We start from the raw sequence: 53,461 nt of genomic DNA, 5'->3' as shown, positions 1-53,461 counted from the left end.
TATCTTAGAAAGAAAGATGAAAAGGAATGTCTTTTTGAAGCTAAGAAAATATATAGTGCAGAGAATTTAAGAGAGGCAAAGAGAAACTTTCAGTTATGGGAGAGCAAGTGGGGTAGACTTTATCCTAAAGCAGTAGAGTGCATAAGAAAGAACTGGGAGCAATTGACAGCTTTTTACAAGACTCCGAAGAGTTTATGGAAGAAGTTAAGAACAACAAACATAATAGAGAGGGCATTTAGGGAAGTAAGGCGAAGAACGAGAACTATGAGTTGTTTTAATAATGTTGAAAGTATTGAAAGAATAATTTTTGCAGTGATAAGCCATTTAAACGAAAAATGGAGGAATACACCTATTTATGAATTTACACAAAATTATTGACATTACCAAATAAAACTGATGATGCAAAAGTAAAAGTAAAAACATACAAGAGAAAAGTTTTGAATTTTTCTTCATAGACAAACATTATACGAAGAAATAGACTTATAAAAGCAAAAATTGTTGCAAGAATATTAAAAATCAAAAGTTGTGTAATTACATAAACAGAGAGAGAAATATAGTAAAAACCAAAGAGAATAAATGGCAGTATCATCCCCTTTCTTATTATTGAAGGAATAACATCAGAAAAATTTAAGGCTAACCTTTTTTGTTTGTACCATAAATGAAGATGAGCAAAACCTATAAATATAATGCCAGAGAATGCCAAAAAGTCGTATCTTTGAAATATAAAGATAACAAAAAGAATTATTGGTAATAAAAGATAGTAGAACTTAAAATTCAGTACTTTATTAAATCCATAGAAAGTTATTATTCCGATTAAAATGGTATTCAAACCAAATAAATATGAGTAAAAAATTCCCAGATATTCCCTGAAAAACACAAAAAGATTTAGGGTGAAATTTAAAAAAAGTACAGTGAAAAAATATTTAATAACTCTTTTATCCGTATAAGGTTCTATTTTGATTCGCCAGAAAAGAATGTAATAAAAAACTATTAAATGGAATAGGAGAAAAGAAACCCTGAAAAAATTGGATAAATCATCAAAAAATTGAGCATTCATTTTATCACTTCGTCAAATACTGATATTTGTTTATCAGAAAGTTTTAAATTTATATCCTTTGCTCTTTTCAAATTAATAATTCTCACATACCTGTCTGCGTCTTCCACATTCAACTCAGAAATGTTACCTGTTTTTAAAATATAGGAAGCAATCTCACCTGCTCTGTATCCCATATGATAAAAATCAACTGAAAATCCACCAAAAAAGCCAAGATCTACGAATTGTTTATTAACTGACAGATCAATCTTTTTTATTTTGACTGTGATTATTGATGCGACATCCTGTAATGTAAGAGCTTTCTCATCTTTTATGGACATTACGAAAGGAAAATAGGCAGTAATATCCTTTCTTTTATTCATTTCTTCTAAAGCTTTATTTAATTCTGAAATAGTTCCCAAAGGATAAAAAATTAGCCTGTTTTTAAAATCCGAGTTTTTAAGTTCATAGATAACCTGCTCTTTAAGTGCATTTCCCATAAAATCAGTTGAATAGAGAACAGCAATTTTGTCAACCTTACCAGATAGAACTTCAACAAGCTCAATCTGTTTTGGAATAAAGAGTCTTTCGTAAACACCTGTAAAGTTTTTAACAGGCTTTCTTCCTTCAAGAAAATGATACTTTTCATTGTAATGTTCTGGTGTAACATTTATTCCTGAAAATACAACAGGAATTTTACTACCCATTAAATGCTCTGCTACACACTGAAAGGCTGCGTCATCAGTTGTAAGAATTAAAGTAGTATTTTGAGATTCAACCCTTTTTATGAATTCATTACATCTACTTTCAAGTTCTTCTCTCTGAATTTTTCTCGAATTAAGATAAGTTATGTCTATTTTTAAATCTTTATTCTCTTTTTTTAATGCATCAACTGCTCCTTCAACCTGTGGCTGTCCGCATACATCTTTATCATCATAGCTTGAAAGAATAAAAACAGTTTTCTGCTCTGAGCATCCATAAAAAATGAAGAAAATAAAAAGTATAGTTAAAAATCTTGACATATAAATATTTTACTATTTTTTTAAATTTGTGAATAGAAACATATTCAAAAAATATTTTTTGTGAAATAAACATAAATTTGATATAATCGGCATATGAAATTAAAAATTAGCGATTTGATTATAATTTTCATATCATCACTCTTAATTCTTTTTGCTTCTTATATCTATCTTGACTTATTTCAGCAGGCAGTTTTGGCATATGGTTTACTATTTTTAAGTTGTTTACTTACCAGCAAAAAAGATAATGAATTATTAAGAGTTTTATATTATCAACAGGGGTTTTTCTAACTTTAAGATACTGGATTTTTAGAACTTTTCACACAATTGGTTACACAGGTGTATTTGATAGCTTTGCCATGCTATCTCTTTATATTGCCGAAACATATGCCATTATAATTTATATGCTTGGTATTTTTGTTAATATACATCCAATAAAGAGAACTCCGCCTTCTTTACCCGAGGATAAAAAATTACTTCCAACAGTAGATGTCTTCATTCCTACCTATAATGAACCTATTGATATCATAAGAACAACATTAATAGCCTGTAAACAGATTAAATATCCTCAGGACAAACTTAACATATTTCTTCTTGATGATGGTGGAACACTTCAAAAAAGAAATGATCCAGACCCAGAAAAAAGAGCTAAAGCATGGCAAAGATACGAAACCTTAAAAAATCTTGCCAAGGAACTTAAGATAAACTACATAACTAGAGAGAAAAATGAACATGCAAAAGCTGGCAATCTCAACAACGCACTCTGGCTTACTTCAGAGGGCTATTCTGATTCAGATACAAAAGGTTCAGAGTGGTATTTTTGTGGGCTTCCACCTCAAAAGGGTGGAGATTTAATTGTTATTTTAGATTGTGACCATGTACCAACCTCTGATTTTCTTGAAAAGACAGTGGGATTTTTCCTTAAGGATGAAAAACTATTTCTGGTGCAAACACCTCACTTTTTTATAAATCCTACACCTATTGAGAGAAACCTTGGCACTTATGCAGAAGCACCGGGAGAAAATGAGATGTTTTACAGTGAAATTCATAGAGGTCTTGATTTCTGGAATTCTTCCTTTTTCTGTGGTTCCGGTGCTGTTTTAAGAAGGAAGTATTTAGAAGAAGCAGGTGGATTTTCAGGAAAAACAATAACTGAGGATGCAGAGACTTCTCTGACTCTTCATAGTAAAGGATATACAAGTGCCTATCTTAGAAAACCTCTTATATGTGGACTCTCTCCTGAAACATTTGATGACTTTATAACTCAAAGAAGCAGATGGACACAGGGTATGATTCAGATATTAATGCTTAAGAATCCTTTTAAACAGAAGGGGCTTAAGTGGTATCAAAAGCTATGCTATACAAATAACTGTATTTTCTGGTTTTTTGGTTTGGCAAGGGTTATATTTATATTTGCTCCCTTGTTTTATCTTTTCTTTAGCCTAAGGGTTTATAATGTATCAATTGAGCAGATTTTATCCTATGCTATTCCACATCTTATCTGTTCATTAAATATTTCAAACTATCTATATGGAAAAGCGAGACATCCATTCTTTTCAGAGGTTTTTGAAACAGCTCAGAGTTTTTTCCTGCTAATGCCGACAATTGGTGCTATTCTTAATCCTAAAGCTCCAACATTCAAAGTTACTCCAAAGGGTGTAAGCCTGAAAGAGAGTGTTGTAAACAGAAGAGTATTAATTTTCTATGTTTTACTTGCTTTATGCATATTGGGAATTTATGCAGGTGTTAACAAATGGATATATTCACCCCTTGAAAGAGGTGCAGTTGCAGTATGTATATCCTGGACAGTCTTTAATTTATCTATGATCATAGCCTGCATAGGTGCTCTATATGAATTAAGACAGATAAGGCGATTTCACAGAATATCAACAAAAGAGCAAGCTTTGTTAATTATCCCAGACAAATTAAAAAGTTTTAAAGCTAACATAATTGATATTTCTCTTGGTGGATTAGCTTTAACAGTTGAAGATAAAGATTTTGTCCCTGAAATAAATACAAAAATTGAAATAGTAACATGGAATAGTTACGGTGAAGAGTTCAGATTTTTAACAGTTGTAAAAAGATTTAACATTGAAGAAAAATTGATCACTTTGGGAGTCAGTTTTCATGAGAGCACGGAAGAGAGCAAGATAGTTAAATATATCTATGGTGACAGTGGCAGATGGGAAAATTTCTGGGAAAGTAGAGAAAGAGCAAGAGGCATAGTATCTGGCTTTCTTTATCTACTTAAAACAGGATTTATAGCTATGGGTAGAAATATGAAAGGATTGATAAAATTTTTGTTTTCAGAGATAAAAAACTATAAAAAATTGGGGGTTTTATGGAAAGGATACGGATTTTTAAAGTAATTTTAATCCTATCTATATTATGTATTATTTTATCTTCAACAACTGTCTATTCCCAGGAAAACTTTAAACTAAATGTTCCCTTTTCCAAACTCGTTCCTGTTAATACAACTACACTGATGGGCTCTTCCAATCACATAAAGGTAAAAATTCCTATTCCAGAAAGATGGCAGGTAAAAAGTGCTGTTCTTAATCTTTCCTATGTTAATTCTTCTGCTTTGTTGCAGAACCGCTCAAGACTTGTAGTATGGCTAAACGAGCATCCTATTGCTCAGATTACTTTAAATCCTCAACTTCCTCAGGGTAAGGCATCAATTAATCTTCCAATTAATCTTTTAAAAAAGGGTTACAATGAATTAAACTTTACTGTTGCCCATCATTATACCCTTGAATGTGAAGACCCTTCATCTCCAGAACTGTGGACAACCCTTGAATTTGACAAATCTTCCTTTGATTTTGATATATCACTGAAAAAAGTGCCTGAAAATCTATCTGCTATAAGTGATTTTCTTTTTGATTCAAAAATCTTTGGTAAAAATGAAGTAAATATAGTCATTGGAGATAAAAAAGAAGAAACTCTTGAAATGGCATCAATCGTTGCTTCTTCCATTGCACTGAGATTTGAATACAGAGCTGTGAACTTCACAATCTCAGATAGCATAAAAAAGGGTGTTGACAATGTAATTCTTGGCAATGGTGAATTTGTTAAATCTCTAACAGGAGATGTATTAGAAAAAGGAAGTATTCTGAAAATCATAAGGTAATGTCAATAATTTTGTGTAAATTCATAAATAGGTGTATTCCTCCATTTTTCGTTTAAATGGCTTATCACTGCAAAAATTATTCTTTCAATACTTTCAACATTATTAAAACAACTCATAGTTCTCGTTCTTCGCCTTACTTCCCTAAATGCCCTCTCTATTATGTTTGTTGTTCTTAACTTCTTCCATAAACTCTTCGGAGTCTTGTAAAAAGCTGTCAATTGCTCCCAGTTCTTCCTTATACACTCTACTGCTTTAGGATAAAGTCTACCCCACTTGCTCTCCCATAACTGAAAGTTTCTCTTTGCCTCTCTTAAATTCTCTGCACTATATATTTTCTTAGCTTCAAAAAGACATTCCTTTTCATCTTTCAGGATTATGTATCTCTTCCAGTATCCATTCCTACGGTAAACTCTCTCTGGGGTTCTTTCATATTTTTGAGCCCCTGTAAGTGCTGTTATCTCCTCTTGTAATGCTAATTCAATAAACTTTTTCTTCATTAACTTCATTTTTTGTTCAAATTCTTCCCAGAAAGATTCATTAAAATTACTGTTGAATTCTTTCCATAAATCTGGTAATCTTAAATTAGTTAAAGGTTTTTCTTTCATGGATGTATTCCTCCTTTCTTTGTTTGATTTTTGGTTAATTTAATGGAGGATACACCCTCTTTTATTGCTCTGTCAATTTTACACATAAAAAATTTTACACTACCAAATCATAAACTACAGTGATGATCCCTATCACGCCTATATAATTATTAAGGGAGACAACTCTGATGAATTACAAAAGGCCGTCTATGCATTTGCCTCATTAAATTTTCCTTTTCCTAAGACAAAATCAATGAAAATAGATGATGTAAAAATATCACCTCAAATTCCACCTTCAGGCAAGGGAGTATTATTACCTGGATATGAATATTCATTTAAAGATGTAGGATTTTTTACAACCAACTTTAAGGGAGTGGGTGCAAAATCAACATCTCTTGACTTTAAGTTACCTTCCTATGTATTTCTCAAACCTAATTCTTTTTTATCTCTAAAAATTAACTTCAGCTATGGAAGTGGAATGAGAAAGGATAGTACCCTAAATATTCAGATAAATGGTAAATATGTAGCATCAATCCATCTTGATAATATCAAAGGAGGACTTATAAGAAACTATCTCATAGATGTACCTTTAAGTTTATTTAAGCCAGGATACAATGTAATTACTTTTACATCAGTTTTATCTCCTCTTATAACAGGCTACTGCGAGTTTGTTCAGACAGAGAATCTTCAACTTACTATTTTTGAAGACTCAAAAATATCAATTCCCTCTACACCATCATGGACAGCAATGCCTGATATATCACTCTTTTTCATCGATGGTTTTCCATTTTCAAAACCATCAGATTTCAGCAACACCGGAGTTTTGATTACAGAAAATGACAGTGATACATTATCTTCTGCCATAAATCTAATAGCTCTCTCAGCTCAAAAAGCAGGATATATTCCTTTTAAGATTAAGATTTCCTATGATAAAAACAAGTTAACTAATAAGAACATTATAATTGTAGGTTCTTTCTCAAAAATTCCAAAGGAATATCTTAAAGGTGCAGGAATTCAAATCCAGGAGGGTGGAAGTTTTGTATATTATCTTGTGAAGCATTTTGAAAAGGGTGAGTCAAGTCTGAATGTAAAACTCCGTTCATTTATTGGAAATATCTTTCCAATTCTTAAATCAAAATCAGAATTTATGTATAGTAAGTCACAGATTAGTTTTTCTGGAAAAGAAGAAGGCAAATGGGCTGTTATTTCAGAGCTTGAATCGCCTCATAAAAGCAGAAATACTGTTTTGATTGTAACAGCCTCTGACACAGAGTCACTTGCAAGGGTAGTTAACTCTCTATGGGAGCCTTCAGTGAGTGGTAAGGCTGCTGGAGCATTAACAGTTTTTGATCCTCAAAGTCCTGGAGAGACTATTTCTTCCTACTATTCTGATAAAGTCTATTATGTGGGTAAAATTGGATTTTTCTCATCATTGAGTGTATGGATTTATGCTCATCCAGTGATTTTTACAATTTTAATAGTCATCATAATATTAATTTTAGCCTACTTTATTTATAGAGCACTTAAAAATTTCAAGAGGAAAAGAGTTGGTGAAAGCGAAAGATAGGTTACTTTTGATTTTTATGATTCTTTTATTCTGTGAACTGACATTTGCAGACATGCTTTCTGAAAGGTGGAATTATTATAAAAAAACTTTCATCTCAGATGATGGAAGAATCCTTGACTTACAGAACAACTCTATAAGCCATTCAGAAGGACAGGGATATGGATTACTGCTTAGTGTTTTATTTGATGACAGAGAAACCTTTGAAAAAGTCTGGAAATGGACAAAGTTTAATCTTCAAACGAGAAAAGGTGACAATCTTCTTGCATGGAGTTGGGGGAAACATATATCAGGCAAATGGACTGTATTAGACTATAACAATGCTACTGATGGCGATAGCCTCATTGCCTATGCTTTATGTCTTGCTGGTAAAAGATGGGGCAAGTCCGAATACTTAGAGGAAGCCAAAAAGATTATCAGAGACATAAGGGAGTTTCTCATAGTAAAAAAAGATGACAACTTATATCTTTTACCCGGATACTATGGCTTTTACAGAGAAGACTCATTAATTTTAAATCCCTCTTATTATGTTCTTCCTGCCTATAAGGTTTTTGCTAAAGTTGAGGAGAGAAATTTCTGGGAAAATTTTTATTCTGAAAGTGTAAGTTTTCTTGAAAAAATCAGTTTTGGACAATACGGGCTTCCTCCTGACTGGATAATTTTAAAAAACAACGATATCTCCATTTTCTCTGAAAAAACAAATACCTTTGGCTTTGAGGCAATCAGAGTATTACTTTATTCAGTAATGGCAGATGAATGGCGAATTGTGGGGAAATTCAAGAAATTCCTCAGTTTAATTGAGAATGTTAACTATGTTCCTCAAGACATTGACCTTAAAGAAGAAAAGATTTCATCGCAGGATGGAATGGCAATGCATTATCTAATAGTATCAGCTCTGGCAAAAAAACTTGGTAAAAATGAGCTGGCTGAGGCATTAAAAAGCAGAGGATTAAAAAAATTAGAAGAGGAGAAAAACTATTATTCCTATACCCTTTCCCTGATAGTGCTTAAAGAGGAGGAGAGATGAAAGCACTATTTTGTTTTTTATTGATTTTTTTAATGGTTAGTGATCTTTACTCTCAAGAGGGAAAACAGGAAAATATTCTTAAGATTGAAAAGTTTGGAGATGAATCAAAGGTTTATCAGAGTCCTATGGAGACTGAAAAATTACCATCAAAAGAAGAAAGTATAAAAACAGAGAGAAAAGTAATCATAGAAAAACCTAAAGCTGAGCCGATAATGAAAAAAATTGAAACAAGAATATCAGAGAGTTTAGCTTTGAAAAAGGCATGGAAACTGTACGAAGATGGTAAATTTAACGAAGCTTCGGAGAGATTTAAAACTCTTTTAAACTCATCGCATAGGGATATTGCACTATCTGCAAGGCTTGGTTTTGCCTATAGTCTTAAAAATCTCAATTTGCACGATGAAGCCTTTGAAAACTTTGAATACCTTTACAGCAAAGATTACAAACAAGAGGAAGTTGTTAAAAACATGGTTGAGATATTACTTATAAAGCAAAAGTTTTCTGAGGCAGAGAAATATGCAGTTAAGCTAAATGAAGAGGATAAGAGTAGATTTCTAAAAATTATAGGAAATGAAAAGCTAAAGAAGAGTTTCAGAGAGATAGAGGGCAGCAGGGATAAAAGAGTGCTTTTAGAATTTTTGGAGAAAATTGAAAATTATCTAAATGAATGCTTAAGCCCTGAGGTTTTCTTTGAGATTGCAAAGGCATTAAAACCATTTGAAGAGAAGGAAAAAGCAAGGGATGTGCTGGAAAAATTACTATCCTGCAAGGCCGCGCTTGAACTAAGAGCAGGTATACTATATGAACTATCTTCTTTAATAGGCGTAGATGAAATGTTGATAACTGTTGAAAAAGAGGAGAAAGCTCATGAAGAGCAAGACTATTTAAAAAAGTTAACCTCTTTGAAGCTTGACCTTTACAGGAAAAAGCTTGCTTCCTTGGAGATTACCTCTTTAGAGATTGAAAAAATAGCAGAGCAAATTCTTAAGATTGATCCTGAGGATAGTTCAACAAAAGCCTTATTAGCATGGCATTACTACAATACAAGGCAGTATGAAAAGGCATTGAGTATTTTTTCTCAATTAAATAAAAAAGAACCTGAAAATGAAGATTATCTTGTCGGGATAGCCTACTGTTATAATGCTCTTGGGAAAGATGATGACTTAATTCATTTAGTTGAAAGTAGCAGTATTTATTCAGAAAAGCTTGCTCTTGTTAAGGCAGATGCATACATTAGAAGGGCTGATAAAAATCTCAGTGAAAGAGATTACTCAAAGGCTTTTTCAACAGTAAATAAACTGGCAAAAGCTGATGATCCAATATCAAAACAAAAGGCTGGCGAATGGTACTGTAAGCAGGGTTTTCCTGTATTAGCTTCTCATGTGGATTCCTTAAATGATAAAGCCTGTTATTTTAAAGAACAGTTTCCTCATTTAGAATTTGAGGGTTCTTACAGATTTAAATCAGGAGATAAAGGCTTTTCCAGATTAAAGGAATTTAGCGTGCCTTTATCTTTTTACTATCCTCTGAGAGAAGGGCAAAAGCTAAGCTTTAGAATTATTCAAAGATATGTAAGTTCAGGCTCTGCAGGTGAAAATCCCTATATGGGAACTTTTTATAATTATCTTAATGGACAGGCACAAAAAAATAGTCCTGTTTATTCAAAATGGCTTATTCAACCTGAAATAGGCTATGAGAAAGAGGGCTATCCCCATATCGACCTGTCTATTTCTACAACACCTTTAAATGGAACGGTATCTGCCATGCCATTGTTTAATCTCAATCTGGATTATAGAGATTTCTGGATAAATTTACATCAATCCTCTGTACAGGAGTCCATTCTTTCTATTCAGGGGCAGAAGGATCCTTATAGTAATGACAAATGGGGTAGAGTGATTAAAACAGGTGTTCAGTCAGGCTTAAATCTAAATATTCCAGCACCATACTGGTTTTCAATTTACGGTGAGTTTAATTATCTTTGGGGCAAAAATGTCTGGGAAAACTACTCTCTGGAAGGTAATCTGAGCTTTGGCAGAACTTTTTCAATAGATGAAACAAGAGAGTTTGACATGGGAATTTTTTATGTTATTCAGCATTTTAGAAGAAACACCAACTTCTTTACCTTTGGTCATGGAGGATATTTCAGCCCTCAAATTTTTCACATGGTAGGTCCTACTTTTAGATACAAAATAAAAGAGTGTTGTGGATTGAGCCTTGATATAAAGGTATCAGCAGGATACATTTACTACAGAACTGACAGCTCTCCCCATTATCCAAAAATTTCAGGCAGTGACTCCTATTTCAATGCATCAGCTCTTAATGACATTAGAGGTAACTATGAAGGTGAGAGTAAATCAAAAATTGGTGGTAGTATAGATGTGAGATTTAGGAAGAATATTAACAAAAACTTATCCTTTTTTACATATGGAAAGGGCAATGTATCAGGCGGATATAATGAATGGAATGCAGGCTTGGGATTAATATATTATTTCATGCCCTGAGAAGTAATTTGTCTGAATTTGAAAATGGTATGATGTATTTAAAAATTAACCTGAGGAGTATGCTATGAGACTAACTATTTTTTCACTATTTTTGCTTTTATTTTGTATTAACTCTGTAGAGGCAAGTTTTCTGGAGGACTTTTTTAAAGGAGTGCAGTTGCCTCAGCAGAGTCGTGAAGACAGTGATACAACAATTGCAGGGCTTAAAGAAGCTTTATCTATCGGCACAAACAATGCAGTTTTATCAGTTTCAAAAGTTGATGGATATTTCAAAAACGAAGCAATCAAAATTCTGCTACCAAAAAATATTCAGAATATAGCAAACATATTAAGTAAAATAGGTTATCAGAAAGAGGTTGATGAGTTTATTTTAAGTATGAATAGAGCAGCTGAAAAAGCAGCACCAAAAGCAAAAGATATTTTTATTACCGCAATAAAAGATATGACAATAGAGGATGCTATTAAAATTTTACATGGAGGAGATACGGCAGCAACAGATTATTTCAAGTCAAAGACCTTTGATAAACTCTATGAAGCCTTTAAACCAATAATTTCCAAAAGCATGAATGATGTTGGAACTACAAGAGCTTATAAAAACATGACAGAAAAATACATATCCGCTGTTCCTTTTTCTGGTTTAGAAAGCTTTGACCTTGACCATTATGTCACAACCAAAGCTCTGGACGGTCTTTTTTATATGATAGCTTTAGAGGAAAAAAAGATCAGAACAGATCCTGCTGCAAGAGTAACAGAGCTTTTGAGGAAAGTATTCGGTAGAGAGTAATTTATAAAAAATAAGGGGATATCCTTAGACAATATCCCCTCAAATTTACATTAATGTATTTATTAATCAAAGGCTTCTTTTGTTTTCCACACTTCCCAAACTTTTCCAACAAGGTCTGGACCGGGTTTTAAAGTAGCTTTCCCTGGTTTCCATCCTGAAGGAGTTGCTTCTGTACCTTTTGACTTTCTTACATGTTGAAAAGCCTGTATTTGTCTTATAGTTTCAAGCACATTTCTTCCAACAGGAGGGGTAAGAATTTCATATCCCTGAATAACTCCGTCTGGATCTATAATAAATCTTCCCCTTGTCTCAACTCCTGCGTTTTCATCATAAACTCCGTATATTGTACCTACTTTCCCTCCAGCATCTGATAACATGGGGAAGGGAACTCCGCCTTTAACCATTTTACTTAATTCATGGTCATTCCACATTTTATGAACAAATATGCTATCAATACTCATTGATAATACTTCAACACCAAGCTTTTTGAATTCATTGTATTTTTCAGCAACTGCTGAAATTTCTGTAGCTCAAACAAAGGTAAAATCTCCTGGATAAAAACATAATAAAACCCATTTACCAAGATAATCAGAGAGTTTAACATTAACGAATTTGCCCTTGTAATAGGCAGGAGCTATAAAATCTGGTGCTTTTCTACCCACCATAATCATACTTTTCACCTCCTTCTCTTTTGTTGAAACTTCATCAGATTCTTTCTTTAATGGTTCTTCCCCTACAGGACCACCTGTAGGTCTTGCACAACCAACTTTTAATTCTTCGGGCATATAGTATCTCACCTCCTTCTCTAATTTTTTTGGATTATATCAATTATAGGCAAAATTTGCAACATGAAAAATATTAATAGTTTTTATCTATATAAACTAATTACAACAATGGCTGTGAGAGAATAAAAAATGAAAGTAATTGGATAAAATGGGGTAAGTCTATAAAGATACTTACCCCATTAAATATTAATATTGAAAAACTTTTTTACCAATATCTGTTGAGTCTTTAGTTTTAGATGAATCAGATGCTCTTTCAGTTGATATATAATCTTTTTCTTTAAGTTCAGTTTCATACTTTGTCAGCCATTTTTCAAATTCTTTCTGATCCTTAGGTCCCCAAATCCCCATCTTAACGCCTTCTATTATCATGTCATATACTGCTTTTTCAATGGCTTCCTGAACAGCCATTTCAACAGGTTCATTTGCTGCTATACCTGCTTCAGCTTCTAATAATCGGTTAAGTCTTACAAATCTAAAAATTCCTAAAGACAACATTTGAGACAAAACAGTTTTTGAAGTTTGTACGGTTTTCAAAACAGCTCCATTTTTTACAGAAACTGCTCTCAAATATACGGTTACCCTGTCAACTCTGTACTCTGCAGAACCTCCAGCACCAAAGTATTTTGCCCCTATTCCTCCTGTCGTTACATTAGAATCATAACCTATTATTCCTCCTTCAAAGAGAATACCTGCATAAAGAAGTGGTGGAAGAGGTTCAAAGTTTTTCTTCTGTTCTTCTGTAAGATAAAGGTCTCTCATCTGAAGCACGATTTTTCTTTCCTGAAGAAGATTAGCTAATCCTTCTCTCTCTACAGGGATAAACCAGCCACTATCTTCAAGTGCTTTTATCAGTATTGAAGTAGCACCTTGAGTAACTGCAGTAGAGAAATTTGTAGCATTTCCCGGTGCTTTATATTGACCTGTCTGATCACGAAATTTATATACTGCAACAGGGATAGGTTTTTCAGGCTTTGGTAAAGATATAAGGTCTTTATGAATTGATGTTATATATTCAGGTCCACTTGTTGCTCTCAGTGATGCATTGTTCGGAGTTATGGCCATGCATCCGAAGAAAAGTAGAGGAATAAATATTATCAATAAAAGCTTGAAATTTTTTAATCTAAACATTGCATTTTCCTCCTCTAAGGCGTATAAGGTATTTGAAAAGTGGTCTGTCTGCCTGTTGAAGGATCAGAAACTAATAATGTAATTACACGGTTTACTGAATCCTTTGTAACATTTACAGTTAGTCCACCTATTACATAAGTTCCGTCTACTAAATTTGCGCCATTATTTTTATATGCCTCGTCAAGTATAGCACTTAAATATTGAGCCTGATACATTGGTTCAAATTGTTCAAGAAGAGGTTTCTCTTCCGTTTTTTCTTTAAATTTGTTTTGAAGTTGTGCCTGCTGTAGTAGAAAAGAACCATTCAGTGGATTCCCTCCAAAAGACGGGCTTACAAACTGAAAGATTAATTCACTGCAATTTGCTTCGCAAGTAATAAAAACAAACAAAATTAATGCAGCTATAACACTTAATAGTTTCATTTTATTCTCCTCCTTTTTCTATCTAATTTTGTTTTCTTCCTCTAAATATTTCTCGTATTCTTTCCAGTTTTGAAAAAAATAATTAACTATCTGAGTTGCTTCTTTAACTTTTTCTTCTATATCATCATATCTTGAACTTACAAAGTTTTGATATACAACATTGTCATTAATTGAAACTGTCACTCTGCTACCAAATTGAGGGTCTACTATTTCATCCACAGTAATATCAAACTTGCCGTCAATACCCATTAAAGGTTCTAATGTAAGATAAAAGAGTTCGTAAAAATCTCTTCCAATTTTGGTCTTTGTTTTATCAATAATTAATCCTTGTATCTGGGCTGAAGATACAGAAAAGCTAAGTATAAGCAATAATGTTACACATAAAAATATTTGTAATTGCCTAATCACTTTTGTTACCTTTCACAATAAAATCTCTTGCAATCAAGTTATTGTCTTTATAGGCTTCAAGAATTATATTGTAATTATCATACTCTAAGAGGTTAAAAACAATTTGAGAGTCGCATTTTTTTTCTTTAGCCTTTAATAAAACTACATTTGACTGAATACTTCTGCTTGTGCCAGCTTTACCTTTTTTTTCAGCTGTTATTTTCAATATGAGTTTTGTCTCTTCTGCTGTATTATTCTTGCAGCATGCCTTGATTATTAAGTTAGAATTAACGATTTCCTTCACAAGCCATGCTTCATATTCTTTCTTTTCTTCCCCAAAAGAGTTAGAAAAAAGTGAGACGGAAATCAACACTGTTCCAATTAAACAAAACAAATCTTTCATCACTATATTCTCACTGAATAATTATATTCAAAACACCATACCCGATCTGGGTTAAATTACTCTTATTCCCTGTTGTTCCTGTTAACCCCTGAAATTGATATGCCCTGTTGTAAAAACCAATCTGAACAACAGAAGCTGAATTAAATGATGTATATTGATTCTGTACTGCCGTATTCCCCACACCAAATTGTTTGGCTGTTGCAATATTACCATTTCCACTTTGATTTTGAACTATACTGTTAAATGAACCTACTTGCTCTGCATATACATAATTATTTATACCAGTCTGGTTTTGGTAAGCTGAATTTCTATATCCGAACTGTAAAATACTTGCATAATTTCCAAATAGAGCAAAAATCTGTTTAATTACTGCATTATTTTCAAAACCTTCTTGCACTATAGATTCTTTATTAATACCTGATGTTTCAATATTAGCTTCATTATTAAATCCTATCTGTTCAATCTGAGCTGTTGCACAGCCTTTATATCCATCATAACCGCAATCAAATGCATGTGTTATAACGGGTAGAACTAAGATTAGACAAGATGCTAAAATCTCTTTCGCTTTCATTTCAACTACCTCCTTTTAATAAATGGGGCGGATTTTGTCCGCCCCGAAAACACTCAGCACAGATTGACTAAAATTATGTAAAAATTACTTCTGGAGAATTGATGCTGCATTGGCAAATCCTGTCTGTGATATTGTACCAGTATAATTAGAACCTCCCATAGTTCCCTGGGAAATTGATGCTGTATTGCACATTCCATTCTGACCTATAGAAGCTAAATTATGAGAACTATACTGATCAACAGAGGCTTTGTTGCCAAACCCTTCCTGTGTAACAAAGGCTGCATTATAGTCAGCAAAAAATCCTTGCTGATTAATACTTGCCTGATTATTCCATCCTTCTTGGTTAATCATGGCCTTATTATGGTCAGCAAAATTTCCCTGAACTATAGAGCCCTTATTACCTATTCCATTCTGATCGATAACTGCCAAATTGGAAGCCCATGAACCTCCACTCTGTTCAATAGAAGCCTGGTTAAAACCTCCAACCTGAGTTATTTCTGCTTCAGTACAACCATAATATCCACTTGAACCACATGTATTACAGTTTGAACATGTTGCCATACTCATTGCTGGAATACCAAGAATTAGTACTAATGCTAAAATAATTTTTGTAAGCTTTGTCATGTCTTTCACCTCCTTTCTTTTCTAAGTTTTTATGCTCTGTGCTGAGCCTGTTCTTGGTTTAAGATTACACTAATATCCAGATATAAAGCTATTAATCACATGGTCATTTTTAAGTAACTAACGATTGAACTAAGGATAAAATATAGATATCTAACGAGAGTTGTAAATGTAAAGTTTGATTAATTGGGATCTATTTTTTATGTCTAATTTTGCAAAGATTTTGTGTAAATGTGATTTTACTGTTTGTTCGCTAATAAACAAATTTTTAGCTATTTCCTTATTTGATAAACCTTCACAAACATATTGAATAATTTCACTTTCTTTATCTGTAAATTTAATTTTTCCAATTTTATTTTCATCTCCAAATTCTCTATTTATAAGAGCCTGCACCAAATTATTACTTATCCAAGTTTGACCCTGGGCGATAACTTTTAACGCCTTTATAAATTGTTCAATACCAAAGTTATAAGAAAATATTCCTCTTAGTTTATATTTAATGAGGCAAAATACAAGATCTTCATTTTTGATCCCTGTATCAAGAAGTAAAAATTTAGATTTTGAATATTTATTCACTAAGTCTTCTGTTAAGTTATGAATATCTGTTACTACTATATCTGGTGTAGATTTAATACTTTCAGACTCAGAGAGGATTTCAATATCACTAACACTCTCAACATATTGACATAGAGCATCATTTAAAAGTTTAGATTTTATTTTTATCAGGATTACCATATTTAAATTATAATTAATTTACTGATGTATAACAACCAACTTAAGATTTAAACCTTTAGTTTTGAAATTTTAAACAATATTTCAAATTTGTATTGATGCTTAACAATTTTATGGTAAATACCTTTTAAATTGTTTTATAATTTTAAGATTTTTTCTAAAAGGGAGCTTAAAATGAAGATACCTGTTTCTATTCCTGCTGAAACATTCAAAATACGGGCAATTGATATGGTTGTCTTTTTCTTTATTTTGGTAATTCTATCTTTTGTTATATATATTGCCTCTCAATGGAGCACACCCTATGACAGAACAGTAGAGATAAATCTCAACCCGTCAAATATTCCAGCCTATGCAATTCAGTCTCTCGCAAGAATTTTTTCAGCCTATATACTTTCACTATTATTTTCTATATGGTATGGATATACAGCTTCAAGAAGTAAGCTGCATGAAAAGATAATGATTCCCCTTCTTGATATTCTTCAATCCATTCCTGTGCTTTCTTTTTTGCCGGGTGTTGTCTTAGCAATGATAGCTCTCTTCCCGGGAAAAAGAATTGGGCTTGAACTTGCCTGTGTTCTTCTTATTTTTACTGGACAGGTATGGAATATGACTTTTAGCTTTTATCACTCAATAAATACAATTCCAAAGGAATTAAGAGAAGTAGTGAAAGTTTTTAAAATGAACAAGTTTTCAAAATTTTTAAGACTTGATCTTCCCTTCAGCGCAATAGGACTCATCTGGAACAGCATGATGAGTGTGGCAGGAGGGTGGTTTTTTCTTATGGCATGTGAGATGTTCATCCTTGAAGATAAAGATTTTCGTCTTCCAGGAATTGGATCTTATATTCAAACAGCAGCAAACCAGGGAAACATTGAGTGTGTGATCTACGGACTTGGCACAATGATAGTTTTGATAATTATTCTTGACCTTTTTGTATGGAGACCTCTTATTGTCTGGTCTCAGAGATTTAGACTGGAATCTGTCCCTCCAGAAGATGAAAGAGAATCTTTTGTACTTAATCTCTTTTCGGGTTCTGTTTTTATTAAAAAATTTGGAGAATTTATCAGTAGTACGATTAATAAAATAGAAAAATTAAGTTATAGAAAATTTGCTTTTTCGGAAAATACATTTATTAATAATTTAAGCAAACTCTTAGGAATTGCCTCTTTAATAGTTATCTTTATAGCAATTATATGGGCTCTTTTTAAGTCTTCTTATCTATTTTTATCAGTCAATCTAAATGATATCATAACCATAATAAAAGCCTCCTTTTATTCATTGTTGAGAGTTTCAGTGGCTCTATTAATTGCTCTTGCATGGACTCTTCCAGTTGGTGTTTACATTGGATTGAATCCTAAAGCTGCCAAAATCCTGCAAGGAATTGTTCAGATAGCAGCAAGTGTGCCTGCCACAGCAGTTTTTCCTGTTATACTCTTGTTTCTAATTAAACTTGGTGGAGGACTCGATATAGGTGCTATATTTCTTATGCTTCTTGGAACCCAGTGGTATCTTCTTTTTAACATAATTGCTGGAGCAAGCGCTATTCCAAAAGACTTAATTGATATCTCTCGAGCTTATGGAATTAAAGGATTCAGAAGATGGAAAACCCTTATACTTCCAGGAATTTTTCCCTATCTTATTACAGGACTGATTACTGCAAGCGGAGGAGCATGGAATGCCACAATTGTAAGTGAATATGTTTCTTTTGGTGGTGAAATTATCCATACCACAGGACTTGGTGCATTGATAAGTCAATCTTCTGCTTCTGGAAATTTTGGACTTTTACTATTCTCCACATGCTTTATGTCCATGATTGTTGTTTGTATAAATAGATTTCTTTGGAAAAGACTTTTTATTTTAGCTAAAAATAAATATACTCTGGATTAGAAATATGGAAAAAGAAATCATACTTGAGACAAGAGGAATTAAAAAATCTTTTATGGTTGGTAAAGGCAGAGAAATAACTGTCTTGGAAGATATTAATCTCAGAATCTACTCAGGTGATTTTGTCTCAATCCTTGGACAATCGGGGGCTGGAAAATCAACTCTTTTAAGAATAATTGCAGGACTTGTTGAGCCAACTGAAGGGGAGGTTCTATACAGAGGAAAACCTCTAAAGAAAAGCAATGCAAAAATAGCAGTGGTTTTTCAGAGTTTTGCTCTTTTTCCATGGTTTACCGTATTGGAAAATGTCAAAGTAGGACTTGTAGGACAGGGATTAGATGAAGAACAGATAAAAGAAAAGGCTTTAAAAGCAATTGATCTTGTTGGACTTGACGGATTTGAAGATGCCTATCCAAGAGAATTAAGTGGTGGAATGCGTCAGAGAGTTGGAATTGCAAGAGCTCTTGCTGTTGAACCAGAAGTTTTGCTTATGGATGAACCATTTTCAGCTCTCGATGTGCTTACAGCTGATAACTTAAGAGGTGATATTATTGATTTGTGGAGAGATGGTAAAATGCCAACAAAGTCAATTATTCTTGTCACTCACAATATTGAGGAAGCTGTGAGTATGTCAAGCCGAGCTGTTGTATTAAGTCATAATCCAGGGAAAATTAAGGCTGAAATACCTATTGAAATGCCTTATCCAAGAGATAAAAATTCAAGAGATTTTAAGTTTTTGTTAGATAAAATTTATACTGTGCTTATAAAATCACCTGAAGAAATTCCTTTCCTGCTTGCTGCAGGTAGATATCAATTTCTTCCTCATGCAAAAGTTGGAGCAATCGCAGGACTTATTGAACTTGTTCATGACAAGGGTGGAAGGGTTGATATCTATGCTTTAAGTTCAGAATTGAGCATGGAAGTTGATGATATTTTCCCATTGATAGAAGCTTCTGCAATTCTTGACTTTGGAGAGATTAAAGAGGGTGACTTTATTCTTACTGAAAAGGGTAAAAAATGGGCAGAGGCAGATACTCTTGAGAAAAAAGAAATTTTTAAAGATTCTGTCCTTCAAAATGTGCAACTAATTAAACAAATAATGCAGGTTTTATCAACAATTTCAAAACACAGAGTTTCTGAGGAGTTTTTTATCGATATTCTTAAGAATCACTTCACTCCAGAGGAATCATGGAATCAGCTTGAGACAGCCATAGATTGGGGAAGATACGCAGAACTCTTTGTATATGATTATGATGCTGGAGAGCTCTACCTTGAAGCACCAGAAACAATTGATATGTGAGTTTTCAGATTTAGTTGGAATAATTCCTTTTTATTATGACTGTAAAGGTAATTACATAGAAATATCTTTAGAAACAAAAGCTCAGATACTTTACTCAATGGGATTCAATCCTGAACAAGCCAGTGATTGGATTGATTACTTTAAAAACTACTCTCGTTTTTTAGAGCCTGTATATGTTATTGAACCAGAAGAACCTGTAGAATTAAAAGGCTCAGAGGAAGTTTTCGTTGAAATTTACCCTTTAGAGGAATTAGCTCAGAGTTCATCAGAATACCTCCACCCTTCGGTCGATTCAACCGCCCGCCACCCTTTGGGTGATTCAACCGCCCTAACGGGCGATTCAAAGTTCAAAGTTCAAGGTTCAAACGCCTCACGGCGATTCAAGGTTCAAGGTTCGAGGTTTAAAATTCCTTCACTGCCAATAGGCTATTACAGAATGATAGCTTCTACCAAAGATTCAACCTATGAAACAGTTTTAATAGTTGTTCCAAAGCATTGTTTTATTCCTGATAAAAACAAAACCTGGGGTATCCATTGCAATCTCTGGAGTTTTAAAGAAAACTCAGAGGGAAATTTTTCCCAATTGAAAAAACTTGCAGAATATTTAAGCAATGAAGGAGGTTTTTTAAGCATAAATCCATTGCATTTCAATGATCCTGAAGACATTTATGGAATTAGTCCTTATTCAGCTCTATCAAGGGAATTTAAAACACCTCTTTATTTATCAAAATGCTCTGTGAAAGTAAAAAATGAGGAATTTTTTGAGTATTCTTCTGTCTGGAAAGAGAAAATGCAATGTTTAAAAAAGGATTTTGAAGCATTTTATAAAAAATACATTAATGGAGATGCAGAGGAATTTATTGCCTATAAAAATAAACTCTGTCCTGCAATCAGAGAAGACTTGAAATACTTTGCTGTGTTCTGTTTTCTTAGAGAAAAATTTGGGAAAGACTGGCAAAACTGGAATCCTCAACTTCGCTGTGCTGACACACAAATCCTGAATAAAATTTACAGAGATAATGAAAAAGAAGTTCTTTTTTATGAGTATCTTCAATGGCTTGTTGATAGTGAACTCGAAGAAATTAGAAAATACCCAATTTTAGTTGATATGGGTTTTTGTTCAATTAAATCCAGCTTTGATGTATGGCTCAATCAGGAGCTTTTTGCCCTTCGGGCAGAGTATGGAGCTCCTCCCGATGATTTTAATCCAAAGGGACAGAAATGGGGCGCACCTCCTCTCATTCCCTTTAAATTGAAAGAAAAAGCTTATCTTCCTTTTATAAAAATTTTAAGAGCAAACATGAAAACAAAACTTCTAAGAATTGATCACGCCCTTGGTTTATTCAGAGCTTACTGGATTCCTGAAGGCTCTACTCCACAGAACGGTGCCTATGTAAGGTATCCATGGAAGGACCTTCTCGGCATCATTGCACTTGAAAGTCAACTGAACAGAACAGGCATTATTGGAGAAGATCTTGGAACAGCAGAAGATTGGATGAAAGAAGAACTAATTAAAAGAAAAATATGCTCATGGAGAGTCTTTTATTTTGAAAAAACACAGGAAAAATACAAACCATCAACTGCTTATCCAGAATACTCTTTATGCAGTATAACAACCCATGATCTACCCACATTTAAAGGATTCTGGCATGGTAAAGATATAGAGTTGAGAGAAAAGTTTAAAATTTATGATGAACAACAGGCTCAGAATGCCCTAATAGAGAGGCAAAAGGATAAAGAAAAAATTATCGCTCTTTTGAAAGAAGAAGGATTATTTCAGGGAGAATCAATTGAGGAATTACTTTTTTCAATAATAAAATTTCTCTCAAAAACTCCTTCAAGATATCTACTTTTGTATCTTGAAGACATACTACTTATGGAAGACCAGACAAACTTTCCAGGAACAACCACTGAGTATCCTAACTGGCAGAGAAAGCTTCCAAAGGCATTTAAAGAAATCATAGAATTACCCAATTTCAGAAAAATTCAAGCTACTTTAAAGGAGTCTGATCGGACTGTTCTTTCTGATTAGAAGGATTTTGTTGATCCTCAACCAATACAGGCAATGATTCTTCTTCATGAGGCTCTGTATACTCTTCCTTGATTATCCCTCTTTTCTGCATTATAAAATAAATAAGATTTGCTCTTTTTTCAACAAATCTTGAATTACCTGCAGGACTGTATTTAATTGGATTAGGTAAAGATGCAGCCAACCTAGCAGCTTCCATCGGAGAAAGCTCTGATGCTGATTTGCCAAAATAATGCCTTGCTGCTGCCTCGGCACCAAAAATTCCCTCACCCCATTCAGCAACATTAAGATATAGTTCAAGAATCCTCTTTTTTGATAGAGTCTTTTCAAGTCTCCATGTAATTATTGCTTCCTGAATCTTTCTTACAGGATTCTTAGATGGACTGAGGTAAAGATTTTTGGCAAGCTGTTGCGTAATTGTGCTTCCTCCATATTTAAGCTTTTTTTCTTTTATGTCCTTTTCAATTGCTTTTTTTATACCTTCAATATCAAAGCCTGAATGCTTATAAAACTTGTCATCCTCACCAATGAGCACAGCTTTAACAAGATATTGTGAAATTTTGTGAAGAGGCACCCATACTTTTTTTATTTTTACTTTTTTACCTTCCCTTTCCCATTGCTCAATCCTATACTTCATCATTGCAGTCAAATCTGGATTTTTCCTCTTTAGAGATGAAACATCTACCATAAAAGGATAAACAACTATGTAGATGAGATAGGCTATGGTAACAAGTATTATAATTCTAAAAAGCCATTTAAACATCTTCATATTTTATCACTCAGGCAGATGATTTTCTCAAATTAATGAAAAAAGCATGTTTTTTTATAGGTAATTTTAGGCAATGTAAATATTTTGTGTTATAATTAGTAATAGTTTTGAAAAGGAGTTTTTATGCCATTTGAAGAAGGATGGTGCTGCAGAAAAAGATTTAGAGAATGTGGATTAAAATGGACACAAACAAGGCAAGCCATAATAGATCTTTTGCATTCAAAAAAAGGTCATCTAAGTGCTGAAGAAATTTTTATTGAAGTTAAAAAGCTTTATCCAGGAATAGGACTTGCTACTGTTTACAGAACATTAGAACTTCTAACAGAGCTTGGAATTTTAAGAAAATTTGACTTTAAAGATGGAAGAGCTCGCTATGAATTTATTGCCGGGAAAGAGACAGTTGAACATTATCATCTTGTATGCAGAATCTGTGGAAAAATTATTGACTATGAAGTAGATCTTGAAAAACAACAGGATCCCCTTAAAGATTTAAAAAACATTCTTACTGAGAGGTTTAATTTCTCAATTGAGCGTTCTGATATTCAGTTTTTTGGACTCTGTGATAGATGCAAGTCTCTTTCACAAAAGGATTAAGTAGGTCATTATATCAAATAATTCGCAGAAAATTCAGGATTTCAATTCATTAATTAGCTTCTGTCTTAATCCAGAAATTTCATTGAAAAATGAAAATAGAAATAACTCCAGCCGTGATTACTACATAAAACATGCTGATTCTTCTTAAGAGGCAGAAAAAACTTATGAGAACCATTAAAATCTTTATCCAGTCCCAGCTTACAGCAGTAGCAAACTTAATTGTTGCAAAGAGTAGAAGTCCTGAAAAGGATGCTAAAAGCCCTCTTTTTGCTCTGATAAATATCTTCGAATTCTTTATTTTTTCTGAAACCTCAGAGGCAAAAGCCATAATTAAAAAGGAAGGAGTAAAAACTGCCACTGTTGCAATCGCAGCTCCGATAAATCCTTTCAAAAGATAACCAACAAATGTTGCAGTAATTACAATGGGTCCTGGAGTTACCTGTCCAAGAGCTATTCCATCCATGAATGTTTTCCAATCAATCCATCGGAGTCTCTCAACAAACTCATGCAACATCAATGGCAGAGAAGCATACCCACCTCCAAAGGCAAAGAGGTCTATCTTCATCATTAGCAAAGCAAGGTTAAAACAGGTTTTATCAAAGAAAAAAAGAAAAATTAAACCTGAAAATACGATTAAAAAAAGAACTCCTAAGCCTTTGAGATTTAAGACTTCTGAATTTTTATGGTCTATTATTGCTCTGTCTTTAAAAATTAATTGAGAAAGAAGAAAACAGGCTATGATTATCAAAAATGGATTGATTTTAAGGGAAAAAAGCAAAAAAGAAAGAATAGCTACTGCTATTTCACCTTTAGACTTAATGACCGGTTTTGCGAAACTGAGAAAAGCATTTGCAACTATTGCAACGACTACTACCTGTAGTCCTGTAAAGACTGATATAACCTCTGGAATTTTATGAGTTTTTACATAAAGAGATGATAAGATTAGCATAAGCAAAAAAGCAGGCAAACCAAATCCTGTAAAACTTGCAACTCCACCAAGAATTCCTCTTGTTTTCAATCCCACATAGGCAGCTACCTGCATGGCTGTAGCACCTGGAATTGCCTGAGCAAGAGCAACCCCTTGCTGAAAATTTTCTTTATCAAGCCATTTCTTCTTATCAACAGCAAGCTCTTTAATGTAGGCAACCATTGCAGGACCACCAAAGGCAGTTAGTCCAAGCTTTATAAAGGAGATAAAGATTTCAGTTAGTTTAACAATCAAACTTCGTCACCACCCGCTATTGGAGGGAAGAGGCTTATTTCATCACCATCTTTTATTTTGATGGAAAGATCGTTAAGAATAACTCCATTAAGAACAACTATAAATGGTTTTTTATTTAAGCTTAAAAATTCAATTAATTGGCTTACTGTAACAGGCTCTGAAGACTCAAAAATAATGTCTCCTCCCTCATTTTTTGGAAATTCTCTGTCTGATTTTATTCCACCAAATAGTTTTACAGTAACTTTCATAGGAAAATTGAGGAGCCTGCATAAAGCAGGCTCCAGATTTAGTTACCAGTTAAAAAGCTGATCAAGCTCTTCGTCTTTAACCTGAAATACTACATTATGAGGAGGAATCGGCTCTTTGTAGAAAAATCTCGGAAGTCTGTCGTGCTGCTTTGTAAAGCCTGCACGGAGGTTAAAGTCTCTTTCAAATTTGAGAACCCTTTTACCATATTCAACAACATCCTTATCTGTCATGTTCCAGCCATAGAAAGCATTGAGCATGTCAAGTAATGCCTGATTTGTCTCTGGCTGGTCAAGTAAGGCAAAAGCAATAAACAGGCACATTCCTGTTGAATCTATAAAAGCTGTTGCAATCTGAAGATTACGGGAAAGATCAACCTGTCCTTCAGGCTTAAGAGGATCAACAAATCCACCGGTCTTTAAAACATTCAGAGCAATTGAGTATCCTGCTGTGTGATCTGCACCCATTGGGCTTGTTGCATAGGTAACGCCAATTCCCTGAACTGCTCTTGGATCATAGGCTGGAAGTGCCTGTCCTTTAACAACCGGAACTCTTTCAACTCCGAAAGCTTTGCCAGTAAAGGCTGCACCATTTCCAATAATTCTTCCTAATGGAGTTCCTTTTCCTACTTCATGAATTAGATTAATTGCTTCATCAGCATCGCCCCAGTTAAGAAGTCCTGCTTCCATGGCAACTGCTATTGTTGCACCCATCTCAATTGTATCCAATCCGTAGTTGTCACAGAGGAAGTCCATCATTGCAATCTTATCTATATCATCAATACCACAGTTTCCACCCAGTGCCCATACTGTCTCATACTCAGGCTGTTTTGTAAGATAGTGTCCATCTTTGTCATGATAAATTCCTGAGCAACGAATCACGCATCCGCGGTGACAGCCATGAGTTGGATTGCCTCCTCTTTGTTTTTCAAGTTCTGCCTCAACCTCACCGCTTATCTTTCTTGCTCCTGCAAAACGTCCTTCTTTAAAGTTGTATGTTGGATATGCTCCGACTTCATTAATTATGTTTGTTAATATATTTGTTCCATAGGCAGGAAGTCCCTGACCTGTAACTGGATGTTTCTGAAGTCCTGCTACAAAACGTTTATTGGCATCTTTAAATGCTTCAGCATCCTTTGGCTGTCTTGGTGTTGTTCCTGCATCATCAAGAACAATAACCTTTACTCCCTTTGACCCCATTACAGCACCAACACCACCTCTTCCAGCATGTCTTGTCGGTCTTAATTCCATATCTGTTACAGCAACAGAAGCACCTGAAAGTTTCATCTCGCCTGCTGGACCAATGCTTACACAGGCTATCTTTTCTCCATACTCTTTCTTCATCTTCTCAATGAGGTCATAGTTGGGAAGCATCTTAAGTGAGTTGTCTTTTTCAATCTTTACTCCATCTTTGTTAATGTAAATTTTATAGGTATCATTCCCTTCAGGTTTTCCTTCAAGAACAATTGCTGCAATACCAAGTCTTCCAAGAACCTGTCCTGCCTGCCCTCCTGCATTTGCCTCTTTGATTCCTCCTGTAAGAGGGCTTTTACATCCTACAGATACTCTTCCTGACATAGCAGCTGCTGTTCCACCAAGAAGTCCAGGAGCAATTACAAGTTTATTATCAGCACTCAGGGGATGACAGAGTGGGTCAACTTCCTTTGAGACAATTGCAGATGTAATTGCTCTGCCTCCAAGACCTTCATATTCACCAAGCTCTTCAAACTTTGCACTTGGTGTTCCAGACATGTTAATTCTTAAAATCCTCATACTGCACCTCCTTTGGTTTTATTTAAAAGCTTTTTAAATTTTTCTACTGTTAATTCTGCATCTTTAAGTATGTTAGATAAAACTTTGGGATGGAGTATTTTACCAGAATGGTACGGGACTGTAACTCTTTGTCCGTTTTTATTTTTATATATTTTATGACTTCCACTTTGTCGGGATAAAGTAAATCCCATTGTTTCTAAAACCCGTATTACTTCATTTGCGGTTACTCGTGGTATCCTTTTGCTCATACTGGCACTTCCATCAATGTAAAGCTTATTGATTCTACTTGGGGTATTTCTTCACCTGTTGCCATTCTATCCTCGATGTGCAGCCGAATTGCATCTTTGATATTTTCTATCACTTCTTCATAAGTATCACCCTGAGTATAACAGCCCTGTAACTCAGGACAGTAAGCAAAGTATCCATTTCTATCTTTTTCAATTACTATTGAAAATTTATAAACCATGTTTCACCTCCTTTCTTTACTCAATTATATCATACAGTAAAACAAACCACCACACCACAGACAGGCTCCACAGGGAACTGTGTTGGTGTAGCAGTCATAAAGAAAATCTTCAAACTCCATAAGGTCACAGAGAGCAAAGTTACAGTCATAACAGTAGGGAAAGTCATATCTTAAAACAGATTCAATAAATTGACGATATTCATGAGAGTTGAAAATCTCTAATGGATCTTTTTCTCTTACATTTCCAAATGTCCATCTTTTAACTGCCTTTTTTAAACCTCCAATATAGCAGGTGAAACTATGCCAGAGAAAATAACAGGGCGAGACTTCTCCATCAACTCCTACATACATGCATTTTTCTTCAAGAAAATCGCATTTTCTAAGTGGTGTTGGATTTGTTCCTGGAATCTGAAAGGAAATCTCATTTTTTCTGCATATATTTTCTACTTCCTGAAGTAATGCTCTGACAGTGTTGATTAATTGATCATCTCTATTTATAAGATTCTGCATGTGAAGAGTAAGTCCTTTGCTTGCAGCTTCGTCATACATGGATTTAAAAAGTTTCATTGGCTCGTTTTCTTCCGGGAAAAACTCCGGTAATGCTTTCTTTTTCATGAGCTCAAGCCAGTCATCTATGGTATAGCCTGCAGTTTCAAGGCGACTAACCCACTTTTTGAATATCTTTACTGCCTCTTCATTATTTGTTTCATAGGCAACTTTTTTCGAATTTTGCGGGGAATAGGGAATTAGATGCGAAAGAATCAGGAAGTCAATTTTGTACTTTAAAGACTCTTTTACTGTAGGAATAATCTGCTCAAGATTATCAGTAGTTATTACAACCTCTACTCCACTCTTAAGAGTCTTTGCTCCATTTGATTTTGCCCTGGCAATGACATCAAGAGCTTTTTCTCCGAATTCTGGAACATGAAGACCATTGAGAGGCACGAGACTATCAATAGAAACACAGATTTTATTTAAACCTGCCTTAATAAGTTCTTTTATTTTTTCATCTGTTAGAAGAGCTCCATTTGTTTGAAAACCAATAAAAGAATCCTCAGGCATATGAGCTTTTGCAAAGGCAATAAGTTTTTCAATATCTGGATGCATAAGGGGCTCGCCGATTCCATTTAATACAAGACTTTTTACATGAGGTAAAACTGTTCTGAGTCTTTCAAAAGTCTCAAAATCCATATCAATATCAGGCTGGAGATAATTAGGGCTCTGTTTTGGGCAGATCTCACAGTGAAGATTACATCTTGTTGTAACTTCTACTGATAGTCTTTCAGGAACACTGATCATGTGCCCATCTGCCAGCTATGTAAATACTCATACTGTTCCTTTGTTAAAGTGTCAATCCTTATCCCCATAGATTCAAGCTTTAATCTGGCAATTTCTCTGTCAATCTCTTCAGGAACAGAGTATACCTTTTTTTCAAGTTTTTTTGCATTTTTATAAATATACTCAGCAGACAGTGCCTGATTGGCAAAGCTCATATCCATAACTGCTGCAGGATGCCCCTCAGCAGCAGAGAGATTCACAAGACGTCCTTCTGCTAAAAGATATATTCTTTTTCCATTTTTTAGAGTATATTCTTCAACAAAGTCTCTTATTATCCTCTTTGATTTTGCTAACTCTTCCAAACCTTCAATGTCTATCTCCACATTAAAATGACCTGTATTTGCAACAATTGCACCATCTTTCATCTTTGAAAAAATCTTTTCTGATATAACATTTATGTTTCCTGTAACAGTAACAAAAATATCACCTACCTTAGCTGCCTCTGCAATAGGCATTACATCAAAACCATCCATTACCGCTTCAAGTGCTTTAAGAGGGTCAACTTCTGTAACAATTACCCTTGCACCCATTCCCCTTGCTCTCATTGCCACACCTCTTCCACACCATCCATAGCCGCATACGACAAATATAGACCCGGCAAGCAATCTATTGGTTGCCCTCAGTATTCCATCTATTGTGCTCTGTCCTGTGCCATAGCGATTGTCAAAAAGATGTTTTGTATAGGCATCATTTACAGCAATTACAGGATACTTTAGAGCTCCATCCTCTGCCATTGCTCTTAGACGAATTACTCCTGTGGTTGTCTCCTCTGTGCCTCCAAGGACATTTTTAAGAAGTTCTTTTCTTTCTTTATGAAGTGTTGAAACCAAATCTGCTCCATCATCCATTGTTATGTGGGGTTTTATATCAAGAGCCTGATAAATGTGTTTGTAGTATGTATCTCTATCTTCACCCTTAATAGCAAAAACAGGAATTTTATAAAATTTCACAAGTGCTGCTGCTACATCATCCTGTGTGCTCAGTGGATTTGAGGCACAGAGAGCAAGCTCTGCACCTCCTTCTTTTAGTGTAATCATTAAATTGGCTGTCTCTGTTGTTACATGAAGACATGCACTGAGTCTTACACCCTTAAGAGGCTTTTCCTTTTTAAATCTTTCTCTTATCATTCTCAGCACAGGCATATCCATCTCTGCCCATTCAATGCGGAGTTTACCTTTCTGGGCAAGTTTGATATCTTTTATGTCATACTTTAACAAAGCTCTGCCTCCTTTCTAAGGGTCTCTGCCATGTCTGTTTGTTCCCATGTAAAATCTGGATCAGGCCTTCCAAAATGACCATAGGCAGCAGTTTTCTTGTAAATAGGTCTGCGAAGTTTAAGCTTTTCAATAATTCCTTTAGGAGTTAAATCGAAAACTTTCTTTACTATCTCCTCTAACTTGAAGTCTTCAACTTTACCTGTACCAAATGTATTGACATAAACTGATACAGGCTCTGGAACACCAATTACATAGGCAATCTGAATTTCAACCCTTGTACACAATCCTGCTGCAACAAGATTTTTTGCAATGTATCGTGCCATGTATGAACCAGAACGGTCCACCTTTGTAGGATCTTTACCTGAAAAACATCCTCCACCATGCCTTGCAACTCCTCCATAGGTATCAACAATTATCTTTCTTCCTGTAAGTCCTGTATCTCCCATAGGACCACCTATTACAAATCTTCCTGTTGGATTTATAAAGTACTGAACGCTTTCTTCATCCAGAAGTTCTCTTGGTATAACAGGCTTTATAACTTTATCAACTATATCCTCTCTCAGCTCTCTTAGTGTAATGTCTGGTGCATGCTGGGCTGAAACAACTACACTGCGAACCTGATAGGGCTTGCCATCTCTATACTCTACCGTAACCTGAGTTTTTCCATCAGGTCTGAGATAGGTGAGAATATCTTTTTTCCTTACCTCTGCAAGTTTCATAGCAAGCTTATGAGCAAGCATAATTGGCATTGGCATCAACTCTTCAGTTTCGTCACAGGCAAATCCAAACATCAGTCCCTGATCACCGGCACCTCCTGGATCAACTCCCATAGCAATATCAGGAGATTGCTCGTGAATTGAGGTAATAACTGCACATGTCTCATAATCAAAACCATACTTTGCCCTTGTATAACCTATTTCTTTTACTGTCTCTCTTATTACTGAAGGGATATCAACATAACACTCTGTTGTAATCTCTCCTGCAACCATCACCAATCCTGTGGTTACCAGAGTTTCGCAGGCAACTCTTGCATAGGGGTCTTTTTCAATCATTGCATCAAGGATGGCATCTGAGATCTGATCTGCCACTTTATCTGGATGTCCTTCTGTTACTGATTCTGATGTAAAAATATAGTCCTTTCTGTCTCCTAACATTTTTTCCTCCTAAAGCATTCTTATCAATTCTTCTGCTATCTGAACAGCATTCAATGCTGCACCTTTTCTGAGATTGTCTGAAACAATCCACATATTTATGCCATTTTCAATTGATTCATCTTCACGAATTCTACCAACAAAAACTTCATCTCTACCTGACGCATAAATTGGAAGAGGATACTCGTTTTTTTCAGGATTGTCTATAACAACAACACCTGGTGCTTTGCTTAAAATCTCACGAACTTCCTGTGCTGTAATCTTTTTTTCTGTTTCTATATTGACACTTTCACTGTGACCTCTAAATACAGGAACTCTTACTGTTGTAGCAGTAACTCTGATTGAAGGGTCTCCCATAATCTTTTTTGTTTCATTAACCATCTTCATCTCTTCTTTTGTATAGCCATTTTCAAGAAATTTATCTATGTGTGGTAAAACATTAAATGCTATCTGATGGGGATAGACCTTTATTTCAATGTCTTTAAAATTAAGTAACGCCACTGTTTGCTGAAGAAGTTCATCCATTGCTTTTTTGCCTGTTCCAGATACTGCCTGAAAAGTTGTCACAACAACTCGCTTTATCTTAGCTACATCATGAATTGGCTTTAATGCAACAACCATCTGAATGGTTGAACAGTTTGGATTAGCAATAATTCCCTTATGCCACTTAAGATCATGGGGATTTACCTCAGGAACTACTAAAGGAACCTCTGGATCCATCCTCCACTGGCTTGAGTTATCAATAACTACACAGCCAGACTTTGCTGCAACTGGTGCCCAAATTTTAGACCTTTCAGCACCGGCTGAAAAAAGTGCTATATCTATACCTTTAAAAGAGTCTTCCTTGAGAGTTTCAACAGGTATTTCCTCGCCTTTAAAACTAAGTCTTACACCTTCACTTCTCTCAGAAGCAAAAAGTCTGAGAGACTCAACAGGAAAATCTCTCTCTTCCAAAACAGCAATCATTTCATTTCCAACTGCACCTGTTGCACCTACAACTGCTACAACATATTTTTCTTTCTTTTTAAGCATGTTTTATACCTCCTATGCCTTCTGGCAATTCAAAGTTTAAGATTCAAGTTTTAATGGCAATTCGGTTACATATTTTGCAACCAAATCACCAACTTCGGCTGTTGAATATCCCATTTTTCCTGCTGCAAGGCTTTTAAGATGCTTGCTTGTCACTTCCATAACTGCCCTTTCAATTAGTTTTCCTGCCAATTCCTCACCAAGATTTTCAAGCATCATTCCAGCAGCGCATATGGCAGCAAGAGGATTTATAACTCCCTTACCTGTGTATTTTGGCGCAGAACCTCCAATTGGCTCAAACATGGATACGCCTTCAGGATTTATGTTACCTCCAGCAGCAATTCCCATTCCTCCCTGTATCATTGCACCAAGATCAGTGATTATATCGCCAAACATATTATCTGTGACAATCACATCAAACCATTCTGGATTCTTCACAAACCACATTGTTATTGCATCAACATGGGCATAATCAGTTGTAATATCTGGATATTCTTTTGCAACTTCATAAAATGTTCTTTCCCAGAGGTCAAAAGCAAAGGTTAATACATTTGTTTTTCCACAGAGGGTAAGCTTTTTATTTTTATTGCGTTTTCTACAATACTCAAAAGCATATCTTATACATCTTTCAACACCCTTACGGGTATTAATTGAAACCTGTATTGCAACTTCATCAGGTGTTCCCTTTTTAAGAAAACCTCCAGAGCCTGTGTATAGTCCTTCTGTATTTTCTCTTACAACAACAAAATCTATGTCTTCGGGTTTTTTATCCTTAAGTGGGCAGTCAACTCCAGGGTAAAGCTTTACAGGACGAAGATTCACATACTGGTCAAGTTCAAAACGAATTCTCAAAAGTATTCCCTTTTCAAGGATACCAGGTTTAACCTGCGGATGCCCTATAGCACCAAGATATATGGCATCAAATTTTTTAAGCTCTTCAATGGCACTATCTGGAAGAGTCTCACCTGTACGAAGATATCTCTCGCCACCAAAATCATAGTAGGTGTAATCAAGTTTGAAACCAAGTCGATGGCTCACAGCATCAAGCACTTTTACTCCCTCACGAATAACCTCTGGTCCTGTACCATCTCCTGGAATTACAGCAATTTTGTAAGTCTTCATTTTATACCCTCCATAGTTAATCTCTTTTTTGTCCATTCAACAAGACCACCAGCTTTAATTAATTCTTGCATAAAATCAGGAATTGGCTTGGTTTTATAATTTTTCCCCTTTGTTAAGTTCACAATCTCACCGCTATCCATATCAATCTCTATTTCATCTCCCTCACTTGCTTCATCTACTAATTCGGGAACTTCAAAAATTGGAAGTCCAATATTGAAAGCATTTCTGAAAAATATTCTTGCAAAACTTTTTGCAATAACTGCCTGAACTCCCGCTGCTTTAATTGCAATTGGTGCATGTTCACGGGATGAGCCACATCCGAAATTTTTTCCTGCAACTATGATATCTCCCTCTTTAACCTTTGATGGAAAATCTTTATCAGCATCTTCCATAACATGCTTGGCAAGTTCTTTAGGATCTGAAGTATTAAGATATCTGGCAGGGATGATGGCATCTGTGTCAATGTTGTCACCAAATTTCCATATTTTTCCTCTTATTTTCATTAGAATCTCCCTCTTATTCAAAAAATTAATTTATAATTTTACTGCATAAATCTTATAGTAATCAACTACTATTTTAAATCTTTCTTGACATCGCATTTTTTCTTGGTGTATGTTAGTAATTACTACCATGAAAGATACAAAAATAAAAATTCTTCAGGCTGCACTTAAGCTTTTTTCTCAAAAAGGTTATCTTGGCACAACTACTAAAGAAATAGCAAAGGAAGCAAATGTTGCCGAGGTGACTCTTTTCAGGTATTTTAAATCAAAAGAATCCCTTTTTATTGATGTTCTCAAAAATCAGTCATTTCTGCCTACACTTAAAGACCTTTTCCCCAAATTAAAAGAGATGGATTATAAAGAATCTTTGAAAACCATTGCTAAATATTATTTTGATTTACTGAAAAAAAAGAAAGACTTAATATGTATAATGCACACAGAGATTTTTCAATATCCAGCCGAGATTAGAGCAATCCACAGCAAAATGATTCATGAAGTATATCTTGTTTTTGCTTCCTATCTTGATGAGCTTAAAAATAAAGGGATACTTAAATATGATTTGGATACTACCTATGCATCTCTGGCATACTTTGGAATGCTTTTTAACCTTTTTATTAAAAAAGAACTTCTCAAGAAAAAAATAAATTTAAAGAAAGCCTTATCTACCTACATTGATATATTTTATGAAGGAACCAGGAGGATTCAATGAAAATTAAAATACTGATTTTTTTAATATTTTTCTTTGTTGCTCAGCAGAGTTTTGCACAGCAAAACTTAACAATCTCAGATGTTTTCTCTCTTGCCCTAAAAAAAGCTGAAAAAATCAGAATTGCCGAGGAAAATATAACAATATCAAAAGAAGGAAAATATAAAGCACTGGCAGGACTTCTTCCTACTTTGACAGCTTTTGGTAAATACACTGACTACTACAATGAAAAAATTGTCAACAATCAAATAATTCAGCCTGACAAAAGCATGCTTTGGGGAGTAACACTTGAGGAAAAACTCTCTCTTGGCGGAAAGGAATTCATAAATTATGCAATATCAGGGCAGAATCTTACAAAAACAGAGTTTGATGTAACTTCCTTTAAAGAGCAGTATCTCCTCAGGGTTGCTCAGGACCTTTATGGTTATCTAATAGCAAAAAGAGCAGTAGAGATTGCTGAAAGTAATGTGGAAAGATTAAAAAAGCACAGAGATGCAGCAAAGATAAGGCTTAAAGTTGGAGAGGTTACGAAAACTGACCTCTTAAGAGCTGAAGCTGAACTTAGTGGGGCAGAAGCTGAGCTAATAGCAGCTAAAAACAATTTAAAGGTTGCAAAAGCTGTTCTGGCAAGGGATGCCGGAATAGAAGGAGACTTTGAAATAATAGAAAACAAGCTCCGCGATCCCTATTTAAACCTTACTGTTGACCATGTTAAAGCTCTTGCAAAGGAATTAAGACCTGAGATAAGGGCTGCTTCAATTTCGAAAGATATTGCCAAAAAAAATGTTGACTATGCTATTGGTTCTTTTTTCCCATATCTGAGTCTTTCTGCTACATATCAAAAACTTGACCAGAGCCCTTCCAATCAGATGACAAACAAAGAGTCAAAATATGCAATTGCTTCAATTAATTTCCCGATTTTTGAAGGCGGTCTTAGAAGAGCAGAAGTTAGCGAAGCTAAAGCTAAGCTAAGACAGGCAGAACTGCAGTATGAGGATACAGTCAAAGAAGTTTTTATTGATGTAGAGTCTGCCTATCATAACTACATAACTTTCAGAGACACAATTAAATCACTTGAGGATGAAGTAGCCTTTGCAAGAGATAACTTCAACTCTGTATTCAAACAATATCAGTTTGGTCTTGCCTCAAGTCTTGATGTAACCGATGCAAATACATTTCTTGTTACTGCTGAAAGAAAGCTTATGGAAGCTCAATACAACTATCAGCTTGCAATACTAAGGCTTAGACAGTCAACAGGAACACTGCTTAAAGCATTTAGAGACAATGAAATTGTTGCTCAGGAGACTGATAAATGACTCTCAAAGGAATTGGTGAGAAATTTAAAAATTCAAAAAAGATTAAAATCATTCTGTTAATTGTTATTGCTTTAGTAGCTTTAATCTTCATGGGCAAAGAAATTTATTACTACATTGTTTATGAAAGAACTGATGATGCCTACATTGAAGGAACAATAGTTCCTATATCTCCCCAGGTCTCTGGAAAAGTTGTCAAGGTTTATGTTGACTATAACCAAAGAGTAAAAAAAGGTGAACCTCTTGTGGAAATAGAGCCAGATGACTATTTAGCAGATGTGAGAGCAAAAAGAGAAAATGTAAATACACTGTCCAATCAGTTAAAGGAAATAAGCTCTCAATTGAATGAAGCAATGGCAAAACTCAAAACAATGGAAGCCAATCTTCAGGCAGCCCATGCCCAGAGAGTGCTTGCTGAAAAGGAATTTCAGAGAATTAAAGGACTTTATGAGGAAGACCTTGTCTCAAAAAGCAGGTTTGACTCTCAGGAAGCAGCCCTGAAAGTAGCAATAGCCCAGGAAAAAGCTGTAGAAAGTCAGATAAAGGAGATTAAATCATCAATAAATACTCTTACAGTAAAATTAAAAACTCAGCAGTATCAGATAGGAAAAGCTCAGGAAGAATTGAAGATTGCTGAGATAAACTTAAAAAGAACTTTGATTGTCTCTCCAAGAGATGGAAGAGTGGCAAAAAAATCAGTAGAAGTAGGGCAATATGTTAAGCCAGGACAACTTCTAATGGCAATTGTTGATGAACAGGACATCTGGGTGGGTGCTAATTTTAAAGAAACACAGATAGAAAAAATGAGAGTTGGTCAGCCTGTAAAAATCAAAGTTGATGCCTATCCTGGCAAGGTTTTCAAAGGTCATGTTGCAAGCTTTCAGCCTGGAACAGGTGCTGTCTTCAGCCTTTTCCCACCTGAAAATGCCACTGGAAACTTTGTTAAAGTTGTTCAGAGAATTCCAGTTAGAATAATAATTGACACACCCTTTGATCCAGATTATCCTCTCTGGCCAGGAATGTCAGTGATTCCCTATGTAGATGTTACAGTTAATACGGGTGCAAAATTGAAAGATGTTATGGGAAAGCAATGATACTGAGAGTCCTTTTAATTTCTTTATTCCTCTTCTTCAGTCTTCAGTCTTCAGCCTTCAGCCTTGAGCCTGTTTACAGTCTTCAGGACTGTATTAATATAGCATTAAAGAAAAATCCTGAGATTCTTGCATCTAAGGCTACTGTTAACAAAAGCTTTTTTAAAATTGGAGAGGCTCGTTCAGGCTATTTCCCTCAAATAGACTTATCTTTGGGATATCAAAGGAGTTATCTGGAAAATAAAATAGGCGAAGAATACTCAAAACAGTATTCAGCTCAGATGAGCCTAAGTCAAACTCTCTTTGATTTTGGAAAAACTTCTAAACAGGTAGAAATTCAACAGCAGTTTTACAAAGCAACAGAGTGGCAGGACAGAGACACTGTTTTACAAACAATTTATAGTGTTAAAGAGAGTTATTACAGTATGCTTAAGGCAAAAAAGCAGAAAGAAACAGCTCAAGAAGTGCTTAAGCAGGCTCAAAGACATCTTGACCTTGCAAAGGGATTTTACGAGGTTGGACTTAAGCCAAAAATTGAGGTAACAAAAGCAGAGGTTGAGCTGAGCAATGCAAAGCTCAACTTAATTACAGCTGAAAAACAGCTTTCTCAAGCACTTTTAAATCTTAAAGTAGCAATGGGAGCAGTAGATATGCCAGATTTTGATATTAAAGATGAAGACTATGCTGTCAGAAAGCTTAATGAAAATGAAGCTATCCAGATTGCAATTGAGAGAAATCCTCAACTTCAGGCAATAAAATTCAATAAACAGGCTTCAATTTCCACAAAAGAATTGGTAAAAAAAGAATACTTCCCCACATTTACTGGTTCAGCAAGCTACGGATATCTCAATGAAGACTTTCCTCTGGATAAGAGATGGACAGTTTTCTTTCAGATGAGCCTTCCGCTGTTCAGTGGATGGTCAACCACATACAGGCTTAAACAGGCTGAGTCAGATATAGTTTATTATTCCTCCAAGGAAGACTCTTTGAGACAACAGATAACATCCCAGATAAAAAATCTTTTTGTTCAATTAAAAGAAGCATCCCAGAAAATAGAAACACTCAAAATTGCGTTAAAACAGGCAAAGGAAAATCTTGACCTTGCAATGGGAAGATATGAGGTTGGCATTGGAAGTTCTATAGAAGTCGTAGATGCCATAGTTCTTTTTGAACAGACAAACACACAGTACTGGCAGGCAATTTATGACTATAATGTAACCTATGCACAAATACAAAAAACAGTGGGATGGGTAGAATGAAAAAAAGAAAAAAAATAGCATTGATTTCAGCGGGATTTTTAATTATTTTGGCAGTTGTTTTTGTCATTCTTCTGTCAGGCTCAAAGAAAACAGAGTTCAAAACTGTCAAAGTTCAGAGAGGAGATATTGTCCAGACAGTAACTGCTACAGGAAATGTAAATCCTGTAACAACGATTCTTGTTGGAACAAGAGTTTCTGGAACAATTGTAGCCCTGTATGCTGATTACAACTCTATAGTTAAAAAGGGGCAACTTATTGCTCAGATTGATCCTACTCCCTTTGAAAATGATCTAAAACAGGCTGAGGCAGACCTTTACAATGCAAAATCAAATCTTTTCAAGGCTGATGTTACATTGAAGGATGCGGAAAGAACTTTTAAAAGAAAACAAGAACTATTCAAGCGTGATCTTATAGCTCGCAGCGAGCTTGATGATGCTGAGACAGCGTATAATACTGCCAGAGCTCAGTATGAGATTGCTCTTGCACAGGTTAAAAAAGCTGAAGCAGGGCTCAGGCAGGCAAAAACAAATCTTGGATATACGAGAATAGTTTCACCTGTTAATGGCGTTGTTATTGCAAAAAATGTTGAGGTAGGACAGACAGTTGCAGCAAGTTTTCAAACTCCAACACTTTTCACAATAGCTCCTGACCTTACAAAGATGCAGGTTGACACAAATGTGGATGAAGCGGATATATCAAAAATCAAAAATGGAATGGAGGCAACTTTTACAGTGGATGCCTATCCTGATAGAAAGTTCAAAGGAGTTGTATCTCAGATAAGACTTTCTCCTACAGTTACTCAGAATGTTGTAACCTATGATGTTGTAATAGCAGTGGATAACTCTCACCTGCTTCTTAAACCAGGTATGACTGCCAATGTTACATTTGTTACTGAGGAAAGGAAAAATGTTCTCAAGATTCCGAATGCTGCTTTGAGATTCAGAATGCCAAACACAACACCTTTAAAAGAACAGGGAGTATGGGTTTTAAGAGAGGGAAAACCTGTAAGAGTGAAAATAAAAACAGGAATAAGCGATGGTGAGTGGAGTGAAGTAGTTGAAGGAGATATAAGAGAAGGTGATAGTGTCATTGTTGAAATTAAAGCAAATAAAAAAGCATCGGATTCATCTCCTTCACCTCGTATGCCAAGATTTTAATTATGCCAGTTATAAAAGTTGAAAATGTTACAAAAGTTTACCGAATTGGAGAACAGGAATTGATAGTTTTAAACGGTATCTCTGTTTCAATTGAAAAGGGAGAGTTTGTCTGTATAATGGGCCCATCTGGCTCAGGTAAATCAACTTTTATGAATATAATCGGCTGTCTTGACACTCCCACCTCAGGCAAATACTATCTTGAAGAAATAGATGTCTCAACGATGGATGTAAACGAGCTTGCTGAGATAAGAAACAAAAAAATAGGCTTTGTTTTTCAACAGTTTAATCTACTTCCGAGAGCTACAGCACTTGAGAATGTCGAACTTCCTCTTATTTATGCAGGAGTTCCTGCAAAAGAAAGAAAAGAAAAAGCCCTGGAGACTCTTTCCCGAGTTGGACTTAAAGAAAGAGCAAATCACTATCCAAGACAACTAAGTGGAGGACAACAACAAAGGGTTGCCATTGCCCGTGCACTTGTAAATAATCCTTCAATAATACTTGCAGATGAGCCAACAGGGAATCTTGACTCAAAGGCAAGCATAGAAATAATGGAAATCTTTAAGAGACTCAATGAAGAGCAGGGACTTACAACAATCATTGTTACTCATGAGCCAGATATTGCAGCTTTTGGTAAAAGACAGATAAGATTTCTTGATGGTAAAATTATAAGTGATACTCAGTCATGATAGCCATTTCCTCTATAATTAACATAGCAGTACGTTCTCTTATCAACAATGCCATGCGTTCTTTTCTTGCCATACTGGGAATAATAATAGGTGTTGGTGCTGTTGTAACAATGATTGCAATTGGTCAGGGTGCAAGAGAAAAAATCTCTACTCAGATATCAAGTATAGGAAGCAATCTAATTCTTATTCTTCCAGGAGCAACCACGCAGGGTGGTATAAGGATGGGTACAGGAACGCAGCAAACCCTTACAATGGCAGATGCTGAAGCTATTGCCAAAGAGTGTTCTAATGTCTCTGCAGTAGCTCCAGTAATATCTGGAACAGCACAGGTCGTATTCGGAAATCAGAACTGGTCAACAGCTGTGCTTGGAACGACCCCGGAAATGACCACTGTTAGAGACTGGGAAATCGTCTCTGGAAGATTCATAACAGAACAGGATGTAAGAAGTGGAACAAAAGTAGCAGTAATTGGGCAGACTGTCAGTGAAAAACTATTTGGAGATCTTGAACCAATTGGCAAATTAATAAGAATAAAAAAAATACCCTTTGAAGTTGTTGGAGTTCTTGGTAAAAAAGGACAATCTCTCACAGGACAGGACCAGGACGACATAATATATGTCCCCATTACCACAGCTCAGAGAACACTTTTTGGTAATATTTTGCCAGGCAGAGTAAGATTAATCTATGCAAAGGCTCAGTCTATGGAGTCAATTCCTTTGGCAACAGATGAGATTAAATCACTTTTGAGACAGAGGCATAGAATTGGACAGGGTCAGGAAGATGATTTCACAGTAATGGACCTAACTCAAATGCTTAAAACTGCTGAAGAATCAACCAGAACCATGTCAATTCTTCTTGGTGCAATTGCTTCTGTATCATTAATTGTTGGCGGAATAGGAATTATGAACATAATGCTTGTCTCTGTTACTGAAAGAACAAGGGAAATTGGAATAAGAATGGCAGTGGGAGCAAAGCCAAAGGATATAAGAATGCAATTTCTCATTGAATCTGTTTTTTTAACAATGATAGGAGGAATTTTTGGACTTCTTTTAGGAATTGCAGGCTCTTTAATTGTTTCTAATTTAATGCAATGGCCTGTAAGTATCTCTCCTTTTTCAGCTTTTATAGCCTTCTCTTTCTCAGCCTTTGTAGGCATTTTCTTCGGATTTTATCCTGCCTATAAAGCCTCTATGCTTAATCCCATTGATGCATTGAGATATGAGTAATTTGTTATAATAAAAAATCTGGAGGGGTGGCCGAGTGGATTAAGGCGGCGGTCTTGAAAACCGCTGTAGGGTTACACCCTACCGGGGGTTCGAATCCCTCCCCCTCCGTTAACCTGACATTGACAGTTAAAAATTTAATCACACATTTTCAATCTTGTATGCTTCATAACTCGTTTTTCTTTAAATTGTCTGCTGTTTATTACAAATCCATAATATACATTTAACCAAGCATACTGCTTTACTAATAAAAACTTTATCCCATACTTTGCCTGTGATTTATTTAGAGGCTATAATATAAATGAAAAGATAGAAAAAATAAAAGGATTAAGTTTTATTTTATTGTTGTAATTTTAGAGTTTTTTTAGATTATTTCTTCGTAAAGTTTTTCTAATTCTTTAAAATGTCTTTCCATTGTGAATAAAGATGCTGTATTTTTTGACTCTTCTGAAAGCTTTTTATATAATTCTTTATCTTCAATTAATAGCGATATATATTCTGCAATTTTATCAATTTGTTCTGGCGCATCTATAACAAAACCATTTTGATAATTAATTATTAATTCAGCTGCTCCGCTAAGTTTTGTTGTAATTACAGGTAGCCCTGATGCCATTGCCTCAAGAACCACCAAACCAAAAGGTTCATACATTGTGGGAAAAACAAACAAGTCTGCAGCAGCATAAATTTTTTCTACTTCTTTTTGTGGACCAGTAAAAATTATCTTTTGGTTCTTAATATATTTTTTATATTTTTCAGAATCCCCTTTACCAACAATTAAGACTGTTAATGGATATCTAACCTTTTCAGCAGATTCTATGAGATATTTTACTCCTTTTCTTTCAAATCCAGAGCCAACAAAAAGTAATACAAATTCATTATCATTTATGCCAAATTTCTCTCTTATCTGTCTTCTGTATTGTTGTTTATTTATTTCTGCAAATTTTGCATAATCTATAGCATTATAGATTACCATTATATCATCTGGGTCAACGCTGTAGTTTTCAACTATATTTTTTTTAACCATTTCAGATATAGCAATTATTTTTTTATATTTTTTCCCTTTAAATATGGTTCTTTCAATCAAAAGAATCAGCCAGTGATATGGATTTAACGCTATGGTTATTTTTTTGATGAATGAAACTCTTTTCCATCTTTCTTTAAGCCACTGAATATGGCATCCGTCACCAGCTCTGTAAATATCCTGAATTAATATTTTATCATGAGCCTGAATTATATCAAGATTTTTGCGATCTTTCTTTAAAATAAAGTAGCCAAAAACTGCGAAGCTTAAATCTCTAAGAAAAGAGTTTAAAGGTATAGCAGGAATTTTTTTAAAAGTTACAGGTAGAGCCGTATCTGAGGGTGCCTGCCATTTTATGCTGTATATATAAATTTCGTGTCCTTTTTCAATTAAATATTTTATTAAGCTATTTATATAGCTTTCAGCTCCTCCATGAAATGTATATTTTTTTCTAACTATTGCTATTTTCATTTGTTAATTTTTCTTAAAATGTTAAAAATTGACAAACTTAGTACTGTGAAAATTGAAAAATAAAAAAATTTGGTCGGATTAAAAAATGCAAAAATACCAAAATATCCAATATACGATGTTAAAACTGAAAATCTTATTAAATTCAAAAAGTTTTTATCAAATCTTAATCTAAACAAAAGATTTTTTATTGTGAAAAAAAATACTCCCATAAATGTTAAAAAACCTAAAAAACCTTGCTGAAATAAAATAGCAAAAAAAGTATTGTGAGGTGTTTCAAGTCCTATGTTTAGTTTTTTAGGGGAAGTTTTATAGGATGTGTCCAAAAAAGGAACATCTTCGTGAAATATCTTTTTACCATACCCCCATCCGATTATAGGACGATTTAGTGATGATTCTATTGCAGATAACCATCCAATTGTTCTGTAGTTAAAAGTATTTATGTCTTCTTTTGTCTTAATTATTTTTGTTTTGACAAAATCAGATGAATACCATCCTGCAATACCCACTATACTTAAAGATAAAAAAATTAAAACAAATCCTTTTATAATATTTTTTCTGAAGTAAAAAATGCTCCAAAGAAATAAAACTATAATTAAACTCAAGTAAGCTGTTCTTGTGGCATTTAAAATTATAGCAAATATCGTAGCTAACATCAGTAAAATATTGAATATTTTAAGATATATATTTTCTTTATAAAAGAAGTATAAAATTCCAAAAGGAATAAATAAGGTAAGAAGACCTCCATAACGATTTAAAGTAGTATGTAAAAGCCATGTATCGGAATGGTAAATATCTTTAAAAATAAAGGAGTAATAGCCGTTTAAATTATAAATAATCAACAAAAGAAAAAATACAAATGCTATCCTTTTAAGTTTTGATTCATTATCAATAATCCATAAAAATACAGGGAAAAAAAGAAATGCTTTTAAAGGGTCTTTTAAAAGTTGTGAAAAAGAATAGGAAGGATTTATTGAAAAAAATGTTGATATAATAATGCTGAGTATATAAAGATAAAAAAAGATAGAGACAGAATTTTTTAATAAAGATACTTTTGAGAAATCAAACTTTATAATAATTAACCATAAAACAAAATTAAGAAATAGCATAACATTCAGAATTGCTTCACCTTTTGATAAAAATGCAAGTAACAAAGCAGAATAAATATTGCACTCCATTATAAGATATATTTTTTCTACAAATTTAGGTTTAATTAAGTCCAATTTTATTAATTACCTCCTCTGTAGATATTGACGTGATACATCTGAAATCTTTTTCGCAGTCTTTACCTCTGCATTTTTCACATCTTTCAGAGCTCTTTAAAACATTAACTTTTTCTCCCAACGGCTTCCATCTTTTCTCGTCTGCTGAACCAAATAATGCTATAATTGGAACATCAAACAAAGCTGCAAGATGCATAGGACCGCTGTCATTTCCTATGTAAAGTTTTGAATTTTTAAATAGAGCCATTAATTCACCAAGAGAAAGTTTGTTGCAAAAATCATAAGCTTTGTTTTTCATATACGATTTAATCTGAGATATATCTTCCATGTCTCTGTGAGAACCAATCAAAATTACTGAGTATCCTTTATCTATTAAGTAATCACTTAAAGAGGCAAAATTTTGAGGAGGCCATTTTTTATAAATTTTTCCTGCTCCCGGGTGAATACATACAATATTGTTAAAATCTATTATTCCAGCTTCATTTAATTTAGCAACTAAAGAATTGTACCACTCTTCCCTTATTTTTGGATGTAACTCTTTAATGAGAGGAATCCCCAAATTCTGTGGGATGGAAAGATAAAACTCTGATTTATGAATATATCCATTAGGTGAAATTTTGATATTATAACAATAAGATTTTTCACCTCCTTTGAAACCAACTTTATATTTAGCTCCGGATAAAAGAGATAAAAAAGCTCCTCCTGTTCTACCTTCAAAATCTATTGATAAGCTTGGCTTGACACTTTTTAGTTTTTTTAATAAAATTAAAAAACTTAAAACTGAACCAAATTTTGATCTGCTTTTTCTCAAATTGTAAAGTACAACTTTTTCTTGTTTAAAAAAAGCTAAAGCAATATCTTTATAAGACTCATCTATGACTATTCCTTTTACTTTTTCATTAAAATAATTCACAACTGATATAATTGCTGGAAGAGAAACAACAAAATTTCCCATGTGTTTATCTGTCATAAAAATCAATATATTTTTAATTTTATCCTTGTCAAAATAATACATTTTTAATAATCTCTATCATCTGTTTTATTCTAACTTCATAAGTATGCTCTCTTAAGACTCTTTCCTGTCCAGCCTTTGATATCTTTTTTCTTAAATCTTCTTTAGGCAAGTAAAATCTTATTTTATCAATCATCTCATCGTAATCATTGAATGTAACTATCTCTTTATCAGGAATCAAAACCTCTTCAATACCCTGAACATACTGACACATATAAAAAGCTCCACAACCCACAGCGGTATACATTCTAGCACTCATTGATTTTCTAATATGTGGCATTGAATCAAAGGCAAGAAAAATTTTTGAAAGTTTACAAACCTTTGCAAAAGTTTCATTATAAACAAACTCTCCACCATAGGCTCTTCCAAGTTTGCCAAAAATTAATGGGATAGTTTTTATCTTTTTTGGTAGTGGCGGACCCCACCATTTAAGATTAAATCTCTCATTTAAAACTTTCATTAAAGCTTTTCTTCTTGGCAGATACTGTGGCTTTGAGCCAAGATTACCTATAAAAGTGATATCAGAAGAATATTTTTTTATATCATTATCTGTTATCTCTTTTATTTTGAAAAAATCTGGTTCAAATGCCTGTGTAAGCCAGAAAGTATTAGAATTGTATTTTTTAAACTTCTCAACAAGTCCTTCTGACATTGTAAAAAAAAGATCAACAGTTTTTACATAAGGAATAAGCCACTCTGGAATTACCGGATCTGGATACCACTGGATAAGCTTTGTATATTTTTTACATTCACTTAATACTTCTATATCAATTTCATCTTTTGTAATAAGTATAAAATCAGGCTTAATACTTTGTACTTTTTCTAAAAAACTTCCTTTCTGATACTGAGTATAGGGAATAACCTCATATCCATTTTTTTCAAAACCTGATTTATAATACCATCCATTATTCCAAGGTTTTTCAAAACTTGTAGCAAGTATTATTTTAAAATTTCCCATATTTTCTATTATAAATTTCTAAAAAAAGATTTTCATATTGTGCAACTGTATTTTTTATAGAAAAATTCCTTGCTCTTTGTTTTGCCTTTTCACCCAAAATTTTTCTTTTTTGCTCATCTTCTAAAAGAGAAACTATAGCTTCTCTAAGCTTTACAATATCTTGAGGAGGGAAATATATACCACAGTCATCTAATACTTCTTTAACAGGCTTCAAATCAGAAGCTATAACAGGTAATCCCACTGCCATAGCTTCAACAACTGTAACACCCATGCCTTCCCACAATGAAGGAAAACAAAATATATCAAGACAGTTAAGAAATAGAGGAACTTTATCTGGATCAACTTTGCCTAAAAAATATGAATCTATCTTTAAAGATTTAGCTAAGGCTTTTAAATCGTTCTTTAGAGGTCCGTTTCCTCCAATGACTAAGGAAACATCAATTTTTTCCAGAGCTTTTATTAGGTATTCTATACCCTTTTGTTTTGTTAATCTTCCCAATGTACCAACTAAAATTTTATTTTCAGGTAAACCTAAAAGAGAACGGATAGCTTTTTTATTAATATTAATTGTAAATTTTTCAATATCAATACCATTATATATTACTCTAATTTTATTGGGAGGGATTTTATCAAACATTTTTATGTCTTCGGCTACTGTATTAGAGACAGCGACTATAGTATCACAAAATTTAGATAGAAAAAAATTAATTATTCTTCTGTGAATTTTAGGTTTATTTAGCCCACCATACATATTATGCTGGGTACAAACAATCACAGGAGTTTTTGCCAATTTCCCCGCAATTCTACCATACAAATTCGAATGATAGGCATGGGTTCTGAGAATATGGATATTTTCTTTTTTTAAAATTTTAAATATTTCATATACAGCCTTAAAGTCAAAACCGTGCTTTTGCATTCTATTTAATACATACACTTTTATCCCTTCTTCAATAAGCTTTTCTGCAAAAAAACCACCTTCCTTTATGCAACACACTATTGGATTAAAAAGAGTTTTGTTATAGTTTATAACTTCTTGATATAACATATTTTCCATTCCGCCGATTGGAAGTCTAACTATAAGATGCATTACATTAAGTTTCATTTTGCTCCAACCTGTACCTCATGTGAAAATAATTTCCCATATCATAACAAAGAAAATCCATCTGGCTTAAATTGTAACATAGCACCTTTGCACCAGGACCAGCTGAGACAAGAATCACCGAATTGTTTTTAGGAATATCATATTTTGCAAAAATATCTAAAATTTCTCTTTGCTTCTGTTCTAAAACAAAAAAGAAATCTCGGTCAGGAATTTTTATAAAAAACATAGTTTTGGAAGGATACTTACTTTTAAACCAGTTGAAGTATTTTTCAGAGTTATGGATTACTATTATATATTCATAGGGAAGCCAGAGTTTTTCTATCAACTCATTTGGTAACCCAGCTTCTCCAACTCTAAACATATCTGTTTCCAAAAAAGGTAATTTACTTTTTCCATGAATATCAAAATACCAGAGAAAATATCTCATATATCTCCATATTTTATAGTTTTTTCTTTTTTTCAGTGTTTTTACATCCACTTTAAGATTCCAGTTTGTTAAAGCTAAATAGTATTTACTACTTTCTGAATACTCATTTAAAATCTTTATCAATGAATTTCTTAACTCGGGATGATACCTTTGAGTTCCCATATCAAATCCTGCCATGATTTCTGATTCTCCATTGCCAAATCTAATCAATGATTTTCTATTTTGGAGAAGTAAATTTATTGATTCCTCAGAGTTTAAACCATTGTAAATCATAGGACCTCTGTAAAAAAAGTTGAATATATCTGCAACTCTCTTTAGAACCTTAGCTCTAATCGTTCTTTTTCTCTTTATAGGTTCAGCAGGTCTTTCACTTTTTATTGATATATCATTTTTCAATTTTTCCATCTTTTTGCTCGATAGTATTCAATCTTTGTTAAAACATTTGTATGATTGAACATCATGATACCAGAATAATAACTCACTAATTTCCTAATTTCCTCTTTTGATAAATGTAACTCAGGTCTTAAAAGATATCCGATGTCCCTACAAAATCTATTTTTCTTTAAAAAATAAACTTTTTTGAAACAATCTAAATCTATAATTCCTTCAACTTCGCAGTTTAAAAAGAAAAAATGTTTAATATTAGCATCTCCAATAAAATAACCTTCTTTGTGAATTTTTATAATCTCATCTATTATTTTATAAAATAATTCCAGAACATTTTTATCATTTCTTTTTGCTATCTCTAAAAAAGATTCTCCTTTCATCTTCGGAACAACATAAAAGGGATTTTTCAGAAACTTACCATAACCTAAAACTTCAGCTATTTTTATATTTTTTTTTCTAAAATATTGTGAAAGCCTGTAAATCTTTAAACCTTTATTTTCAAAAAAGCCTGAAAGTCTATGTTTTAAGTTATTTATATAGATAATCTTAAAAACTATTCTAAAATCTAAATCTTCTAAAACTAAAGTTTTTGGACTTGTAGAGAACAATCTTAATTTAAACTCTGAGAATTCATTAAAAATTTCATCTCTTATTCCTTTAAAAGGTAAAAAAAGATAAGATTTATTCTCAGCAATTTTTGACAACTTCTCAAGAGCTTCTTTGTGCTCTCTTTTGATATGAGCATTACATACTTTATTTTTTAATTCTACCAATGTGTTCTCACCTTTAAATAAATTTTTGAAAAAAAAGAGGAACTATAAATCCTCAATTTCGGAATAAGCCAGCTCGCGCCTTTACATTTAATTGGTAGTCTTTTTACTTTATTTAAATCATAAACATTTGCTCCTCTTTGAGTTGTATAAAGAGCCTTAAATCCGAGTTTTTTAGCTATTTCAACCGCCTTAGTGTCGTAAACTCCTTTGGGCCATGCAAGATGAAGTGGCTCTTTTCCGAGATTTTTAATCAATAACTCTTTCCCCATTCTTAAATCATCTTCCACTGCCACATAGTTAGCATTTTTTATGAAATCAGGTATTTTATGAGTGTGTCCATGACTCTGTATATCAAAAATGCCTTCATACTGCATCTGTCTGAGTTCATTCCATGTACACATAACTTCATGCTTTCTTTCGGAAAAGGCAAGCCTCCACATCTCTTTGTGTGTGAGAGCCTTAAAGCTATCTCTTTTAATATCTAAATCAGCTATAAAATCTGTTGCCACAAACATCAATGCTTTCATTTTGTATTTCTTAAGCAGAGGATAGGCATAAAGATAGTTATCCACAAAGCCATCATCAAAAGTCAGGAGCACACATTTTTTTCTTGACTCCTCAGGGTGTTCCATAAGATATAAAAATTCTTTTGCATCAAGTGGTTTCCAGCCACTTCTATTGAGAGCTAAAAGTTGCTCTTCAAAAAGCTCAGGAGTAATATTCAACTCTGTTTTTCCAGGCATTACATGATGATACATGACAACAGGAATGGAGTTATTCAGCATTAACCAAACTCTTATAAACTTTTTCTGTATCTTCTATCATTTTTTCTAAACTGAATCTATCAAGTATTGTTTTTCTTGCATTCTTTCTTAATTTTTTTCTTAAATTTTCATTTTCTATCAGATATAAAATTTTATTCGCGAGATCCTCTACATTTTCTGATTTAAAAATTAGTCCATTGTAGTTATCAATAATAAAAGATTTAAAAGCTGGTATATCAGAAACAATAACCGCTTTTTCCATTGCCATTGCTTCAAGAACAGCTATAGATAAACCTTCAGATATAGCTGAAGAAACATATATATCAATCGACTTTAGAATAGAAGGAATATCTTCCCTATATCCTGTGAATATAATTTTGTTTTGAATACTTTTACTTACTAAATGAAGATATTCCTGCATCCCTCTCTCAGAAATATTCCCTGCCATTAATAAAAAACAAGAATATTTTTTACTCACTAAATCAAAAGCTTGAAATAAAATATGCTGGGCCTTTTGTTTTGCAAATCCAGAAATATTTCCAATAACTATAGCATTTTTAGGAATTGAAAAGTAATTCCTTAAATCTTTAACTTTATCTGGATTAAATCTTTCTGTATCCACAGAAGTTGGAATTACTGTAATTTTAGAACTATCTATTCCATATTGCTCCATTAAATCTTTAATTGGATCACTGATTGCAATAAATTTATCAGGAATATGATATATAAACTTAGTTAACGGATCTTTACCTATAGGAAACATATTATGTTTAAATCTTACAAACTTTCTTCCTGTAAGCTTTGCAGCAATACCTGCTGCCCAGCTGTCCGTTGAACTATGAGTTGAAATAATATCAATATTTTCGGTCTTTATAATCTTTATCAATTTGGGAATAGTCCTTAAATAATTTGTCTTTTTAAAATCAAGCTCATATACCTTTATCCCTTCATTTTTAGATTTCTTGGCTATAACTGAGTCTTTATTACAGGCAAGCACAATTTTATATCCTCTTTTTTTGAGTTCAGTTATCTCACTCAACACTCTTTTTTGTTGTCCACCCCATTTTTTAAGTGTCTCTGTATGTAATATGTTAATCATACCTTTCTTTTCAGTAACTCCTTATATAAATTTTCTAATTTAGATATCATAACTTTTTCACTATATTTTTCTTCCACTATTTTTTTCCCTTGAAGCGCCAACTCCAAGGCCCATTTATAGTTATAGAGCATCTTAATTATAGAATCAGCCATTGCTCTATAATCCCCAGGTTTAATTAATAAACCTGTTTTGTTATCTATTAAAACTTCAGGGATGCTTCCAACGCAAGTAGCAACAGCTGGAACACCTGCTGCAAATGCTTGGAGAAGTGACTGGGGCAATCCTTCTGAAATAGGCCAAGGACTCATAACAAAGATATCTGCAAATGCCAACACTTCTGAAGGGTCATCAATAAACCCTGTGAAAATGACTTTATTATTTAAATTTAAGTTCTCTACTTCCTTTAATATTCTTGGTTTTGATGGACCGTCACCAACAATTAACAACATAGCCTCTGGAATCTTCTCTAAAACTAATTTAAAGGCTCTTAAAGTTATCTCGTGTCCTTTTTCTCTTCTTAAAATTCCTATATTAACAATAACTGGCGTGTCTTCTTTTAAGCCATACTTATTTTTCAAAGATTTATCTCTTATGATACTGAAAAATTTATTCTCAACTCCTGTAGGAATACTAATTAATTTATCTGGAGGAAATCCACAATTTTTTATGAGATTTTTTCTCATATTCTCACCACAAGTTATTATCATGTCTGGCATATAATGAATGAAGTTAAAGATATTCCTTTTTAAAGGTAGACTTAAGTGCCTTGTTCTAACTAAGACAGAAACAGAAGCTAACTTGGCAGCCAATCCTCCACACCATGAATCAATACCACTGTGAGTATTTACAATTTCTATATTTTTTTCTCTTATAATTTTTATAAGTTTAAAAATAGATTTAAAATCTAACGCCTTATGGAATGGAACCTCAAAAACTTCAATACCCTCTTTTTTTGCCCACTTATAAAGCCTGGCTTGAGGCCTGCATGCTATTGCTACATAATGTCCTCTTGCTTTAAATCCTTTACATTCCAAAAGAATCCTTCTTTCCTGTCCTCCATATCCTTCTGACCATTCAGTGTGAAGTATTCTCATTTTAATTATACCTCTTCGTTTTACAGTTCGTTCGAGTTTCCAAAATTTTATTTTAATAATTTTTCAAGAAAATTGAGAAACTTATTTATATCGCTTTTATATAATTTTCTCATTTTTTTGCCTTTTCTTCAACTATTTTGAACTTGTCTTTATCAATATCTACATCATAGACATGTCTGAAAAAATGTCTGAATGCTCTTAATCCATGATGATACATGACCACAGGAATGGAATTATTTAGAATCATAAATAAATGCCAGAAATTTTATTTCCCCACCATATACAGTGGACATTTCAGTATGTAATATGCACATATTTACTATGATATAAAATTTTCTTTTATGAAATCACGTTCTTAAAATACTTCCTAATTTTTACCATATTCTGATGTTTCTGTTGCATAAGAGGTAAAAATTTTTTATCATATAAAGATGTCCAAGTTTTATTTTTCTGGTAATGAAGCAATTGCACATGGTTTAATTCATGGAGGAGTTAGGTTTATAACCGGATATCCCGGAACTCCTTCAAGTGAGATTATTCCTGCTGTCCAAAGCCTTATAAAACAATTCTCTCTTAAAGCCTTTGCTGACTGGTCAATTAATGAAAAGGTTGCCTATGAGATAGCCTATGGAGCCTGTCTTGCAAACATAAAAAGTGCTGTTACAATGAAGCAAGTAGGTCTCAATGTTGCAATGGATCCCTTTATGAATTCTGCCTATGTGGGCACAGTAGCTGGTTTTGTAGTGATAAGCGTTGATGACCCAGGTCCCCACTCATCCCAGACAGAACAGGACAGCAGATTTATGGCAATGGCAGCAAAAATTCCTGTTTTAGACCCCTCAACTGTTGAAGAAGCTTATGAATTCGCTCAAAAAGCCATTGAATTAAGTGAAAAATTTAGCATTCCAGTGATGCTTCGCAGCACCACAAGAATCTCCCATGGAAGAGCAATCGTTGATATAAAAGATTTCGAATCAAGTAACACAATACAGCCACATTTTAAGTCTTCAAAGGACTGGTCAAAACAATTAAGCAGATTTGCAGCAACTCCAAAACAAAGACTTGAACTTCATAGATTATTAAACGAAAAGATTGAAAAGATTGCAGCACAAAATAAACCAAAACTCTTCTTTAATGGAGAGATTCTTGTACTTTCAAGTGGCGCTGTATTTGCCTATATTTATGAACTTATTGAAGAGTATGGGCTTCAGGATAAAATTACTCTTTGTAAACTTGACATACCCTATCCTTTATCAAAAGAAAAATTCAATTTTATAGAAAAATTCAATCGTATAATCTCTGTTGAGGAAACCTATCCTGTCATTGAGTTACAGCTTGATACAGAAGGAAGAAGAAATGGCTTGGTTCCAAAACAAGGAGAGATTACACCCGAGGTTTGTGAAGAAATTCTTGAAAAACTTGGTTTGATAAAAAATAGAAAAACACTTCAGATACCACCACTCAAAAGACCTTCTCTTTGCCCTGGCTGTGCTCATAGAGCTGCACTATTTTCAGTAAAAAAAATATTTGGTAAAAAGGCAATATATGCTGGAGATATAGGTTGCTACACCCTTGCACTTAATTTTGAAGCAACAGATACTGTTTTAAATATGGGGGCAAGCGTTTCCTTTGGTTTTGCCTTCAGTAAAGCTTTTGAACTGGGGAATAAAAAACAGGATGTTATCTCAATAATTGGAGATTCTACCTTTTTCCATTCAGGAATTCCTCCATTAATTGATGCAGTTCATTATAGAGTTCCCTTTTTGCTTTTAATCCTTGATAATCAAACTGTGGCAATGACAGGAAATCAAAAAACTCTTTCAACTCCTCATGACTTTCTTGGTCAACCATTAAAGACAGTTTCAATAGAAGACATAGTTAAATCTCTTGGTGTTAACTTTATAAAAGTTGTAGATCCCTATGATTTTCAGAATTCTCTAAACACACTGAAGGAAGCAAAAGAGTTTTTAAAGAAAAATAATGAACCAGCAGTTATTGTTTTCAGACATCTTTGCATAAATACAAAGCAAGGACTTCAAAACAATCCAAAAATACCTGTAAAAATAGAAAAAGAACTATGCAAAGGTTGCATGATTTGCATTAAAGAGTTTGAATGCCCTGCAATAGTCTTTGATGATGAGGAGAAAAAGGCTAATATTGATAAGACTCTTTGCATTAGTTGTGGTTTTTGTATAAATGTTTGTCCTACAAAAGCTATAACTTTGATATAATAAAAAACTATGAAACTAGTTATTCTTGGTAAGGGTGGTCAGGGTGTAATATTTTTTTCAAGAATAATTGCTCAAGCAGCGAGCAAAAAAGCAGTCTCAGTTCGTTCAACAGAAATAAAAGGAATGGCTAAAAAAGG

At 33.8% G+C, this 53,461-nt stretch carries 54 protein-coding genes and 1 tRNA gene (1 of these 55 running past the window's edge); 21 read left to right on the top strand and 34 right to left on the bottom strand.

The window, feature by feature from the left end:
- Positions 1-378 (top strand): transposase (locus TAGGR_RS10620; protein ID WP_173636695.1); only part of this gene is annotated, 378 nt, incomplete at its 5' end.
- Here TAGGR_RS10620 and TAGGR_RS04035 read toward each other — a convergent pair.
- Together TAGGR_RS04035 and TAGGR_RS04030 are read right to left on the bottom strand one after the other, a co-directional pair.
- Complete coding sequence (locus tag TAGGR_RS04035) at positions 362-829, bottom strand: hypothetical protein (RefSeq protein ID WP_153000440.1); 468 nt, start codon at positions 827-829, stop codon at positions 362-364. The two genes, TAGGR_RS10620 and TAGGR_RS04035, sit on opposite strands and share 17 nt — an antisense overlap.
- Positions 830-1,053: 224 nt before the next feature.
- Positions 1,054-2,055, bottom strand: a complete 1,002-nt coding sequence (locus TAGGR_RS04030) for an ABC transporter substrate-binding protein (RefSeq protein WP_059176064.1) — start codon at positions 2,053-2,055, stop codon at positions 1,054-1,056.
- A gap of 356 nt (positions 2,056-2,411) precedes the next feature.
- Here TAGGR_RS04030 and TAGGR_RS04025 point away from each other — a divergent pair, with 356 nt between their 5' ends.
- Positions 2,412-4,421 (top strand): glycosyltransferase family 2 protein, encoded by a 2,010-nt coding sequence (locus TAGGR_RS04025; protein WP_059176063.1) that lies wholly within the window; start codon positions 2,412-2,414, stop codon positions 4,419-4,421.
- Entirely contained in the window at positions 4,394-5,182 is a 789-nt protein-coding gene (locus TAGGR_RS04020; RefSeq protein ID WP_059176062.1) for a cellulose biosynthesis cyclic di-GMP-binding regulatory protein BcsB, read from the top strand. The genes TAGGR_RS04025 and TAGGR_RS04020 overlap by 28 nt, the downstream gene beginning before the upstream one ends.
- A 2-nt stretch (positions 5,183-5,184) precedes the next feature.
- Here TAGGR_RS04020 and TAGGR_RS04015 read toward each other — a convergent pair whose 3' ends face one another.
- Complete coding sequence (locus TAGGR_RS04015; protein ID WP_059175833.1) at positions 5,185-5,787, bottom strand: IS256 family transposase; 603 nt, start codon at positions 5,785-5,787, stop codon at positions 5,185-5,187.
- Positions 5,788-6,019: 232 nt separating this feature from the next.
- Between TAGGR_RS04015 and TAGGR_RS04010 the strand changes: the two genes are divergently transcribed.
- The 4 genes from TAGGR_RS04010 (at position 6,020) to TAGGR_RS03995 (ending at position 11,642) form a co-directional block, all read left to right on the top strand.
- On the top strand, positions 6,020-7,333 hold the full coding sequence (locus TAGGR_RS04010; protein WP_059176061.1) for a cellulose biosynthesis cyclic di-GMP-binding regulatory protein BcsB: 1,314 nt from the start codon (positions 6,020-6,022) through the stop codon (positions 7,331-7,333).
- Entirely contained in the window at positions 7,317-8,357 is a 1,041-nt protein-coding gene (locus TAGGR_RS04005; RefSeq protein ID WP_059176060.1) for a family 8 glycosyl hydrolase, read from the top strand. Before TAGGR_RS04010 ends, TAGGR_RS04005 begins: the two co-directional genes overlap by 17 nt.
- Positions 8,354-10,858, top strand: a complete 2,505-nt coding sequence (locus TAGGR_RS04000; protein ID WP_059176059.1) for a cellulose synthase subunit BcsC-related outer membrane protein — start codon at positions 8,354-8,356, stop codon at positions 10,856-10,858. The genes TAGGR_RS04005 and TAGGR_RS04000 overlap by 4 nt, the downstream gene beginning before the upstream one ends.
- A gap of 64 nt (positions 10,859-10,922) precedes the next feature.
- Complete coding sequence (locus TAGGR_RS03995) at positions 10,923-11,642, top strand: DUF4197 domain-containing protein (protein ID WP_059176058.1); 720 nt, start codon at positions 10,923-10,925, stop codon at positions 11,640-11,642.
- Positions 11,643-11,704: 62 nt separating this feature from the next.
- On the opposite strand, the gene prxU is transcribed toward TAGGR_RS03995, so the two are convergent.
- The 8 genes from prxU to TAGGR_RS03950 all read right to left on the bottom strand — a co-directional run bounded on the left by prxU (position 11,705) and on the right by TAGGR_RS03950 (position 16,694).
- Entirely contained in the window at positions 11,705-12,427 is a 723-nt protein-coding gene (prxU, locus tag TAGGR_RS03990; protein WP_269083321.1) for a thioredoxin-dependent peroxiredoxin, read from the bottom strand.
- Positions 12,428-12,613: 186 nt separating this feature from the next.
- On the bottom strand, positions 12,614-13,555 hold the full coding sequence (locus TAGGR_RS03980) for a CsgG/HfaB family protein (RefSeq protein WP_082673546.1): 942 nt from the start codon (positions 13,553-13,555) through the stop codon (positions 12,614-12,616).
- Between the two features lie 14 nt (positions 13,556-13,569).
- Positions 13,570-13,977 (bottom strand): curli assembly protein CsgF, encoded by a 408-nt coding sequence (locus TAGGR_RS03975; RefSeq protein ID WP_059176055.1) that lies wholly within the window; start codon positions 13,975-13,977, stop codon positions 13,570-13,572.
- 18 nt (positions 13,978-13,995) lie between these two features.
- On the bottom strand, positions 13,996-14,385 hold the full coding sequence (locus tag TAGGR_RS03970) for a CsgE family curli-type amyloid fiber assembly protein (RefSeq protein WP_082673545.1): 390 nt from the start codon (positions 14,383-14,385) through the stop codon (positions 13,996-13,998).
- Positions 14,378-14,767 (bottom strand): hypothetical protein, encoded by a 390-nt coding sequence (locus tag TAGGR_RS03965; RefSeq protein WP_059176053.1) that lies wholly within the window; start codon positions 14,765-14,767, stop codon positions 14,378-14,380. Before TAGGR_RS03965 ends, TAGGR_RS03970 begins: the two co-directional genes overlap by 8 nt.
- 10 nt (positions 14,768-14,777) lie before the next feature.
- Positions 14,778-15,338 (bottom strand): hypothetical protein, encoded by a 561-nt coding sequence (locus TAGGR_RS03960; RefSeq protein WP_059176052.1) that lies wholly within the window; start codon positions 15,336-15,338, stop codon positions 14,778-14,780.
- Between the two features lie 84 nt (positions 15,339-15,422).
- On the bottom strand, positions 15,423-15,962 hold the full coding sequence (locus TAGGR_RS03955) for a hypothetical protein (RefSeq protein ID WP_059176051.1): 540 nt from the start codon (positions 15,960-15,962) through the stop codon (positions 15,423-15,425).
- Positions 15,963-16,112: 150 nt separating this feature from the next.
- Positions 16,113-16,694 (bottom strand): helix-turn-helix transcriptional regulator, encoded by a 582-nt coding sequence (locus TAGGR_RS03950; protein ID WP_059176050.1) that lies wholly within the window; start codon positions 16,692-16,694, stop codon positions 16,113-16,115.
- Between the two features lie 171 nt (positions 16,695-16,865).
- Here TAGGR_RS03950 and TAGGR_RS03945 point away from each other — a divergent pair, with 171 nt between their 5' ends.
- From TAGGR_RS03945 to malQ, 3 genes are read left to right on the top strand one after another with little or no spacing between them, the layout of a single operon-like run.
- Positions 16,866-18,578 carry an ABC transporter permease gene (locus tag TAGGR_RS03945; RefSeq protein ID WP_059176049.1) on the top strand — a complete coding sequence of 571 codons (1,713 nt, stop codon included), beginning with the start codon at positions 16,866-16,868 and terminating at the stop codon, positions 18,576-18,578.
- 4 nt (positions 18,579-18,582) lie between these two features.
- A complete protein-coding gene (locus TAGGR_RS03940) occupies positions 18,583-19,875 on the top strand; it encodes an ABC transporter ATP-binding protein (RefSeq protein WP_059176048.1) in 1,293 nt (430 codons plus the stop codon).
- A complete protein-coding gene (malQ, locus tag TAGGR_RS03935; RefSeq protein ID WP_161936171.1) occupies positions 19,847-21,907 on the top strand; it encodes a 4-alpha-glucanotransferase in 2,061 nt (686 codons plus the stop codon). Before TAGGR_RS03940 ends, malQ begins: the two co-directional genes overlap by 29 nt.
- Here the strand turns inward: malQ and mtgA are convergent.
- Complete coding sequence (gene mtgA / locus TAGGR_RS03930) at positions 21,867-22,673, bottom strand: monofunctional biosynthetic peptidoglycan transglycosylase (protein ID WP_059176046.1); 807 nt, start codon at positions 22,671-22,673, stop codon at positions 21,867-21,869. The two genes, malQ and mtgA, sit on opposite strands and share 41 nt — an antisense overlap.
- A 123-nt stretch (positions 22,674-22,796) precedes the next feature.
- Between mtgA and TAGGR_RS03925 the strand changes: the two genes are divergently transcribed.
- The gene (locus tag TAGGR_RS03925; RefSeq protein WP_059176045.1) at positions 22,797-23,267 is read left to right on the top strand and encodes a Fur family transcriptional regulator; all 471 of its coding nucleotides are present in this window, start codon (positions 22,797-22,799) and stop codon (positions 23,265-23,267) included.
- A gap of 79 nt (positions 23,268-23,346) precedes the next feature.
- Here the strand turns inward: TAGGR_RS03925 and chrA are convergent, their stop codons facing one another.
- From chrA to leuD, 11 genes are read right to left on the bottom strand one after another with little or no spacing between them, the layout of a single operon-like run.
- Positions 23,347-24,489 carry a chromate efflux transporter gene (gene chrA, locus TAGGR_RS03920; RefSeq protein ID WP_059176044.1) on the bottom strand — a complete coding sequence of 381 codons (1,143 nt, stop codon included), beginning with the start codon at positions 24,487-24,489 and terminating at the stop codon, positions 23,347-23,349.
- Positions 24,486-24,737, bottom strand: coding sequence for a MoaD/ThiS family protein (locus tag TAGGR_RS03915; protein WP_059176043.1), 252 nt, complete (start codon positions 24,735-24,737; stop codon positions 24,486-24,488). The genes chrA and TAGGR_RS03915 overlap by 4 nt, the downstream gene beginning before the upstream one ends.
- 42 nt (positions 24,738-24,779) lie before the next feature.
- The gene (locus TAGGR_RS03910) at positions 24,780-26,507 is read right to left on the bottom strand and encodes an aldehyde ferredoxin oxidoreductase family protein (RefSeq protein WP_059176042.1); all 1,728 of its coding nucleotides are present in this window, start codon (positions 26,505-26,507) and stop codon (positions 24,780-24,782) included.
- Positions 26,504-26,755, bottom strand: coding sequence for a type II toxin-antitoxin system HicA family toxin (locus TAGGR_RS03905; protein WP_059176041.1), 252 nt, complete (start codon positions 26,753-26,755; stop codon positions 26,504-26,506). Before TAGGR_RS03905 ends, TAGGR_RS03910 begins: the two co-directional genes overlap by 4 nt.
- Positions 26,752-26,973 carry a type II toxin-antitoxin system HicB family antitoxin gene (locus TAGGR_RS03900; protein WP_059176040.1) on the bottom strand — a complete coding sequence of 74 codons (222 nt, stop codon included), beginning with the start codon at positions 26,971-26,973 and terminating at the stop codon, positions 26,752-26,754. The genes TAGGR_RS03905 and TAGGR_RS03900 overlap by 4 nt, the downstream gene beginning before the upstream one ends.
- 24 nt (positions 26,974-26,997) lie before the next feature.
- Entirely contained in the window at positions 26,998-28,272 is a 1,275-nt protein-coding gene (locus tag TAGGR_RS03895; RefSeq protein WP_059176039.1) for a radical SAM/SPASM family putative metalloenzyme maturase, read from the bottom strand.
- On the bottom strand, positions 28,269-29,528 hold the full coding sequence (gene ahcY / locus TAGGR_RS03890; protein ID WP_059176038.1) for an adenosylhomocysteinase: 1,260 nt from the start codon (positions 29,526-29,528) through the stop codon (positions 28,269-28,271). Before ahcY ends, TAGGR_RS03895 begins: the two co-directional genes overlap by 4 nt.
- Positions 29,522-30,682: a methionine adenosyltransferase gene (gene metK, locus TAGGR_RS03885; protein WP_059176037.1), complete on the bottom strand. Its 1,161-nt coding sequence runs from the start codon at positions 30,680-30,682 to the stop codon at positions 29,522-29,524. The genes ahcY and metK overlap by 7 nt, the downstream gene beginning before the upstream one ends.
- A 9-nt stretch (positions 30,683-30,691) precedes the next feature.
- A complete protein-coding gene (locus TAGGR_RS03880; protein ID WP_059176036.1) occupies positions 30,692-31,711 on the bottom strand; it encodes an aspartate-semialdehyde dehydrogenase in 1,020 nt (339 codons plus the stop codon).
- Positions 31,712-31,747: 36 nt separating this feature from the next.
- The gene (locus TAGGR_RS03875; protein WP_059176552.1) at positions 31,748-32,830 is read right to left on the bottom strand and encodes a 3-isopropylmalate dehydrogenase; all 1,083 of its coding nucleotides are present in this window, start codon (positions 32,828-32,830) and stop codon (positions 31,748-31,750) included.
- Positions 32,827-33,333 carry a 3-isopropylmalate dehydratase small subunit gene (gene leuD / locus TAGGR_RS03870; RefSeq protein ID WP_059176035.1) on the bottom strand — a complete coding sequence of 169 codons (507 nt, stop codon included), beginning with the start codon at positions 33,331-33,333 and terminating at the stop codon, positions 32,827-32,829. Before leuD ends, TAGGR_RS03875 begins: the two co-directional genes overlap by 4 nt.
- 127 nt (positions 33,334-33,460) lie before the next feature.
- On the opposite strand from leuD, the gene TAGGR_RS03865 reads away from it, so the two are divergent.
- From TAGGR_RS03865 to TAGGR_RS03830, 8 genes are all read left to right on the top strand, one after another.
- A complete protein-coding gene (locus tag TAGGR_RS03865) occupies positions 33,461-34,039 on the top strand; it encodes a TetR/AcrR family transcriptional regulator (protein ID WP_059176034.1) in 579 nt (192 codons plus the stop codon).
- Positions 34,036-35,352 (top strand): TolC family protein, encoded by a 1,317-nt coding sequence (locus TAGGR_RS03860; RefSeq protein ID WP_059176033.1) that lies wholly within the window; start codon positions 34,036-34,038, stop codon positions 35,350-35,352. Before TAGGR_RS03865 ends, TAGGR_RS03860 begins: the two co-directional genes overlap by 4 nt.
- Entirely contained in the window at positions 35,349-36,443 is a 1,095-nt protein-coding gene (locus TAGGR_RS03855; RefSeq protein WP_059176032.1) for an HlyD family secretion protein, read from the top strand. Before TAGGR_RS03860 ends, TAGGR_RS03855 begins: the two co-directional genes overlap by 4 nt.
- Positions 36,440-37,699: a TolC family protein gene (locus TAGGR_RS03850; protein WP_059176031.1), complete on the top strand. Its 1,260-nt coding sequence runs from the start codon at positions 36,440-36,442 to the stop codon at positions 37,697-37,699. The genes TAGGR_RS03855 and TAGGR_RS03850 overlap by 4 nt, the downstream gene beginning before the upstream one ends.
- Entirely contained in the window at positions 37,696-38,856 is a 1,161-nt protein-coding gene (locus tag TAGGR_RS03845) for an efflux RND transporter periplasmic adaptor subunit (RefSeq protein WP_059176030.1), read from the top strand. Before TAGGR_RS03850 ends, TAGGR_RS03845 begins: the two co-directional genes overlap by 4 nt.
- Positions 38,857-38,858: 2 nt before the next feature.
- Positions 38,859-39,542, top strand: coding sequence for an ABC transporter ATP-binding protein (locus tag TAGGR_RS03840; RefSeq protein ID WP_153000438.1), 684 nt, complete (start codon positions 38,859-38,861; stop codon positions 39,540-39,542).
- Positions 39,539-40,768: an ABC transporter permease gene (locus TAGGR_RS03835; RefSeq protein WP_059176028.1), complete on the top strand. Its 1,230-nt coding sequence runs from the start codon at positions 39,539-39,541 to the stop codon at positions 40,766-40,768. Before TAGGR_RS03840 ends, TAGGR_RS03835 begins: the two co-directional genes overlap by 4 nt.
- A 20-nt stretch (positions 40,769-40,788) precedes the next feature.
- Positions 40,789-40,876 (top strand) — tRNA-Ser (locus tag TAGGR_RS03830).
- 253 nt (positions 40,877-41,129) lie between these two features.
- On the opposite strand, the gene TAGGR_RS03825 is transcribed toward TAGGR_RS03830, so the two are convergent.
- The 11 genes from TAGGR_RS03825 to TAGGR_RS10615 form a co-directional block, all read right to left on the bottom strand.
- Positions 41,130-42,257 (bottom strand): glycosyltransferase family 4 protein, encoded by a 1,128-nt coding sequence (locus tag TAGGR_RS03825; RefSeq protein ID WP_059176027.1) that lies wholly within the window; start codon positions 42,255-42,257, stop codon positions 41,130-41,132.
- On the bottom strand, positions 42,254-43,477 hold the full coding sequence (locus TAGGR_RS03820) for an O-antigen ligase family protein (RefSeq protein WP_059176026.1): 1,224 nt from the start codon (positions 43,475-43,477) through the stop codon (positions 42,254-42,256). Before TAGGR_RS03820 ends, TAGGR_RS03825 begins: the two co-directional genes overlap by 4 nt.
- Complete coding sequence (locus TAGGR_RS03815) at positions 43,464-44,492, bottom strand: glycosyltransferase family 9 protein (protein ID WP_059176025.1); 1,029 nt, start codon at positions 44,490-44,492, stop codon at positions 43,464-43,466. Before TAGGR_RS03815 ends, TAGGR_RS03820 begins: the two co-directional genes overlap by 14 nt.
- A complete protein-coding gene (locus tag TAGGR_RS03810; RefSeq protein ID WP_059176024.1) occupies positions 44,479-45,447 on the bottom strand; it encodes a CgeB family protein in 969 nt (322 codons plus the stop codon). The genes TAGGR_RS03815 and TAGGR_RS03810 overlap by 14 nt, the downstream gene beginning before the upstream one ends.
- Positions 45,434-46,549: a glycosyltransferase gene (locus tag TAGGR_RS03805; RefSeq protein ID WP_059176023.1), complete on the bottom strand. Its 1,116-nt coding sequence runs from the start codon at positions 46,547-46,549 to the stop codon at positions 45,434-45,436. The genes TAGGR_RS03810 and TAGGR_RS03805 overlap by 14 nt, the downstream gene beginning before the upstream one ends.
- Positions 46,539-47,372 (bottom strand): GT-D fold domain-containing glycosyltransferase, encoded by an 834-nt coding sequence (locus tag TAGGR_RS03800; protein ID WP_161936170.1) that lies wholly within the window; start codon positions 47,370-47,372, stop codon positions 46,539-46,541. The genes TAGGR_RS03805 and TAGGR_RS03800 overlap by 11 nt, the downstream gene beginning before the upstream one ends.
- Positions 47,369-48,136, bottom strand: coding sequence for a hypothetical protein (locus TAGGR_RS03795; protein WP_059176021.1), 768 nt, complete (start codon positions 48,134-48,136; stop codon positions 47,369-47,371). The genes TAGGR_RS03800 and TAGGR_RS03795 overlap by 4 nt, the downstream gene beginning before the upstream one ends.
- On the bottom strand, positions 48,130-48,921 hold the full coding sequence (locus TAGGR_RS03790; protein WP_059176020.1) for a polysaccharide deacetylase family protein: 792 nt from the start codon (positions 48,919-48,921) through the stop codon (positions 48,130-48,132). Before TAGGR_RS03790 ends, TAGGR_RS03795 begins: the two co-directional genes overlap by 7 nt.
- Positions 48,911-49,999, bottom strand: coding sequence for a glycosyltransferase family 4 protein (locus tag TAGGR_RS03785; RefSeq protein ID WP_059176019.1), 1,089 nt, complete (start codon positions 49,997-49,999; stop codon positions 48,911-48,913). Before TAGGR_RS03785 ends, TAGGR_RS03790 begins: the two co-directional genes overlap by 11 nt.
- The gene (locus TAGGR_RS03780; protein WP_059176018.1) at positions 49,996-51,093 is read right to left on the bottom strand and encodes a glycosyltransferase family 4 protein; all 1,098 of its coding nucleotides are present in this window, start codon (positions 51,091-51,093) and stop codon (positions 49,996-49,998) included. Before TAGGR_RS03780 ends, TAGGR_RS03785 begins: the two co-directional genes overlap by 4 nt.
- Before the next feature lie 109 nt (positions 51,094-51,202).
- The gene (locus TAGGR_RS10615; RefSeq protein ID WP_161936169.1) at positions 51,203-51,340 is read right to left on the bottom strand and encodes a hypothetical protein; all 138 of its coding nucleotides are present in this window, start codon (positions 51,338-51,340) and stop codon (positions 51,203-51,205) included.
- A gap of 184 nt (positions 51,341-51,524) precedes the next feature.
- Between TAGGR_RS10615 and TAGGR_RS03775 the strand changes: the two genes are divergently transcribed.
- Both TAGGR_RS03775 and TAGGR_RS03770 read left to right on the top strand, forming a co-directional pair.
- On the top strand, positions 51,525-53,324 hold the full coding sequence (locus tag TAGGR_RS03775) for a thiamine pyrophosphate-dependent enzyme (RefSeq protein ID WP_059176017.1): 1,800 nt from the start codon (positions 51,525-51,527) through the stop codon (positions 53,322-53,324).
- A 9-nt stretch (positions 53,325-53,333) separates the two neighbouring features.
- Positions 53,334-53,461, top strand: partial view of a 2-oxoacid:acceptor oxidoreductase family protein gene (locus tag TAGGR_RS03770; RefSeq protein WP_059176016.1) — the start only. The gene runs 346 nt beyond the window's last position; only the first 128 of its 474 coding nucleotides appear in the window; it begins with the start codon at positions 53,334-53,336; the stop codon falls past the right edge of the window.

This window comes from Thermodesulfovibrio aggregans (assembly GCF_001514535.1).
In the GTDB taxonomy this organism is placed as follows: Bacteria; Nitrospirota; Thermodesulfovibrionia; order Thermodesulfovibrionales; family Thermodesulfovibrionaceae; genus Thermodesulfovibrio; species Thermodesulfovibrio aggregans.
This window is presented reverse-complemented; position numbering and strand designations above follow the sequence as displayed.

Excerpts from the sequence above, each read along its gene's own strand:
- TAGGR_RS10615 (WP_161936169.1), bottom strand. The coding sequence starts at position 51,340 with ATGATTCTAAATAATTCCATTCCTGTGGTCATGTATCATCATGGATTA.
- TAGGR_RS03910 (WP_059176042.1), bottom strand. The coding sequence starts at position 26,507 with ATGAGGATTTTAAGAATTAACATGTCTGGAACACCAAGTGCAAAGTTT.
- TAGGR_RS03815 (WP_059176025.1), bottom strand. The coding sequence starts at position 44,492 with ATGTATTATTTTGACAAGGATAAAATTAAAAATATATTGATTTTTATG.
- TAGGR_RS03825 (WP_059176027.1), bottom strand. The coding sequence starts at position 42,257 with ATGAAAATAGCAATAGTTAGAAAAAAATATACATTTCATGGAGGAGCT.
- leuD (WP_059176035.1), bottom strand. The coding sequence starts at position 33,333 with ATGAAAATAAGAGGAAAAATATGGAAATTTGGTGACAACATTGACACA.
- TAGGR_RS04020 (WP_059176062.1), top strand. The coding sequence starts at position 4,394 with ATGGAAAGGATACGGATTTTTAAAGTAATTTTAATCCTATCTATATTA.
- TAGGR_RS03895 (WP_059176039.1), bottom strand. The coding sequence starts at position 28,272 with ATGATCAGTGTTCCTGAAAGACTATCAGTAGAAGTTACAACAAGATGT.
- TAGGR_RS03960 (WP_059176052.1), bottom strand. The coding sequence starts at position 15,338 with ATGAAAGCGAAAGAGATTTTAGCATCTTGTCTAATCTTAGTTCTACCC.
- TAGGR_RS03840 (WP_153000438.1), top strand. The coding sequence starts at position 38,859 with ATGCCAGTTATAAAAGTTGAAAATGTTACAAAAGTTTACCGAATTGGA.
- TAGGR_RS03775 (WP_059176017.1), top strand. The coding sequence starts at position 51,525 with ATGTCCAAGTTTTATTTTTCTGGTAATGAAGCAATTGCACATGGTTTA.
- TAGGR_RS03845 (WP_059176030.1), top strand. The coding sequence starts at position 37,696 with ATGAAAAAAAGAAAAAAAATAGCATTGATTTCAGCGGGATTTTTAATT.
- TAGGR_RS03850 (WP_059176031.1), top strand. The coding sequence starts at position 36,440 with ATGATACTGAGAGTCCTTTTAATTTCTTTATTCCTCTTCTTCAGTCTT.
- TAGGR_RS04015 (WP_059175833.1), bottom strand. The coding sequence starts at position 5,787 with ATGAAAGAAAAACCTTTAACTAATTTAAGATTACCAGATTTATGGAAA.
- TAGGR_RS03900 (WP_059176040.1), bottom strand. The coding sequence starts at position 26,973 with ATGGTTTATAAATTTTCAATAGTAATTGAAAAAGATAGAAATGGATAC.
- TAGGR_RS03875 (WP_059176552.1), bottom strand. The coding sequence starts at position 32,830 with ATGAAGACTTACAAAATTGCTGTAATTCCAGGAGATGGTACAGGACCA.
- TAGGR_RS03790 (WP_059176020.1), bottom strand. The coding sequence starts at position 48,921 with ATGCTGAATAACTCCATTCCTGTTGTCATGTATCATCATGTAATGCCT.
- TAGGR_RS03865 (WP_059176034.1), top strand. The coding sequence starts at position 33,461 with ATGAAAGATACAAAAATAAAAATTCTTCAGGCTGCACTTAAGCTTTTT.
- TAGGR_RS03995 (WP_059176058.1), top strand. The coding sequence starts at position 10,923 with ATGAGACTAACTATTTTTTCACTATTTTTGCTTTTATTTTGTATTAAC.
- TAGGR_RS03780 (WP_059176018.1), bottom strand. The coding sequence starts at position 51,093 with ATGAGAATACTTCACACTGAATGGTCAGAAGGATATGGAGGACAGGAA.
- TAGGR_RS04030 (WP_059176064.1), bottom strand. The coding sequence starts at position 2,055 with ATGTCAAGATTTTTAACTATACTTTTTATTTTCTTCATTTTTTATGGA.
- TAGGR_RS04010 (WP_059176061.1), top strand. The coding sequence starts at position 6,020 with ATGAAAATAGATGATGTAAAAATATCACCTCAAATTCCACCTTCAGGC.
- TAGGR_RS03835 (WP_059176028.1), top strand. The coding sequence starts at position 39,539 with ATGATAGCCATTTCCTCTATAATTAACATAGCAGTACGTTCTCTTATC.
- TAGGR_RS04000 (WP_059176059.1), top strand. The coding sequence starts at position 8,354 with ATGAAAGCACTATTTTGTTTTTTATTGATTTTTTTAATGGTTAGTGAT.
- TAGGR_RS03805 (WP_059176023.1), bottom strand. The coding sequence starts at position 46,549 with ATGAAACTTAATGTAATGCATCTTATAGTTAGACTTCCAATCGGCGGA.
- mtgA (WP_059176046.1), bottom strand. The coding sequence starts at position 22,673 with ATGAAGATGTTTAAATGGCTTTTTAGAATTATAATACTTGTTACCATA.
- TAGGR_RS03810 (WP_059176024.1), bottom strand. The coding sequence starts at position 45,447 with ATGGGAAATTTTAAAATAATACTTGCTACAAGTTTTGAAAAACCTTGG.
- TAGGR_RS04025 (WP_059176063.1), top strand. The coding sequence starts at position 2,412 with ATGCTATCTCTTTATATTGCCGAAACATATGCCATTATAATTTATATG.
- TAGGR_RS03905 (WP_059176041.1), bottom strand. The coding sequence starts at position 26,755 with ATGAGCAAAAGGATACCACGAGTAACCGCAAATGAAGTAATACGGGTT.
- TAGGR_RS03945 (WP_059176049.1), top strand. The coding sequence starts at position 16,866 with ATGAAGATACCTGTTTCTATTCCTGCTGAAACATTCAAAATACGGGCA.
- TAGGR_RS03950 (WP_059176050.1), bottom strand. The coding sequence starts at position 16,694 with ATGGTAATCCTGATAAAAATAAAATCTAAACTTTTAAATGATGCTCTA.
- TAGGR_RS03955 (WP_059176051.1), bottom strand. The coding sequence starts at position 15,962 with ATGACAAAGCTTACAAAAATTATTTTAGCATTAGTACTAATTCTTGGT.
- TAGGR_RS03785 (WP_059176019.1), bottom strand. The coding sequence starts at position 49,999 with ATGATTAACATATTACATACAGAGACACTTAAAAAATGGGGTGGACAA.
- TAGGR_RS03965 (WP_059176053.1), bottom strand. The coding sequence starts at position 14,767 with ATGAAAGATTTGTTTTGTTTAATTGGAACAGTGTTGATTTCCGTCTCA.
- TAGGR_RS03860 (WP_059176033.1), top strand. The coding sequence starts at position 34,036 with ATGAAAATTAAAATACTGATTTTTTTAATATTTTTCTTTGTTGCTCAG.
- metK (WP_059176037.1), bottom strand. The coding sequence starts at position 30,682 with ATGTTAGGAGACAGAAAGGACTATATTTTTACATCAGAATCAGTAACA.
- TAGGR_RS03940 (WP_059176048.1), top strand. The coding sequence starts at position 18,583 with ATGGAAAAAGAAATCATACTTGAGACAAGAGGAATTAAAAAATCTTTT.
- TAGGR_RS03980 (WP_082673546.1), bottom strand. The coding sequence starts at position 13,555 with ATGTTTAGATTAAAAAATTTCAAGCTTTTATTGATAATATTTATTCCT.
- TAGGR_RS03975 (WP_059176055.1), bottom strand. The coding sequence starts at position 13,977 with ATGAAACTATTAAGTGTTATAGCTGCATTAATTTTGTTTGTTTTTATT.
- TAGGR_RS03915 (WP_059176043.1), bottom strand. The coding sequence starts at position 24,737 with ATGAAAGTTACTGTAAAACTATTTGGTGGAATAAAATCAGACAGAGAA.
- TAGGR_RS03925 (WP_059176045.1), top strand. The coding sequence starts at position 22,797 with ATGCCATTTGAAGAAGGATGGTGCTGCAGAAAAAGATTTAGAGAATGT.
- TAGGR_RS03880 (WP_059176036.1), bottom strand. The coding sequence starts at position 31,711 with ATGCTTAAAAAGAAAGAAAAATATGTTGTAGCAGTTGTAGGTGCAACA.
- TAGGR_RS03855 (WP_059176032.1), top strand. The coding sequence starts at position 35,349 with ATGACTCTCAAAGGAATTGGTGAGAAATTTAAAAATTCAAAAAAGATT.